This window comes from Peribacillus glennii (assembly GCF_003429105.1).
GTDB lineage: Bacteria > Bacillota > Bacilli > Bacillales > DSM-1321 > Peribacillus > Peribacillus glennii.
On sequence record NZ_QVTD01000003.1, the window covers coordinates 461,371 to 519,041 of the forward strand.

At 40.2% G+C, this 57,671-nt stretch carries 52 protein-coding genes, 2 pseudogenes and 1 riboswitch (1 of these 55 running past the window's edge); of the genes and pseudogenes, 12 read left to right on the forward strand and 42 right to left on the reverse strand.

Annotation, left to right across the window (positions count from 1 at the left end):
• The 9 genes from D0466_RS03785 to D0466_RS03825 all read right to left on the reverse strand — a co-directional run.
• Positions 1-536, reverse strand: partial view of a zinc-binding dehydrogenase gene (locus D0466_RS03785; RefSeq protein ID WP_117321220.1) — the 5' end (the start) only. Its footprint begins 574 nt before the window's first position; 536 of the gene's 1,110 nt are visible here — the first part of the coding sequence; the start codon lies at positions 534-536; its stop codon lies beyond the left edge, outside the window.
• 33 nt (positions 537-569) lie between these two features.
• Positions 570-1,922 (reverse strand): amidase, encoded by a 1,353-nt coding sequence (locus tag D0466_RS03790; protein ID WP_233522579.1) that lies wholly within the window; start codon positions 1,920-1,922, stop codon positions 570-572.
• A gap of 85 nt (positions 1,923-2,007) precedes the next feature.
• The gene (locus tag D0466_RS03795) at positions 2,008-3,456 is read right to left on the reverse strand and encodes a sodium:solute symporter family protein (protein ID WP_117321222.1); all 1,449 of its coding nucleotides are present in this window, start codon (positions 3,454-3,456) and stop codon (positions 2,008-2,010) included.
• A 198-nt stretch (positions 3,457-3,654) separates the two neighbouring features.
• Entirely contained in the window at positions 3,655-4,899 is a 1,245-nt protein-coding gene (locus tag D0466_RS03800; protein ID WP_117321223.1) for a M20 family metallopeptidase, read from the reverse strand.
• 258 nt (positions 4,900-5,157) lie between these two features.
• The gene (locus tag D0466_RS03805; protein WP_117321224.1) at positions 5,158-6,585 is read right to left on the reverse strand and encodes a sodium:solute symporter family protein; all 1,428 of its coding nucleotides are present in this window, start codon (positions 6,583-6,585) and stop codon (positions 5,158-5,160) included.
• Between the two features lie 109 nt (positions 6,586-6,694).
• Positions 6,695-7,378, reverse strand: coding sequence for a hypothetical protein (locus D0466_RS03810; protein WP_117321225.1), 684 nt, complete (start codon positions 7,376-7,378; stop codon positions 6,695-6,697).
• A 125-nt stretch (positions 7,379-7,503) separates the two neighbouring features.
• Positions 7,504-8,703 (reverse strand): MFS transporter, encoded by a 1,200-nt coding sequence (locus D0466_RS03815; RefSeq protein WP_117321226.1) that lies wholly within the window; start codon positions 8,701-8,703, stop codon positions 7,504-7,506.
• Between the two features lie 3 nt (positions 8,704-8,706).
• Entirely contained in the window at positions 8,707-9,792 is a 1,086-nt protein-coding gene (locus D0466_RS03820; RefSeq protein WP_117321227.1) for a mandelate racemase/muconate lactonizing enzyme family protein, read from the reverse strand.
• Between the two features lie 108 nt (positions 9,793-9,900).
• Complete coding sequence (locus D0466_RS03825) at positions 9,901-10,683, reverse strand: aspartate/glutamate racemase family protein (RefSeq protein ID WP_117321228.1); 783 nt, start codon at positions 10,681-10,683, stop codon at positions 9,901-9,903.
• 129 nt (positions 10,684-10,812) lie between these two features.
• Between D0466_RS03825 and D0466_RS03830 the strand changes: the two genes are divergently transcribed.
• On the forward strand, positions 10,813-12,036 hold the full coding sequence (locus tag D0466_RS03830) for an MFS transporter (protein ID WP_117321229.1): 1,224 nt from the start codon (positions 10,813-10,815) through the stop codon (positions 12,034-12,036).
• Positions 12,037-12,085: 49 nt separating this feature from the next.
• Here D0466_RS03830 and D0466_RS03835 read toward each other — a convergent pair whose 3' ends face one another.
• From D0466_RS03835 to D0466_RS03890, 11 genes are all read right to left on the reverse strand, one after another.
• Positions 12,086-13,441: a M20/M25/M40 family metallo-hydrolase gene (locus D0466_RS03835; RefSeq protein WP_407675600.1), complete on the reverse strand. Its 1,356-nt coding sequence runs from the start codon at positions 13,439-13,441 to the stop codon at positions 12,086-12,088.
• Positions 13,442-13,563: 122 nt separating this feature from the next.
• Positions 13,564-15,312 (reverse strand): M28 family metallopeptidase, encoded by a 1,749-nt coding sequence (locus D0466_RS03840; RefSeq protein WP_117321231.1) that lies wholly within the window; start codon positions 15,310-15,312, stop codon positions 13,564-13,566.
• 19 nt (positions 15,313-15,331) lie between these two features.
• The gene (locus D0466_RS03845) at positions 15,332-16,468 is read right to left on the reverse strand and encodes a M20 family metallopeptidase (RefSeq protein WP_117321232.1); all 1,137 of its coding nucleotides are present in this window, start codon (positions 16,466-16,468) and stop codon (positions 15,332-15,334) included.
• A gap of 365 nt (positions 16,469-16,833) precedes the next feature.
• Entirely contained in the window at positions 16,834-17,682 is an 849-nt protein-coding gene (locus tag D0466_RS03850; RefSeq protein ID WP_325048695.1) for an alpha/beta fold hydrolase, read from the reverse strand.
• A gap of 689 nt (positions 17,683-18,371) precedes the next feature.
• Positions 18,372-18,512, reverse strand: a complete 141-nt coding sequence (locus tag D0466_RS22055; protein WP_158555810.1) for a hypothetical protein — start codon at positions 18,510-18,512, stop codon at positions 18,372-18,374.
• Between the two features lie 22 nt (positions 18,513-18,534).
• Positions 18,535-18,822 carry a hypothetical protein gene (locus tag D0466_RS03860; protein WP_142919882.1) on the reverse strand — a complete coding sequence of 96 codons (288 nt, stop codon included), beginning with the start codon at positions 18,820-18,822 and terminating at the stop codon, positions 18,535-18,537.
• 35 nt (positions 18,823-18,857) lie between these two features.
• A complete protein-coding gene (locus D0466_RS03865; protein ID WP_158555811.1) occupies positions 18,858-19,121 on the reverse strand; it encodes a hypothetical protein in 264 nt (87 codons plus the stop codon).
• Positions 19,122-19,339: 218 nt separating this feature from the next.
• Complete coding sequence (locus tag D0466_RS03870) at positions 19,340-19,975, reverse strand: DsbA family oxidoreductase (RefSeq protein ID WP_325048696.1); 636 nt, start codon at positions 19,973-19,975, stop codon at positions 19,340-19,342.
• Positions 19,976-20,466: 491 nt separating this feature from the next.
• Complete coding sequence (locus D0466_RS03875) at positions 20,467-22,107, reverse strand: sensor domain-containing diguanylate cyclase (protein ID WP_117321238.1); 1,641 nt, start codon at positions 22,105-22,107, stop codon at positions 20,467-20,469.
• Positions 22,108-22,352: 245 nt separating this feature from the next.
• Positions 22,353-22,796, reverse strand: coding sequence for a GNAT family N-acetyltransferase (locus D0466_RS03880; protein WP_117321239.1), 444 nt, complete (start codon positions 22,794-22,796; stop codon positions 22,353-22,355).
• 586 nt (positions 22,797-23,382) lie between these two features.
• Positions 23,383-23,916 (reverse strand): GNAT family N-acetyltransferase, encoded by a 534-nt coding sequence (locus tag D0466_RS03890; protein ID WP_117321241.1) that lies wholly within the window; start codon positions 23,914-23,916, stop codon positions 23,383-23,385.
• Positions 23,917-24,385: 469 nt separating this feature from the next.
• Between D0466_RS03890 and D0466_RS03895 the strand changes: the two genes are divergently transcribed.
• Entirely contained in the window at positions 24,386-24,661 is a 276-nt protein-coding gene (locus D0466_RS03895; protein ID WP_117321242.1) for a hypothetical protein, read from the forward strand.
• A gap of 128 nt (positions 24,662-24,789) precedes the next feature.
• On the opposite strand, the gene D0466_RS03900 is transcribed toward D0466_RS03895, so the two are convergent.
• Together D0466_RS03900 and D0466_RS22505 are read right to left on the reverse strand one after the other, a co-directional pair.
• On the reverse strand, positions 24,790-25,467 hold the full coding sequence (locus D0466_RS03900; protein WP_117321243.1) for an HAD family hydrolase: 678 nt from the start codon (positions 25,465-25,467) through the stop codon (positions 24,790-24,792).
• 123 nt (positions 25,468-25,590) lie between these two features.
• Positions 25,591-25,697, reverse strand: a pseudogene (locus tag D0466_RS22505) (helix-turn-helix domain-containing protein); the annotation flags it as partial.
• Positions 25,698-25,849: 152 nt separating this feature from the next.
• On the opposite strand from D0466_RS22505, the gene D0466_RS03910 reads away from it, so the two are divergent.
• From D0466_RS03910 to D0466_RS03920, 3 genes are all read left to right on the forward strand, one after another.
• Entirely contained in the window at positions 25,850-26,674 is an 825-nt protein-coding gene (locus D0466_RS03910) for an STAS domain-containing protein (protein WP_199484521.1), read from the forward strand.
• Between the two features lie 369 nt (positions 26,675-27,043).
• Positions 27,044-27,940, forward strand: a complete 897-nt coding sequence (locus D0466_RS03915) for an STAS domain-containing protein (protein WP_117321245.1) — start codon at positions 27,044-27,046, stop codon at positions 27,938-27,940.
• 778 nt (positions 27,941-28,718) lie between these two features.
• On the forward strand, positions 28,719-28,904 hold the full coding sequence (locus D0466_RS03920; protein ID WP_117321246.1) for a hypothetical protein: 186 nt from the start codon (positions 28,719-28,721) through the stop codon (positions 28,902-28,904).
• Between the two features lie 789 nt (positions 28,905-29,693).
• Here the strand turns inward: D0466_RS03920 and D0466_RS03925 are convergent.
• A complete protein-coding gene (locus D0466_RS03925) occupies positions 29,694-29,906 on the reverse strand; it encodes a hypothetical protein (protein WP_142919884.1) in 213 nt (70 codons plus the stop codon).
• A gap of 671 nt (positions 29,907-30,577) precedes the next feature.
• Here D0466_RS03925 and D0466_RS03930 point away from each other — a divergent pair.
• Positions 30,578-30,994: a DUF1284 domain-containing protein gene (locus D0466_RS03930; RefSeq protein ID WP_117321248.1), complete on the forward strand. Its 417-nt coding sequence runs from the start codon at positions 30,578-30,580 to the stop codon at positions 30,992-30,994.
• A gap of 258 nt (positions 30,995-31,252) precedes the next feature.
• Positions 31,253-31,414, forward strand: coding sequence for a hypothetical protein (locus D0466_RS22060; RefSeq protein WP_158555812.1), 162 nt, complete (start codon positions 31,253-31,255; stop codon positions 31,412-31,414).
• Positions 31,415-31,888: 474 nt separating this feature from the next.
• On the opposite strand, the gene D0466_RS03935 is transcribed toward D0466_RS22060, so the two are convergent.
• Together D0466_RS03935 and D0466_RS03940 are read right to left on the reverse strand one after the other, a co-directional pair.
• Complete coding sequence (locus D0466_RS03935) at positions 31,889-32,137, reverse strand: hypothetical protein (RefSeq protein ID WP_117321249.1); 249 nt, start codon at positions 32,135-32,137, stop codon at positions 31,889-31,891.
• Between the two features lie 326 nt (positions 32,138-32,463).
• Positions 32,464-34,149: a methyl-accepting chemotaxis protein gene (locus D0466_RS03940; protein ID WP_117321250.1), complete on the reverse strand. Its 1,686-nt coding sequence runs from the start codon at positions 34,147-34,149 to the stop codon at positions 32,464-32,466.
• Positions 34,150-34,230: 81 nt separating this feature from the next.
• Positions 34,231-34,324: riboswitch (cyclic di-GMP riboswitch) on the reverse strand.
• A 316-nt stretch (positions 34,325-34,640) separates the two neighbouring features.
• On the opposite strand from D0466_RS03940, the gene D0466_RS03945 reads away from it, so the two are divergent.
• Entirely contained in the window at positions 34,641-35,345 is a 705-nt protein-coding gene (locus D0466_RS03945) for a thermonuclease family protein (protein WP_117321251.1), read from the forward strand.
• A 34-nt stretch (positions 35,346-35,379) separates the two neighbouring features.
• Positions 35,380-35,643 (forward strand): excalibur calcium-binding domain-containing protein, encoded by a 264-nt coding sequence (locus D0466_RS03950; RefSeq protein ID WP_117321252.1) that lies wholly within the window; start codon positions 35,380-35,382, stop codon positions 35,641-35,643.
• Between the two features lie 86 nt (positions 35,644-35,729).
• Here the strand turns inward: D0466_RS03950 and D0466_RS03955 are convergent, their stop codons facing one another.
• The 5 genes from D0466_RS03955 to D0466_RS22070 form a co-directional block, all read right to left on the reverse strand.
• A complete protein-coding gene (locus D0466_RS03955) occupies positions 35,730-36,344 on the reverse strand; it encodes a hypothetical protein (RefSeq protein WP_117321253.1) in 615 nt (204 codons plus the stop codon).
• 124 nt (positions 36,345-36,468) lie between these two features.
• Entirely contained in the window at positions 36,469-36,963 is a 495-nt protein-coding gene (locus D0466_RS03960) for a GrpB family protein (RefSeq protein ID WP_117321254.1), read from the reverse strand.
• 235 nt (positions 36,964-37,198) lie between these two features.
• Positions 37,199-37,366 (reverse strand): hypothetical protein, encoded by a 168-nt coding sequence (locus D0466_RS22065; RefSeq protein WP_158555813.1) that lies wholly within the window; start codon positions 37,364-37,366, stop codon positions 37,199-37,201.
• Between the two features lie 199 nt (positions 37,367-37,565).
• Positions 37,566-39,245 carry a long-chain-fatty-acid--CoA ligase gene (locus D0466_RS03965; protein ID WP_117322201.1) on the reverse strand — a complete coding sequence of 560 codons (1,680 nt, stop codon included), beginning with the start codon at positions 39,243-39,245 and terminating at the stop codon, positions 37,566-37,568.
• 184 nt (positions 39,246-39,429) lie between these two features.
• Positions 39,430-39,588, reverse strand: a complete 159-nt coding sequence (locus D0466_RS22070; protein ID WP_158555814.1) for a hypothetical protein — start codon at positions 39,586-39,588, stop codon at positions 39,430-39,432.
• A gap of 672 nt (positions 39,589-40,260) precedes the next feature.
• On the opposite strand from D0466_RS22070, the gene D0466_RS03970 reads away from it, so the two are divergent.
• Both D0466_RS03970 and D0466_RS03975 read left to right on the forward strand, forming a co-directional pair.
• Positions 40,261-40,950, forward strand: coding sequence for a DUF2294 domain-containing protein (locus tag D0466_RS03970; RefSeq protein ID WP_117321255.1), 690 nt, complete (start codon positions 40,261-40,263; stop codon positions 40,948-40,950).
• Positions 40,951-41,149: 199 nt separating this feature from the next.
• Complete coding sequence (locus tag D0466_RS03975) at positions 41,150-41,566, forward strand: anti-sigma regulatory factor (RefSeq protein WP_117322202.1); 417 nt, start codon at positions 41,150-41,152, stop codon at positions 41,564-41,566.
• 257 nt (positions 41,567-41,823) lie between these two features.
• On the opposite strand, the gene D0466_RS03980 is transcribed toward D0466_RS03975, so the two are convergent.
• From D0466_RS03980 to D0466_RS04020, 9 genes are all read right to left on the reverse strand, one after another.
• Positions 41,824-42,387, reverse strand: coding sequence for a DnaA N-terminal domain-containing protein (locus tag D0466_RS03980; protein WP_117321256.1), 564 nt, complete (start codon positions 42,385-42,387; stop codon positions 41,824-41,826).
• Between the two features lie 52 nt (positions 42,388-42,439).
• Positions 42,440-43,708, reverse strand: a complete 1,269-nt coding sequence (locus D0466_RS03985) for an ATP-binding protein (RefSeq protein WP_117321257.1) — start codon at positions 43,706-43,708, stop codon at positions 42,440-42,442.
• Between the two features lie 562 nt (positions 43,709-44,270).
• Positions 44,271-45,275, reverse strand: coding sequence for an N-acetylmuramoyl-L-alanine amidase (locus D0466_RS03990; RefSeq protein WP_117321258.1), 1,005 nt, complete (start codon positions 45,273-45,275; stop codon positions 44,271-44,273).
• Positions 45,276-45,663: 388 nt separating this feature from the next.
• A complete protein-coding gene (gene allE, locus D0466_RS03995; protein WP_117321259.1) occupies positions 45,664-46,428 on the reverse strand; it encodes a (S)-ureidoglycine aminohydrolase in 765 nt (254 codons plus the stop codon).
• Between the two features lie 24 nt (positions 46,429-46,452).
• The gene (gene allC, locus D0466_RS04000; protein WP_117322203.1) at positions 46,453-47,682 is read right to left on the reverse strand and encodes an allantoate deiminase; all 1,230 of its coding nucleotides are present in this window, start codon (positions 47,680-47,682) and stop codon (positions 46,453-46,455) included.
• Between the two features lie 162 nt (positions 47,683-47,844).
• Positions 47,845-49,197, reverse strand: a complete 1,353-nt coding sequence (locus D0466_RS04005) for an allantoinase (protein WP_117321260.1) — start codon at positions 49,195-49,197, stop codon at positions 47,845-47,847.
• A 158-nt stretch (positions 49,198-49,355) separates the two neighbouring features.
• On the reverse strand, positions 49,356-50,753 hold the full coding sequence (locus D0466_RS04010; protein WP_199484501.1) for an NCS1 family transporter: 1,398 nt from the start codon (positions 50,751-50,753) through the stop codon (positions 49,356-49,358).
• 113 nt (positions 50,754-50,866) lie between these two features.
• Entirely contained in the window at positions 50,867-52,255 is a 1,389-nt protein-coding gene (gene allB / locus D0466_RS04015; protein ID WP_117321262.1) for an allantoinase AllB, read from the reverse strand.
• A gap of 287 nt (positions 52,256-52,542) precedes the next feature.
• Entirely contained in the window at positions 52,543-52,917 is a 375-nt protein-coding gene (locus D0466_RS04020) for a cupin domain-containing protein (RefSeq protein ID WP_199484502.1), read from the reverse strand.
• Between the two features lie 249 nt (positions 52,918-53,166).
• On the opposite strand from D0466_RS04020, the gene D0466_RS04025 reads away from it, so the two are divergent.
• Entirely contained in the window at positions 53,167-54,828 is a 1,662-nt protein-coding gene (locus tag D0466_RS04025) for a PucR family transcriptional regulator (RefSeq protein ID WP_117321263.1), read from the forward strand.
• A 183-nt stretch (positions 54,829-55,011) separates the two neighbouring features.
• On the opposite strand, the pseudogene D0466_RS22765 reads toward D0466_RS04025, so the two are convergent.
• From D0466_RS22765 to D0466_RS22770, 3 genes and pseudogenes are all read right to left on the reverse strand, one after another.
• Positions 55,012-55,203, reverse strand: a pseudogene (locus D0466_RS22765) (DnaB-like helicase C-terminal domain-containing protein); the annotation flags it as partial.
• A gap of 119 nt (positions 55,204-55,322) precedes the next feature.
• A complete protein-coding gene (locus D0466_RS04035) occupies positions 55,323-57,035 on the reverse strand; it encodes a CocE/NonD family hydrolase (protein ID WP_158555815.1) in 1,713 nt (570 codons plus the stop codon).
• A 278-nt stretch (positions 57,036-57,313) separates the two neighbouring features.
• Positions 57,314-57,469: a hypothetical protein gene (locus tag D0466_RS22770; protein ID WP_233522524.1), complete on the reverse strand. Its 156-nt coding sequence runs from the start codon at positions 57,467-57,469 to the stop codon at positions 57,314-57,316.
• Positions 57,470-57,671: the final 202 nt, after the last annotated feature.

The window sequence follows — 57,671 nt, forward strand, 5'->3', positions numbered from 1 at the left end:
GTCGTATAAACTGCCGGAATGGCTGCGGCTGTTTCAGAAGCAATATGATCGGGAACCGGGATAATGTTTCTGGCCGGCGCGACTACATATTCTGCCAGGCCTCCCCAGAAATGCTCACCCAATATTTGATAGTCGGGGCACATGCTTGGTTCTCCGCGCCTGCAGAAACGACATTCATTGCAGCCGATTGCAGGATTGATCAGCACCCTATGCCCTTCTTCTATAGACACCTTTTGTCCTGGCAGCGGAGCTCCATAATAAGCAACCCTTCCTACAATATCTACTCCAGAAATATGCGGCAAAGTGATCTTTGGTACTCCAGGCCCTTTCAACCCTTGTCTTGCAAAGATATCCAGATGATTTAATGCCGTTGCTTCGACCTTAAGCAGCACCTCACCGGGACCGGGGACAGGAATCGCTATTTGTTCAAGCTTTAATGCTTCCAGGCCGCCATGTTCCCGGATGACGACAGCTTTCATAGTTTCCGGCTTCGTTTTCCCTTGGGGCATATTAATGATGGCTTGATTTTCGCTCATGAAATCTCCTCCTTCTGGACCGCCCTTATTGTTTTATAGAGGCGGCAGTTTGTAACCGCCTGTTGCTCGCTGGAATGCATCCGCGGTGCGATAGACCGTCTTTTCATCATGGTACCGGCCTATGATCTGCAGGCCTGCCGGCAGATTTTCTGACGGTGTATTGCCGGATGAAACGGAAAGTGCAGGATGCCCCGTGTAATTAAACGGAATCGTCCGCTGCGAAACATCAATATTGCCATTTTCAAAGGAAGGATCTTGTTCCGTTGCCGGATATGGCATTGTTGGACATACAAGGACATCAACCTGATTAAGCACCTGGTTTACAGCTTCTGTAAACTGTTTCTTAACTTCGAGTGCTTCAACATAGCTGACCGCCGTTACTTTATATCCCTCTTTTAAGTTCGCGTAGGTGGCAGAAGCATAATCGTTTTCCCTGTCGGCATACCATTCTTTATGATTCGCCGCCGCTTCCGCCAATACAATCGGCAGCGCGGATTGCTCTATCGTTTCTATGCCAGGTATATCAACTTCCAAAACTTCAGCCCCTAAATCCTTTAGCTTTTGAATGGCCGCAGCGGTTAAAGCATAAACCTCCGGATTGGAAATTGATTCGGTTAATGAACGGATGACACCCACCTTAATCCCTTGAATATTTCCTGAAAAAAGGGAATCGTAGTCAAAGCTAAGGGAAGAAATTTGCTCTAGTACGATGGCATTGTCCCGGACTGTTCTCGTAAGGGGACCGACATGGTCCAACGATTGGGATAATGGGAACAAACCCTGCCTGGATACTGTGTCATAGGTGGGTTTCATTCCAACAATGCCACAGAATGAAGCAGGAACACGAATAGACCCTCCTGTATCCGTTCCGATCGAGGCAAAACCGATGCCGGCCGCTACTGAAGCACCGGATCCTGTACTCGATCCCCCTGCTGTTCTATTCACATTCCATGGATTATTGCACTGGCCGTAATCGGGATGGATAGAACCGTAAGCAAATTCAAGCATATTGTTCTTGCCGATAATGACAGCGCCCGCTTCCTTTAATGCCTTATAAACAAACGCATCTTCAGCTGGCACATAATCCTTCAATATCCGGGAACCCATTGATGTGCGAATCCCCGTCGTCATAAAAATATCCTTAAGGGAAACCGGGATCCCGTACAGGCTGCCCGTTTGATCCCCTTTTACAAACGTTTCTTCCGCCTCCGCTGCCTGTGCTAAAGCCTGGTCTTCAAGAACCGTGACAAAAGCATTTAACTTTGGCTCCAATTCATGTAAACGTTCTAAAGTGGCTTTTGTAACCTCTACAGGAGATACTTCTTTTTCTCTGTAAAGCCGGCCTATTTCATCAATCGATTTAAACAGCAGCTGCTTCATTTCCATCGTTGTCAAGGTGATTCCTCCCTCAGCTGTTTTTTGTAACAATTTTGAATTCATCTATTATTCTAACATAATTGTTTCTGTTCTATTATCCTGCAATCTTACCTGATTTCGAGGATTTACTATCTTTAAAGAAAGGCTGCAAGGCTTCTTGTGAAACCGGTTTTGTTACTAAACTCACTAAAATCATCCCTAAAAGGCTCACAGGCATGCTGATATAAACTGCATCCAGGCCAAAGGGATTTCCTAATACCAGCCAAAGGATCGCACTTCCAATACCGCCCACCATGGAAACAATGGCACCTGCTGCTGTTGCCCGCTTCCAAAATAATCCGAGCAAAATCGGAATTGCGAAAGAGGAGCCGATCATTGCTGCTGCATTGATCCAGATTTGCTGAATTAACGGCACCGGATTCAAAGCGAACGGGATTGGCAGGATCCCCATGATCAATACGACAATTCTAGTAATTTTTAATTGCTGCTTTTCGCTTAAGTCTCTTTTCATTACTTGTTTCATAATGTCATGGGAAATTCCGCTTCCGAGCATCAGTAAAATCGCACTTACAGTTGACTGAATAGCTGCAAGGATCGCTGCAAGGAGCAGCCCGCCCAAAACCGGCGGCAAGAGATCAGTGGCTATCGTTGCACTGGCCAAGTCAGGGGATGCCAAGTCAGGGTATATTACCCTTGCACTTACTCCCAGCAAAGTGATCGAAACCGCAACAATTGCCTGGAATATAAATGAAACACCGACTGCACGTCTGATCGTTTTATTATCTTTGATGGAATAAAAGCGAATGGCAATGATCGGGTAACCAAGCATCATGATAAAGAATGATATGGTAATTGCCATTAAGGTCCCGGAAGGCATGCCGTTTGCGACAATATTGGGATCAATCGCAGCCAGTTTTTCGTTCATGGCGCTGAATCCACCCGCTTTGGAAATTGCAAAAGGTACTGCAATGGCAAATCCCACTGCGAATATGATCATTTGAAGCACATCCGTATAGGCAATGGCAAATAATCCACCCATGACGGTATAAGCGATAAATAATGCAGCAATAATCAATACAGCTGTGGATGTCGGAATATCAAAGACAACATTCAACAAATAAGAACCGCCGACCAGCTCGGCTACAATCGTCATCCCAAAACAAATAAGTAAAATGATAACAGAGATTACCCGTATCACATTGCTTTCATAGCGTGTCCCCAATAAATCGGGAATCGTTAGCGCCTTATTGGTATTAAAGAATGATTTCATTTTCGGGGCAATGTAGATAGCCATGACCACCCAAGAAGCCCAAATAGACAGCCAAATCCAAGCGTAATTGTACCCGACTTGATAATGGAACCCGACCGAACCTATCGCGGTACCTGCACTCATTTGGGTCGCGGCAAGAGTCATCCCTCCAACCCATACTCCCAATTTCCCGCCTGCAGCTAAAAAGTCCGTTTCGTTTTGTATTCGCGATTTCATATACCAGCCAATCATGATGACGGCAACCATATATAATAAAAGGACAGTAATAAGCATTATTCCTTATCCTCCTTTTTGTTGAGTATTTCTATGACAACAAAGTAGGCAATGATGAAGGCAGCCATTGTGACCCAGATCATCCAGTTGGAAATTGTCAATCCGTATAATTTATCCATTCTCTAGACCCCCGAAATTTATTTATATATTCTGAAAAAAGCTTGCGTGAAAATACCTGTTGTTTCCTTGTCTAATCTATCATTCGGTTACGAATTGATTTGCCCCGCAATAGTTTTTAGCCAGTATTGATAGTATTTTGGTCGTGCTGATTAAGTCCTCGATATCCATGAATTCATCATAGCTATGAATCCTATTGTCATTTGTGCCGGGCCCAAAATTAATGCCCGGAATTCCCGCCTGGATAAACCAGCGTGTGTCGGACTGCCCCAGCATCCCGACTACAGGGAGAGTTGTACCGGTAACTTCTTTAACTGCCGTTTGCAGTTCTTCGATTAACGGCGAATTCTCTTCCGTTACCGTTGGGTTTGTTTGAAAGTCCGGAACCCTTTCAATTTCAATGTTCATTTCCGGATCATCCCGCTGAAGCTGGTGGATCATGGAAGAGACCCTGTTATAAATGCTTTCCAAGGAGTGCTCGGGGATTACCCGGAAGTCTACTTCAACCTCACAACCGTCGGGGACTACATTAACCTTGGTTCCACCACTAATGACCCCAACATTTACTGTCGTAAATTTCATGCCATTAATCTCCGATGGCTCATTTTCCAGCTGCTTTTGAAGCTCCGCCAATCCCTGGACAACCTTGGCCATCTTCTCGATTGCATTATTTCCTTTCCACTTAAATGCTGCATGGGCAGGAGTCCCGTTTGATCTGATTCTTAGCTGCAGAACGCCAGCCATTGCACGGACGATATGGTTGCTGTACCCTTCAACGACAACCATGTCCCCTGATACCAGTTTTTGATTTGTAACATATCCGGCTCCAAGTACGCCCCCTGTTTCTTCATCACATGTAGCCGCAATGATGATGTCCCCTTTAAAAGGAATGCCTGATCTCTTTAAAGCAACGGCAGCCATAACATAGGAAGCCAGGCGTCCTTTGGAATCTGTTGCCCCTCTGCCATAGACCTTCCCGTCTGCAATCGCTCCGGAAAATGGAGGATATGTCCATTTATCAGGATCACCGATAGGCACCGTATCGATATGGGAATTAAAAATGAGATTTTTGCCTCCGCCTGCCCCTTTCATCACTGCTATGACGTTCTTACGCGGCGTTAGTAGATTTGCCTTTTGCCTTTCTTCTTCCGGAACGTCAATGACCTGCACGTCAAATCCAAATCTATCAAGCTCTTTTTCAAGAAATTTACAGATCTCATCGTAATTGCCTGGTGGGTTTTCACTGGGGATTTGGACTAGCTTTTGTAAAAACGATACGATTTCTTCACTCATCGAATCTACTATTTTTTCAATTGACGCTTGCACATTATGCACTCCTTTCTTGTACCCTTTTATATAATGCAAGTTTCATGCCAACTAAGTTAGCATCCATCATTTTTTATGAAATTGTTATTTTTCGACAAAAAACTCAGAATGCCATTATCATGTTATCCTAACCCGTCAATTATTTAGGTTATTTTAGGGATAAATTCAGACCCTAATATTTAAAAAACAAACCTAAATTATTCTTTTCCAAAAAGAAAGAGGAAGCTTAGCTCCCAGCTCCCCCCTTCTCTAAAATATTCACTTCACATCATTGAAGAACGGCTGAAGTGATTCTTTTGGAACAGGCTTTGAAAGCAGGCTGACAATAATGTATGATACAAAGCTAACGATAACTCCCGGAATCACCTCATTCAATCCCAATGGATTTCCGCCAAGGTACCAGAACAGTGCGGTAAAGAAACCGGCAACCATTGAAACAATGGCTCCTGCTGCCGTACCCCTTTTCCAGTTCAAGCCAAGGATGACAGTTGCAAAGAAGAAGCTTGCTGTCAACGACGCCTGGAGCACTACGATAAATTGTACAATATCCAACTGCCTTAATGCCAGGAAAATCGGGATGATCCCAAGGACGAGTACGGCAATCCGGTTTACCCTCATTTTATCGGAATCGCTGGCATTGGGCTTGATCATTGTTGCATAGAAATCATGGGAGAACGCCGAGGCGGAAACCATCATAATCCCTGAAACTGTACTCATGATTGCCGAAAGAATGGCCAGGATAATGAGCGATCCTACAATTGGCGGAAGGATGTTAATGGCCATAATGGTCGATGCAATGTCCGGTGTCGGCATGTATGGATAAAGAGTGCGGATTGCCATGCCGGCAGCTGCAACAGAAATGCCTACTACAGCTTGAAAGATAAAGGAAACCCCGATTGCTAATTTGACAGTTTTCCGGTCTCTCAACGTATACATCCTCGCCAATTCATAAGGAGCGGCAGCTATGGAGAACCCAAATGCAGCCGCAAAGCCAAGCAGTTCCTTCACTCCAAAATGCCAGCTTAGCATATTAGGGCTGAATTCAGCTAAAAAATCACCGACAAACTGAGATCCACCGGCTTGAGTGAACAGCAGCGGCAATGTGGCGAAGAAACACCCTGCCATGATAATCGCTTGAACGAAATCACTATAGGCTGTAGCCCTCATTCCCCCAATCGTCGTGTAAAGCAAGGTAATGCCAACAGTTATGATCGCTCCCCAGATGAATGGGATGCCAAACAGGGTTTGGAAGATGTTTCCTCCAGCCTGGTACTGCGCCGTTAAATAAACTGTATAAGCAACCAAAATCAATAAAGCGGATATTCCACGTGCTGTTTTGCTGTTGTACCTTGTTCCTACATAATCTGGAACAGTCAAGCCTTTAAAAGCCTGGAACTTAGGACCGACAAGCGTGGCTGCGATCAGCCAGCCAAACCATAGGCCTGCCCAAATCCAGAGGAAGCTTCCCCCCGTTAAATAATGGATACCTAATGTCCCGACAAAGGTCCCTGCACTCAATTGTGTTGCTGCAAATGCCGCCCCGCCTACTAAAGGGCCAATGGACCTTCCCGCTACCAAAAAATCCTCCGTCCCCTTGTTTTTTGTTCCCGACCAAATTCCGATACCAAGTATGACGGCAAAATATAAAACCAATACGACATAAAACGTTGTACTCACTTCAAACATAAATACGCCCCCTCCCTTATTCTACTCTTCGCTTTTAATGGCCCAAATGAAATATCCTGCTATCCAGATAACTGTATAAATGACAAATGATGTAAATGGAGTGCCGAGATTAAACATTTACAGCTTCACCTGCCTTGCTTTTTCTTTCACTGATCAGCCATGCCGCGATAATTCCAAGGATTACAGCCAAGCCTAAAAATGTATACAAATTGGATCTTGTAAATAGCCCTGCAGGCGAAGAACCGGTCTCAAGTCCGACATAACTCGGGATGTTCATCATATGTTCCTTCAGTGTCCCGGTATCCCCGGAATCAATGATAGGGAAGGATTCATGCAGATATTTGCCCTCAGGAAGATTTACTGTTAATGAAACGACATTCCCATTTCCAGCTGAATTGACTGCCGGGATAACGAAAGGTATTTTTTCGGCTTCAGCATTCGGGTTTTTGTACGATATCTTATAAGTGAAATTACCTTTTATTCCATCCGGAAGGGACACGGTGACTTTATCAACCGATTTTCCTTCTTTTCTTTCATACTGAAGCTCTTGCCCGTTTGACTCGAACACCAAATTTTCTGCCTGTCCACCGTCAATTTTTGAAACAGTGTGCAGAAGCGCTCCCTTTTGGATTGCCTCCGCGTTGGCAATCGTGATTTCTTCAGATACATTCACTCCATTATCATACGCGACTTTGAGCTTGCCGCTGTCCAAGATCGGTTTTGCTTCTTCCGCAGATGCAGTACCGACGACTAGGAGCATAACGGCAGCCAAAAGCATCAATACTCTTTTCATATCCATTTTCCCCCTTAATATATTTCTGACCTTTTCAAGTTCTATTTTTTGGACATAGAATGCGAGAAAAGTATTGGATAATTACCAGAAGTTAGAATAATCGCACAATTTTATAAAAAAAAAATTTATATTGTGATTTTGTTAGCCGTTTTAGATGAATGGTGATTTTCAAGCTCGCCAAAACAACATAAAGTCCGGATCAGGAATGCGATAAAACATACCAGCCATATCATCTGGAAATTGCCAAACGTATCAAAAAGCAGTCCGTAAACATAGCCCGAAAGGGCTGATGCCACCTGGCCGACTGTGTTCATAATACTAATGACCGAACCGGCGATATTGACATTCACAATTTCTGTAGCAAGTGCCAGCATTGGAGCAATTGACCAGGATAGTCCTGTTCCAATCAGGATGGCGACAAAATAAATCCATGCATTCCCCAGGAGCAACAGCCACAGTGCGCTGACCGCCATAATGAGGGAACCAATGATGATCATTAATTTCCTTTGTCCCAGGAAATCAGAGAGCTTCCCAGAAATCGGGGCTGCGACAATTTGAGCCGCCATGATGACCGCCATGATCAAACCGGTCTCTTGTTTGGTATATCCCAATTCTGATTCCATATAGGTGGGTGTCCATGCCAGAAATCCGTATAGCCCGAATAATCCAAAAAAGGCGATGGCCAACAAACGCAGGATTTTTTTGTTTTTTAACAAAGACATAATGCCGCCTGGCTGGGATTCCTTGACCTCTTTTCCGTTTTGAGCGATTTCTTCCTTTGGAACCTTTGGAAACATCAGCAGCACAGGAAGCAAAAGAATGGAAAGAAACAAAAATAAGACTTGCCACTCGACAAAGGCTGAGAGGATCGGAAAAACTGTTAAGGATAATAACATTCCCATTCCCGCTGCACCCTCTAAAATCCCGATGCTGATCCCGCGTTTTTCTTTAGGCGTAAAGACGGATATCAGCTTTATTGCAGGAGAGAAAATCATGGCGGCAGAAGCACCCATTATAAACCTCAAAACCAGCGCCAGAAAAAACGTATGGATCAAAGCAAATAGAATTGCCGAGACCATCATCGACATTATGCCAATCATCATCAATCGTCTCGGAGAATAACGGTCTGCCATGGTTCCTGCTGGAATCTGGAAAATGGCATACCCAAGCAAAAATGATGATACGAGTCCTCCCGCCTCTGCAAATCCTACGTGGTACACTGCCTTTAAATCCACCAGGAAGGGAACCACTTCCATACGGTGTGAAAATGCGAGAAGGTGAATTGTGCTGATAAATGCGACGATGAACCATTGCTGGCGATTCACAATTTATGCCTCTGTTAGCCCATCAAAAATATCTTCTACCCCGAACCCTATTCCATTCGGGATATCCATCTCTCCTTTAACATCCATTTTGCCGAATGGATCCTCCTTTAGATAATACGGACCGACCATTTCCTGGGAATGGCTTCCCGGCAATATCGTGGAAAGATGAAGGCTTGCGTAGGTTCCAAGCAAGGTGTCAAACGGACTGATTAACACACATTGCAGTCCTGCTGCTTCACAAAACTGGGCAATTTGTACAGCCGGAGAGATTCCCCCGCATTTAATGAGCTTAATTCCAACAAGATCTATAGCTTCGCTTTTGGCCAGCCGATAAACATCATTCAGCGTATGGGCACTTTCATCGGCCATGATCGGGATTGAAGACACCTGCCTCACTTGCCTCAGGCCATCCACATCCCAGCCTGGTACAGGCTGTTCAATATAATCAATATCATTCGGGCTGATTTCCTTGATCACCTGGAGGGCCGTCTTCACATCATAACCCTGATTGGCATCAATTCTCAGGTGTACATCCGGTCCAACAGCCTGGCGAATCCGCTGTATTGCTTCAATATCTTTCCGGTAGTCGCTGCCAATCTTAATTTTGATGGTATCAAAACCGCGTACTGCCATTTCCTTAGCCAAACCCGCCATATCATCCGGAGATTCATCTCCCAATACATAGGCAACCTTGACTGGCCGCTTCCTTTCTCCTCCTAATAATTCGTATACCGGAGCATTTAATCTTTTTCCTTGAATATCCCATAATGCCATATCAATCGCCGACTTTGCTCCGGTTGCATGACCCAGGACGGTTCCCATCGAATGATGGATATCCCTTAATGCATAAACGGGTTTTCCAATAATGGCAGGTGCCAGGTTATTTTCGACCAGCACTTTCATTGTTTCAGCCGTTTCCCCAGTAAAGAATGGCAATTCGGAGGCTTCACCAAGACCTGTAAGGCCTGTGTCAGTTGTAATCCGGACGATTAAATGCGATTGGTATGGAGGCATTTCCCCATATGTCGTATTAACACTTACATTGAAAGCGGTGCGAATTGTTTTAGCTTCGATTTTTGCAATTTTCATGTTGACTCCCCCCTTTTGATCAACTTTGGTTATTTAGGGTTTTATAGGGTTAAGATATCCGCCTATAAAACCCTTTAAAATGGTGGAATGAGGGTAAACCATTGCCCTCTATTTCACACTTTTATCCTTTTTCACCAGTAAACCTTTGGAAGAGCTTACAGACCCTGATAAAATCTTTGGCGGTGTAAGGTAGGCCCGCTTGGAATGTGACACCCCGGCCCCTGCCAATGCTTCCGCCATTTTTAATGCCATTCTGCCCGGGTTGATGACCGGTACACCCAGTTCTTTTGACATTTCTTCGGCTACATTCAGGAAGCCCATGGACATGCAGCCTAAAACAAGCGTATCAGCACGGTCCTCCTCGATTGCTTTCTTCCCTTCTTCGACAAGCTTTTCGATTGTTTTCGCCCGGTCATTAGCTAGTTCTAAAACAGGCGTTTCGATAGCACGGACGGATGCCAGCTTTTTGCCTACACCTGCCTTCTCCACTAAATGGTGAAGAGGGTTGACAATGCTGTTTGTAACCGTAATGATGGAGAACCGGTATCCGCTCATTGCTGCCGCCATGACACCCGCTTCACCAGGGCCTACTACGACCATTTTCTCAGTGACTTCCCTGATTGCATCGAGCCCGGGATCCCCATAACATCCTAAAATTGCGGCATCATATCCCTTTTTTTCCATTTCCAACATAAGATCCACCGTATTTGGTATACTTAGGTATTCTTCATATAAGGATTCGATTGATGCCGGGCCTTCATCCACATCCACGATATCAACATGGGTACCAGGTGCAGCGTAGGAGCGCAGGATTTCCAATCTCCTCTCCATCTCTGCCCGGCCTTCGTCTGTACGGCTGATTGGTCCTGGAAGTACATAAACAATTTTCATAAACATTCCCCCTTTTCTTTATTCATTAGAAACATGCAACTTTCATGCCAAGTTGCAAGCCGCCATACAGTTTGGCATAAAAATTGCATTTTAAATAAAAGTGAAAAATCATAAAAGGTTGTGAACAGCATGAACCAAGGACAAAATGATTATATTAAAGAACGGACCCCCGAGTTTTGGAAGGCAACAATCTCGCTCAGCTTCGGTTCGTTCCTCGTTTTTTCGAATCTTCACTTCACCCAGCCATTGCTGCCCTTAATTTCCAAGGAATTCACGGTATCACCCGCCATGGCAAGTTTAACGGTATCACTTGTTACCTTGTCGTTAAGTATCTTTCTATTAATAGCCGGACCATTGTCTGACCATGTTGGAAGAAAAAACATGATGACCTGGGGGCTTTTATTATCTTCCGTGTTTTCCATCCTGATGTTTTTTGTCACAGATTTCCGGCTCCTTCTCTTTTTAAGAACGATGCAGGGCCTTGCCCTCGCTTGCTTGCCGGCAATCGCTTATGCATATATCGCAGAGGAATTTGATAAAAAAGCCATTGGAGTCGCCATCGGGCTATACATAAGCGGAAATACGATCGGGGGCATGGGCGGCAGGATTCTTGGAGGTTTCACTTCGGATTTATGGGGATGGCGTTCCGCATTTTTAACGATGGGGATCATTGGAATGTTATGCTTGTTATTCTTTGCCTTCTCGCTCCCGAAATCCCGGCATTTTGCCGCCAGTTCACTACAGCTTAAAGAAGTGTACGGGCATTTGAGCGGCCATCTGAAAAACAGGGACCTGAGAGATGCTTATTTTCTTGCTGGCATTATCTTTTTTATTTTTATGGGCTTGTTCAATTATTTGGCCTATCATCTGCACGGGGCACCGTATCATTTATCTTCAAGCGTAATCGGCCTTTTATTTCTTTCCTACTTTGCTGGAACCTTTAGCTCGACGCTATCAGGTAAATTAGATTCGGTAATGGATATCCCCAGCCGGATATTCACAGGTCTTCTTACCATGGCTGCCGGTATTTTGCTGACGCTTTGCAAACCGCTGTTTCTAATCCTGATCGGGCTTGTTATCATTTGTTTTGGATTTTTCTTCGTACATGCAGCCACAACAAACTGGGTAAGCGTTCATGCAAAAGAAGCAAAAGGAAGTGCCTCATCGCTTTATTTATTCTTCTACTATGCCGGGGGAAGCATCGGCAGTTTTCTTTTAGGGTTTGTTTGGGAGCACTTTGGCTGGTACACAATTAACGGTATTTGTGTTTTCTTGCTCCTGGTGGGCCTAAAAATCAATTACAATATGCAAACAGCACGAAAAAAAGAAAAACATAAGGCATTCCACATTTAATAAGAGGAAAGAGGGCCAAGGCTCTCTTTCCTTTTTAATGCCTGTTTCCTTATCTGTCTCTGCCTAATTCGATCAGCACCTGGCAGCTTGCCTTTATTCCATTGATAAAACAATCCACATCCATATTTTCATTAGGAGAGTGATTATTTTCATCCGCATTTGCATAAGGGACCAAAACAGAAGGCAGTCCCAGTAATTTAGTAAACACATAATCAGGTAAGGTGGCTCCTATGGCCGGCATGACAATCGGCTCCTTTTCATAAGACTTTCCGATTGCCCGGATGATCGTTTGGACGATTTTGAGTTGAGCGGGTGTTCTGGATGGTTCCACCTTTCCAAGGCATTTGATTTTCACATTTGGTGAATGGTTCATTACATGATTTTCAATTTTTTCATAGATATGATCAGGGTTTTGGTCGACAACCAGGCGAATATCCAATTTGGCCTTAGCCTTGGCAGGGATGATCGTTTTTGCCCCTTCACCCGCATAACCGCTCGTAAAGCCGCTGATATTGAAGGTGGGTTCCAACGAAAGTTTCCGGTAATATTCTTCGCCATCCATTTCAAGCAATGGCAATCCAATCACTTCAGCAGCTTTTTTTGATTCGAATGGAAGCTTCTTTAAAAGGTCAATCTCAAACTCTGTCGGTTCTCTAATATCATTATAGAAGCCATCAATTAAGACATTGCCGTTATCAGTGCGCATGGACTCCAGCAGATGAATCAAATCCCACGCAGGGTTGGGAGTGATTCCTCCTTTATTCCCGGAATGGTTGTCACGTTTCGCCCCTTCCGCTTCTAACTCGATATATAACATCCCGCGACACCCTAACATCACCATAGGGGTACCATCGTGATGCAACGGTCCGTCCGACGTATAAACCACATCTGCCTCGAGTAAATCCTTATGGCTTTCGACGAATGGGGCAAAGCTTTCGCTAAGGCTTTCTTCTTCCCCATCAAACACCATTTTTACGTTGACAGGCAGTTCCCCGTAAGCTTCTAAAAGTGCCTTGACTGCAGAAACATGCGCCATTAACTGTCCTTTATTGTCACCGGCACCCCTGGCAAAAATTTTCCCGTCCCTGATTTGCGGTTCAAACGGCGGGCTTATCCATTCCTCAATTGGGTCAGCAGGCTGAACGTCATAATGGCCATAAATCAAAACCGTAACATCATTCTTGGGGGAAATGACTTCTCCATATATGATTGGATGGCCTGGTGTTTCAAACACCTTCGTTTCGATACCGGCTGCCTTCATTAATCCCGTCAATACCTCCACACATTCACTGATCCCGATATTTTGCGCACTGATGCTGGGTTGCTTTAATAGCCGGAAAAGGTCTTCAAGAAATATCTCTTTCTTATTCTCTATCACGTCATGAACTACTTTGATATCCAACACGTTCACCTCTTTATTTTTTTTTGATTTACCTTGCAATTTTTGTACCAGTTCTTTAGAAATATATTTAAATAAAGAAGGGAGAAATGGCTGTATGCATTTCTCCCTTTGTCATACTATTGAAATTAGTTTTGCAGCTGTCCGACTGTATGTTTGACGGTACGTACAGCTTCCAAAAAGGAATAATTCACTTTATTCAGGTTCCGTTTTAATTTTGTCAGTACCTGGAATAAATCATCGTTTTCGGCTTCAAGTCCCGCTAATTTTTCAATATCAGTAAGCAATGGAATTGGAGATTGCTTCAATGCCTTATCATGATCAAAGCGGTCACCCTTCACATAGTTCAAAGTCACGAGAATTCTGGAAAGCTCCATGATCGTTTGATTGACAATCGAGATGCGCTCTTCAGAAAGCGGTCTTTTTACAATGTTTCCCAATTCTTTTAAGCCTTGTTTCAATTCTTCTATCCGATTTAGCGTTACATCGAATTCCAAGTATCCTTTCGCTTTCTCCTTGTACGCGTGGATGAAACCTTCCAATTCTTCAACTGCTGCCAGCTGATTGATTGGGAGAATATCTGAAGAACATGCTTCATATATGATGGATAAATAGATTTTGCAATCACGAACCAAATTTTCCGGAGAAATTTTATCTATCGTATCTTCCTTGGTATGCCACCACCATCCGAAGCCACCCGCTTTACCTGCGCCGAACAATTGTGAAAACGCTTCAGATGCAGGGCTATTGGACTGTGGTTGCTCGGATAATCCCATAAACAGGGAAGGAACACCAGGCCCCCAGAAGGACTGGTCTCCGGACCGTCCAAAGCGGGACCCTTCAAAAACATCCCCTGTCAATTCCTTTAATGACTTTTTAGCCAGATCCCTTGTTTCAGCCATGCAATTGGCTTCTGTTAAAATCGTGGCGCCTTTTCCACCGACTGAATCAATATTAATATGTAGAACACAATTTTCATGAAGATCTTCCCAATTGTCATCACAATACAGTGTAGAGCCTGCGTAACGCCCATGCGAATGGCCCGACCAGAAGGCCAGCTTAAGCGTACGGCGAAGCGTGTCTTTGTTAGCAGCAAGAATCCTGGCCACTTCCATCATGGTTGCATTTGCTGTTCCGTTATCCATAACCCCATAATGCCATGAATCAATATGGCCGCTGAACATGATATATTTATCGGGTTCTGTATTCCCGGTAATTGTAGCGGTAAGCGTCGGGATTTTTCTCCACCTGGAATCAACCTCAGCTTTGAGCCACCCTTTGCATCGGGATTGATTTTTTACTAGCTCCTTGATTTCCTGGCCATCCTGGAAATTCACAGAAACGACTGGAATCGCAGGCAATTCCTTATATGTATCCGGAGTAGGATTTCCCCATACAGGAGAGATAATCATTTCATGTGTATATTCGGCATTAATGAAGATTGCTCCCTTTGCGCCCGCCATTTGCGCCTGCAGGACTGCCCCGGGTATTGCAAGCCCGTCCAATAAAACGATCTTTCCGGCTACCGGCTCGCTGGAATAATCAGCCGCTACTGCCTTACCCGCATATACAATCTCCCCGTCAATCCCTGCCGCTTCTGTGGATACCGCCATAGAATGAGTAATGGATGGATAACTCTGGCCATTTACCTTTAAATCTGAAGTTCCAGGCAGGCTAATGTATGCATCCTTCAATGTCAATTCGGTTTCCAGACCAAATTCCTCAAGCTTGGCCTTAACATATTCAAATGCACGAAGCTCTTCTTCCGTACCTGATAAACGAACCTCTGAACCTACGTTTCTTGTGAACTCCATCAATAATTCCTGATCAACCTCTTGAATTAGCTGGCTTTGGACTGATTCTATACTTGTCTTCATCCTGATTCCTCCTTTTTATTTACTTGCTAACTTCCTTCAGCAGCAAGGCCAGCAAGGCACTTCTTCTTGGCATTTCCGAAATGATAAGATGTTCATCCAACGCATGTGCCCCGCTTCCAACGGCACCCAGACCATCAAGGGTCGGAGCGAATGGCGCGGTAAAATTGCCGTCACTTCCACCGCCCGTTTCCTTTTCCAATAAAGAAAATCCGAGATGTTCTTTAGCCAGTTTTTTGGCTGTATTAAATAGGGCCGCAACCGCTTCCGTTCTTTCCAATGGAGGCCTGTTGACTCCGCCTTCCACAGTTACTTCTACATCATTTATATGGGATGGAAGATTCTTGATAATTGGAATGATACGATCGAATTCAGCTTGTGTTTTGACCCGTAAATCAATATCTGCTTCAGCTTCTTCGGCAATTACATTTACCGTTGTCCCTCCCGAAACCTTCCCAACATTCACAGTCGTACCAATTGAATAATCTGTTAATTCATGCAAATAGACAATCTGTTTGCCGAGTTCAAGTATGGCGCTTAAACCTTTTTCCGGTTCAACTCCGGCATGGGCAGCCCGTCCTTTGATTCGAAGCTTAAATATCCCCACACCCTTTCTCGCAGTCTTTAGTGCGCCTTCCAGGGCCGGCTCCAGAACAAAAACACAACTGCTCTTTTTCGCCTCTTCCTCTATTAATCTTTGGGAAGAAGGACTTCCTAGCTCTTCATCTGAGGTGAATAAGAAAACTACCTTTTTGTTTATGGTTTCGTTTAATTCTTTAAGAGTATGCAATGCATATAATCCCTGTACCAAACCACCCTTCATATCAAAAACACCAGGCCCATATGCGATATCATCCACTACTCTAAAGGGAACTTTTTGATGAATGTCTCCCTTTTGCCAGACTGTATCAAAGTGCCCCAGCAGCAGGATTTGATCTTCACCATTTCCATATTCCCCCCTAACATGATTACCATATTCCCCATTTGGGATGATGTCTGCTTTTCCGCCGGTTAATTCTTCAAACAGACCCGAAATGAATTCGGCTAAATGGTCGGTTGCTTCTTTATCCAGTGTAGGAGATTCCCTCTCTACGATTTGCTGTAATGTTTGAAGCATCTCTTGCTGTTTTCCAGTAAGAAATTCTACGATGCCTTGCATATTTTTCCCCCTTCTCCCAAATAAATTGGAAATCAATTCGTTATTTTCAGATAATAATAGATAAAAAATAGGGACTGCCTCGTCATTCCCAGTGAAACATTTAATAAATGATGGCAAGCTGTAATGTTGATTCCACCTAAATGAAGTCACTTTTTGCGACAATGCCATATTTATTAAATATTTTTAATAATTAATAATATAGGATATTACTATCAATCTCAAGTGATAAACGTTGTAATTCATAACAGGCTAACGTTATTCTTCCAATTTCTCGGATCTTGGCTGGGGTTTTCAAGGAACATGCTTAACTGTTCATGGATGGTTAACACACAGGCTTCTTGAAAGTCAGAAATAACTTAAGATTTTTACTGAGCTAAAAATTCCCTTACTACCTTCACAAATTCTGCATTTTCCTCTTGGTGGGGTGAATGGCCGCTGTTTTCAAAAATGGCCAACCTTGAACCATTAATTCCTTTGTTCAATTCCTCTGAGCTAGCTACAGGAGTGATCCAATCATGTCTTCCCACAGTGATAAGAACAGGAACTTTTATTTCATTCAATCGGCCAGTCACGTCATAATTAGGTTGATTTTCATGAAACGCGTAATTATGCGTCTGATAGTGATAAAATATCAATTCCAGGCCCTGTTTCGCCAATTTTTCGTCATATTCCACCGAGTATAACGGAAGAATGGAACCAAATACCTCTTTCATCTCTTCATTTGAGCTAGCCTGCCCTGCGAACAATCGGATAACCTTTTCTCTATCAATTGGAAGGTCACTTTCCAATGCCCTGTCAACCGATTGATTTACAGTCTTGCTGTTTGCTGCTGTATCTACTAGTATCGCACGCTTGACATTTTCCTGATAGCGCAGCAAGTATTCCAGGGTGAGAAACCCGCCGTATGAATGGCCCATGATAGTAATTTGATTAAGGTTTAAATATTGTCTAAGCGCATCTATGTCAGCTGTCCATTGTTCATGAGTAAACGGAGGTTTTTCTTCTGAGCGCCCTGATCCGCGCATATCTATGAAAACTAGTTTATATTCTTCTCCCAAGGATGAGAACGATACAATATCAGCTCGACAATCTCCTATTCCAGGCGCACCGTGGATAAAAAAAATGGGCTCTCCATCTTCCTTTCCATGAACTTCATAATAAAGTTTGCTTCCATTGATTTCGGTTAACAGTTTCTTTTCCCCCTTTGAAAAAATTTTTCGCCTGTTTTTTTAAGTATTTCAGATAAGCATGCTCCTTGAAAACTCACCAAGATATACGAAAGATAAAATTAGTCTCACAAAAGGTCGCTGTGTTTCTGCTATATTTTCCTTTGCGAAATTCAACCGTTTGATATGTCCAAAATCTTGAATAAAATATAAACACAATATCTATATCTTCTAGTTGAACTCTGCCTAATACACCCTGCTTCCTTTTAGTAGGTTTCTTTTGGTTCTGAAACACCTCCATTTACCACCTGCTTTTTCTGCCGCTAGCAAGAGGATGTTGCCTTTACAAGTTTTGCCAACCTCCAAATTGCCACATTGTGCTTGTTAACGGTCCTTTATCATTCTCCGTTACAATACTCTGCCACCCTTAATGTTTTAATTGCAAGATTCGTGCCAAAAACGAGATCTCTTTAAAAAACTTTTTGCTTTTATTTTCCTGTTTACAATTGTCTAGGTTAATGGGCATGGATTGTCCGGACAGCTTGTGTTAGTTTCAATGCATTTTATCGCCTCTGCTTTACCAACGAAAAGCGAGTCAAAGACTTGTGCTCCTGTAGCATCCAATCTTCTGACTTTTTACTAATAATTCTGACCAAGGATCAATTGGTAACAGAAAAGTACGCCACACTGTGAAATCTTAAAACGTCCTTTTTCATGTATCATACTGAAAAATATTTTTATCTTTCCTTATCACATAGGGTACTGGATTGGTAAGCGGCTGTTGGCAGGGCAATAAGTGTTTTCTTGGGTTTTGTTGTCTGAGTGTTATCACATGATACGAGGACCTGCGCCCTTACTTCCGGATAGTCAGTTTTCACGACAAAGTCTTTGAAGGAGACATTAAAGAATATCCTTCATAGCCTTTAACTGCAACATCATCGCAAATCTGGCGGTATGGCTCAACACCCCCGGGATATGCCAGGAGACCACGTGGCTTGCCTTCGATATTCCACCCATATACCAGGAGTCCGTCTTTGTTATGAGCACGGCGTCAGCCAGATCATTACAATGCTGGCTCCAATACTCTTCTGCTTCTACCTTAGCCTCAATCGTTTCCACATGATGCCGGCGAAGATACCCGATGCAATTCGCCACCCATTCAACATGCTGTTCAATAGATACCATCATATTGCTCAGCACGGAAGGACTCTGCGGACCAGTGATCATGAAGAGGTTCGGAAAGCCTGCGGCTGCAATGCCAAGGTATGTCCTAAACTGTACTCCATCGGACCATTTGTCCTTAAGGCCAGCCCATTTTTACCGCGGATATCAATTTTAAACAAGGGTCCAGTCAAGGCGTCGAACCCGGTAGCAAAAACTAGAATGTCCAGTTCATACTCCGCTTCGGCAGTACGCAATCCTTTAGAAGTGATCTCCTGAATGGGTGCTTCTTTCACGTCAAATGAAGCATTTGACTGTCTATGCAAATTTGGGGCAGATAAAACAAAAACAGCCATTCCGTTTCTTATTGGTAGTTTCCTTGGAGGTATCGGTTCTATATATAGCAATCTATTTGCATAGTATTTAAACCTATACAAAAAAGACACACCTACTTACGTAAGCGTGTCCTTTTGTCCATAATCTAGTTCATTACCTCAGGCTGTGCAACAAAAACTTTTCCTTATTGAGATTTTGCTGAGCCATACTACTTTTCAGGGATTTCACACCCATCGTCATCACATGTTGCCCCTTCTTTGTTTAGGAAGGTGATTTCATCCTCTGCGATGATTTTTTTCAATGCCTGGACAAACACCTCAGTTGGCTGGGCACCAGTGAGGGCGTATTTTTTATTTATCAGGAAGAATGGGACGCCAGTAATTCCATACTGTTGTGCGGTTTGCAGATCGGCACGAACCGCGTCAGCCATCTCATCGCTTGCAAGCATTTTTGCTACACCTTCCCGGTCCAACCCTACTTCAGCTGCCAGCTCCGTTAATGTTTCATGATCTCCGATATGCTTGGATTCGGTAAAATAGGCACGTAAAATCCGTTCGGTCATCTCTTTCATCAAACCCTGTGTTTTTGCATACATCGTCAAACGGTGCGCATCAAAGGTGTTCGTTAAAATCAGGGTATCCATTTGATAATCCAATCCAACGTCCTTTGCCATTTGCACCATGTTCCCCGTATTTGCTTTTGCTTGAGCTATGCTCATGCCATATTTCTTGGCTAACAGTTCATACATGTTTTCTTTTATATCACGTTCCATTGTCGGATCCAACTCAAAGCTTCGATAAGTCACTTCAATTGGATGGTCAATCTGTTTAATGGCGTCATCCAGACGCCTTTTGCCAATATAGCAGAATGGTCAAGCGAAGTCTGTCCACATTTCAATATGCACATTTATCCCTCCGATTCTTTAATCACCTTTAGTATAGGGGTTAAGCATACATTTTACACTCAATTTGCTTGTACCGCGACTCAACGAATTTGAAGGCTGTTAGACGGCAGGATCGCTGAATGAACAAGACCATATAAAAGGTTAGCTTGTGGGATTAAAAATAAAAAAACATAACTCCCTTTTAGTTGATTGGCGATTATGTTTTTATTAAATGCGTGATAGATTTTAAACTTACCTTTTTATGTTTGCAGCTCTTCTGCGTCTTGGTTCCAATTAAACCGACTGCTCCTGTGCCGCATCCGATACATTTTCTGTTCCGGATGATGATTGTTCTGCTATGGCGTTAATTGATTCGATGCATTTGACTACTTGTCAACAGACGTTTGTCCTCAGCAGAATAAGATAAATCAAGTAAATTTCAACAGCCAGCTTTATGAAGCAAAATCAACATTTTTTTTATAAATATGAACCCGGTTCTTTCCTGTACGTTTCACATTATATAAAGCCTGGTCGGCCAGTTTAATAACATCACTTACGGAGTTGCTTCTCCGGGCGTTCCAGACTGCCCCGCCAACACTGCATCCGACATGAATGATTTCACCATCAATATTAAACGGCTTATTCATCATGGAAATAATTCGTTCGCCTATTATTTCCCCATTTTTTACAGGATCGGTTATTGAAGTCAGGACGATCACGAATTCATCTCCGCCAATTCTTGAAACTAACTCATCACTGCGCACATTTTCTTTTAAAAGTGCAGCTGCTTTCTTAAGAAGTTTATCGCCCGCATCATGCCCTAATGTATCATTTACAGATTTAAAGCCATCCAAATCTAAATATAATAGCGTTAAAGTTTCATATTTTCGGGTTGCCTTTTCCAGGTAAATATCAAGGGCATTTCGGTTCGGGAGGCCTGTCAACTGATCATGGCGGGCCACATTCTCCATTTTTTCCAAAGCTGTCTCTGTCTTCGTCAAATTCGCAATAAGATCCCTTAATGAATTTGACAGAATTTCTATCTCGCTAATTCCTTTATATGGTGGAATTTCGACTGTATCCCCTTCACTCAGGCGATCAGCTACCCGGGTAATTCTTTTCAAAGGTTGTGTAATTTGTCCGGCAATTAACCATCCACCCAAAGCAAAAAGAACGACCAGGATCAATCCTGTAATAATAAAGAAACGTTGTAATTGTTCTTTGACTGGCGCATAAGCAATATCTACAGGCTGCCGTACTAATACGGTCCAGCCTAGTCCTTGATAATCTTTATAGCCGTCCGTCACTACATATCCTGTCAGGTATTGTTTCCCATCTTCCCATCTTTCAACGGTCCAACCCTTTTTTTCGGCTCTCGCTAACTCGATACTTTTAACATCCAAAGACTTCCCTAACATCTTTTTAGGTCCAAGGATCACATCATTCTTTTTTTCACTTATAATAAAAAATTCAATGCCTTTTCGATTATGTAATGTTTGATCCATGGATTCTTCCACTTCTTTCATCCATTTCCAGCTCAAATGGGTAGCCAGCACCCCAATTAACTGATCATCAAAGCCATACACAGGTGTGCTTATATCAACAAACTTCATTTCTTCACCCGTTGGATTAGGCAATAAATCGGCAAGAAGCACCGCCTCATGCACATCTCCGATAAATGTCCCATCCAACGCTTCTGCATAAACCGGCCGGGCAGAAATATCTGCGCCTCTAAGAATGCCATCTGTTGAAGCAAGTACGGTACCGTCTTTATTTGTAAAACCAACCCATGAAAAGGACGGAAAATTATCTTTTAATTGATTAAAATAATTTTCGATGCTGCTATAATCATGTGATTCCCTTAATTCCTTCAAATTGCTAATGAGAGATACCTCTCCATACCGGGACCACATATATTGATCCAGGTTTTCTCCCATTCCATACGCAGCTTCCCCAAGGGAATTGCCGATTTCAGACTCAACCTCTTTAACAGAGCGCTGCCCTATAATTATGCTTAATGATAAAATTAAAATAACCACAATCAATCCAAAAACTATGGATAGTCGTGTCCGAAGACTGCTCGTAACCCCCATAAACCCCACTCCATACGAAATACATTAAAAAAATATAAAAAATCCCCTTTAAAGAGATTTACCTTTTCTACTATATATATCGGATAGTATCCCGACATTTTTATGACCGCATTTGACTTCCTTCCTCTGCAAGACTAATCGACCACTTTGGATGCAGGAAGTGAAATATCCCGATTTATATATAATGTGCTTGCGAAATGCTGCACCACAAGAAAGCTGCCGAAATGGCAGCTTTCTAGGAATGACTAAAAGTATTTAATATAATTTTCATACTCATTATCCAAGTGCATTCCCATTCCCTCATACAGTGCTTTTGCAGTATGATTATCAGGTGCTGTCTGTAATGTAACATACCTGCCTTTCATTTCTTCACAAAACTGATAAACACGCTCAACAAGTGACCTGCCTACTCCTTTTTTTCTCCCAGCCGGAACAACAAATAAATCATTAAGTATATAGGCCCGCTGCATTCCCACAGATGAAAAAACGGGGTAAACCTGTACAAAACCCACAGGCTGTTTATCACTCTCATAAGCGATAAAAATCACGGACTCTTTATTTGTTATTCTCTCTTGAATAAATTTTCTTGCTCCCAATTCATCGTTTGGTTGACCGTAAAATACACGATATGCATTAAACAATGGAACGATACCTTCTAGTGCTTCAATATCCGCTTGAATAATTTCCATAACCATTCCCCTTTTGAACTGTATTGTCAGTTCAAGTTATTTATCATTCTGAATTTTTCTACTACATTATTACCTATAACTGACAATATTGATAGGGACAGATTTGAACTTTTTGACCAAGCCAGATTTTTAGATTTTTTCAGTAATCTGGTAAATGAATGAAATAAGGTAATACAGAAAGAAAGGGTAATCACTTCAAAAGCAAAATGAACCATTTGTGTAAGAACCAAAGAACTGTGCTGTATTGTATTCTTACAATGACATAAAAGTTTATATTGAAGAGGTTGTGCGTTTTATACAAGACGGTATTCTGGCGGGTGATTACGTTATTCTAATTGAAATTGACCGCGTTTTTCCCAATTATACAAATCGAACTGCGCAAGGGTTAACAAAAGAACAAATGAGTTTTGTTCACCGTGTAAACTACTTCAATTTCTATTATTCAAGTGGCAGCTATCACCATCCTTCAATCACTGATTCCTTTAATAAAACGGTACAGCCATACGTCGAAACTTTTGTTCCAATAACTTCTCCGTACTTGAATAACAAAAAGGCTTTCACTTCCATATTAATTGATGTACCCAATTTACTTATTCTTTTTAAGTAAGGAATAGACATAGGTATCGTGTGCTACACCATTTTGATACATATATTCCTTTAAAATTCCCTCTTTTTGAAAACCAATTTTAGTTAGTAAATTTTTAGATGCTTCATTGTCAATGAATACAACAGCACCTATCCGAGATAAATCCATAACATCAAAACCAAATGAAAGCACTTTGGATATTGCTTCTGCAGCATATCCTTTCCTCCACTGGTCTGGATGAATTTCATAACCTACTTCTGCTCTTTTATGTTTAGCAAACCAAGAATTAAAGCCAATTGTTCCAACTATACCTTTGATCCCTTTTCTTTCAATCCCCCAACGTATGCCTCTTTTTTCATTGTAATTTCTCGAAAAAAATTCAACGAATTTCTCCGCTTGTTCTATATTCTTAATTGTTTCCTGTCCATAATAACGAGTTACATTTTCATTAGAAAAACATGCAAAAATACCTTTTGCATCATCTTTAGTGATTTCTCTTAGTATGAGTCTTTCTGTCTCTAATATTGGAAACATTTAATCTCTCCCACTTTTTTAATATTACCTATTCTTTATGATTCTTTAGTAAACAAGAAGCGACACAAAACTCTTATTGGTACTAAATAGAGGACTGATATATACTAGTCCCTTAAAAAAATTCAAACAACATAAGCGGGCAGGGTATTCTAGAAGGAAACCACCAAATAAACAGCTGCAATGTGCAATCCTTGTACCAATTTTCAATTCAAATTTTGATCATTTTAGATTCCCACGACTATAAGGGCAGCGCAAGGGATCAAACTAGTATTGCTCCTAGTGAAAGTTGGAATCACCCGCAAAAAAGGCATCGACTTCTTTATGAAATATACAATCACCAGATGTAATAAAACCTGTCATGGATTCTTACACCAAAAAATGTTATAATAATAGAGAAAAAATTATTTCTTTGGGTATTTCCCACTTTTCTTAGTCCGATCCCTCCGTAATTGGAAAGGAGACTAAACAAATGTCCGTAGACCAAATGTCCATAGACCAATTAGAAAAGCTCTTAGAGGAACTATTTTACTTCAAAGATGTGGAAATTACACATACATTTTCAGAAAATCAAAAACCTATAATCTCAGTTATTTATAAAACCCAGCATAATGAAATCGAAATAACGCCAACCTTCCAGGTCACCTATATCGAGAGCCAAAAAACTGAAATGTACATTGATGTAAAATCCGCTGCCAATGCCATAGATAAAGCCTTAAATAATAAACTAGAAACATCCACTAATTAATTTAGTGGTTTTTTATTGTCACTAAAGGATTAAACTACGTCTCAATATCTTAATGAAATAAAGGGATATGCCTTCACTTATTACATGATGCTGCCACGTTAATAAAAATAAACGCTTTAATCTTCAGTTCAAGAACCTGTTCTTCGAGTATTATTCATTTCTGGTAATATTGTTTTTAATTCAATTAAGTCATCTATTACTATATCCGCCTGAGCAAGTTCATCTTCTTGTGAGAAATCAAAATTACATCCAATTGAAACTAAACCATTATCTTTAGCGGCTTTAATATCAGAAAGGCGGTCTCCAACTACAGCTGCATGTTTAATATTATATTTTTGAATGATAATTTTAATTAAATCTGATTTATTCATCGATTGTATTTGTTGGATACTAAATGTTTCAGTAACCCAAGCTTCTAAATGATAATGACTTACAATTGCATTTAGATATTCCGACAAACCATTACTTGCTATGTATATTGAACAATTATTTGCTTTTATAAAGTTAAACACTTCCTGTACATTGGGATATAACGCCCCTTTTCCTTTACTGATATTATCAAGCAAGCTTGCCAGAAAAAAGGCATCAGTTTGTTTTCTTACCTCATATGAATCATTTGGCATTAAAATTTCCCATACTCTAGGTAAAGGAACGCCCATTATCTTACGGTATTTCTCAATAGGAGTTGGCCCATTCCATTCATTTAGTGACCTTAAATTATTAAAAGCCTCATCCAGTGACAATTCTAAAATTTTATCTGTTTGAAATAGTGTACCATCCATATCAAAGATCAGTGACTGCAGCATTTTTTTCTCTCCCATATTTACGAATGACTGTTTTTCTTTTTACAGCTTATCATAATGACATATTTATCTAAACTAATCCTTTAGTTCAAAAAGATGAGCCGCCAAATGACAGCTCCGGAGCTATATAGAAAGGTTAGCCATTGTTATTACCTCTTCGAAAGTTCTGTTACGCTCATTTTCCTTTTAGCCAACATCACATCACTATTGATTATAATTGCCATGTTATTCACCTGAGACCGTTAAATCATTTTCTGATTTTATATCTATGGCATCTTTTACATAATTAATCATTTCGCAAACTGAAAATAAAATTTCTTGTAAACGGTTTAGTATTTACAAATCTAGGGTATTAAAATATGTGATTAACTAAAAAGGGGAGTAACTGATGGAATTGGTTCAAGAAACAGACAAAATATTGGAATTCATCAGACAAAATAAAAAAAAGTTTGAAAATGCTTTATTAACCGAAGCATCAAATGTAAGAGATAAAATTGAGGACATTCTTAGATTCGGAAATATTGACCTTGTAAATAATGCGCATAAGTTGGTTGGTTACATTGTCGAAGGCAGAGATCAAGAACTTCAATCCTTTGCGAAACAGGAAGGTATCGCATGGGCTACTCACGAATTAACATTATCATTCAAATTAGAGTGGGTTCAGGCAATTCGCAGAACCTTGTGGGATTTTTTAAAAGAATATAACGAGGTAGCAAAAGAAATTGCACTGGAAGAATTTTTTTTGTTGGAAAAGAAAATAAATAGTTCAATCGACCAATTTTTAAATATTTTCTTTATTAATTATTCTACATACAAGGATTCATTGATAAAAGCTCAAAGAGAATTAGTTGAAAATCTATCGGTACCAATTATACCAATAACACCCTCTATTTGTATTTTGCCATTGATTGGTAGTGTTGATACTTTTCGAACAAATGTGATTGAGGAAAAAGTTTTAATGGAGATTGGAAAGTTACGTATTCAAAAATTAATTATGGACTTATCTGGAATTGCAGAGATGGAAAATCAAGTAATCGAACATTTAATGAAAATTATTGATGGCAGTGCTATGATGGGATGTCAAACGGTGATTACAGGATTAAGAGCCGAGGTAGTTAGAAAAATGATCCACTTAGGCTTCAAATTTGATAAAAACACCAAGACCTTAGGAACCTTACAACAAGCATTGAATCAATACTTAATTAATTAAAGGAATTTTCATTCTTAAACAAGAAATTAAAGAGAGAGAGTTGCTTCGGCGACTCTTTTGCACATAGAAAAAAAGAAATAATGTTTAGAGAAACTAACGAGCACTAACTAGCATTACAACGGAAAATGAAGCACCTGTAACCTTCCCCCGTTCATCAAGAATAATTTCCCTCTTATTAATCGTTAATTCCCGAAAAAATTGTAGTCAAATTTCAATTCCTCATATAAGCTTTTAACTAAAGGTAAAAATCCTTGTTTGGATACCGTTAAAAATCACCTGTCTGAGATATAATAAAAACAGTTGCTTTATCTTTAGGCCGATAAAATGAATAGTGTACGAATACAATATAAGTTCATAAGGGGATGCGAAGTGAAGGAAGAATTACGTTATATAGGTGAAAAAATCGTTGAAAATGAGTCGGTTTTAGCAGAAAAAATTTACCAACTCATTGATTCTGAATATACAAAAGGTTTAAATAAAGCTGGTGCCCCACAGGCTATACTTATAGAATATAGGGGGGAACTGATCAAATATTTTGGAGAAGCACTATATTCCGACCAAGATTTAATTAATAAAAAAGTCACCGACTGGGGCGTAAAGGCTGCAACATTTGCTATAAAATACGATGTTTCATTAAGTAATGCACTAAGAGCAGTATCTTTTTACAGGACAGTCATCTGGGATGTCTTTACTGAGGAATTAAAGAAAAAGCAGTTTGCAGCCATTACTATGCTCGATGTATCCAAGATCATAGACCCATTGCTTGATAAAGTTTTCAGTGTAATCGGGGAAGTTTATGAGAACAGAAGTAACGAATTAATGAAAATTGCGTATACAGCTTTAGAAGAATTATCTGTACCTGTTGTTCCCATCATTGATGACATCGCTGTAATACCGATAGTTGGTTCAATAGACACTAACCGGGCTCAATTGATAATGGAAACCTCATTAAATCAAGGTACTAAACTTAACTTACATACTGTGCTTTTTGATGTCTCCGGCGTCCCAATTATTGATACGATGGTCGCTGATCAAATGTTTAAAATCATAAAAGCATTGAAATTGACTGGAATACAAGCAATGATAACAGGAATCCGTCCAGAAATTGCACAAACAATTGTCAGTTTAGGATTGGATTTTAAAGACGTTGAGACCGCAGCGACTTTGCAACAGGCTCTTAATCACTTAGGTTTAAGTATTGATTCAAAGCCCCAATATGGTAAGAATGGAAAAAAAGCGTTAAACAAAAGAGTAAATTCACAATAGTGCGGCCCATTGGGCTTTTTTTTTGTTTTAGATAAATTACAAATAACTGAGCTGTCCATACTGGTTTTTAATCCATTGCTTCCGATTCATGATTAAATGTACGGGTTCATTAGAAGATCTTTATTGACATATTTTTAAACGAGGACGCAAAAAAGCAAAGCCCTAAAAAGCAAATCCTTTTTCATAGGAATCAACCAAAAAACCTACAATATTCATCATTATTTTAATTGGATTTCTTAATATATCACACCTCATAATGCATCATCATTAATGTTATATCTAACTTCGGTGCTAATACGCTGTAAGAAAGTATCGTGTCCAAAGCAACTTCAATATTCTTATGGTCGTCTTCCCCACCATTTAAGAAATAATCCTTATTTAACCGAAGGAAAAGAGGCAGAGATTACAACTAAAAAATGATGTTAATTCCACCGTTTTTGCAATTCTTTTTAAAACAACAAATTTTACATTATTTTTTACTTTTACTTTGGGAATATAAAAATGCCTACAGCGTTCTGTTAAAACCAGATAGTGGGGCATGTTACTATTTAACCTTTATGCTTGTGACATACATAATTATTTTCCTGCTTGGTAACTAATAAGGTAATTCAATTCACAAAGGAGACCAGCATATGTTTCCGGATTACAGACAAAAACTTAATACAATTATTTGGATGGGTATTGGAAGTGTATTACTCTCCAGTATTTTTAGTGCCATTCTCCTTAGATTTGTAATAAAAATAAACAAAAAATCAAGCTAGGAGAAATAAGGAAATAAATGAAATTAATCATTATTCTGTTCCAACATCTAACAGGAAAAATTGCGATAGAAGCCCTTCTACAAAAAGATCTTGTATATATTCTCTTTAAATCACTATCAAAAAAATATCAGGACGAAGGAAATGAAAAGCTAAGAATTATAGCAACCATTCTAGGTTGCCAAGGGTTTACGCAGCCTCATTAGAATTTCAGTACGTCCCCAATCGTCACCAATTCTGCACATGTCTTCTCAGAGTTTCTGCTTGATGGATGGATTTAATAGCAGTTGTCATCCAAGTATTCACCCATTTAGACTAGGTTTTGCTTATTCCTATATCCATCCATCGAAATAAACATCTTCATTGTTCATATTCTTAAAAGATGGAACTTATCTTCTTCAATAAAAATGTCCTTAGCCCAAATAAAAATGCCTTTGTTTGTTGGGAAAAAATTTATTCAGTCTTTATCATTGTTAATAATTATCTAATTACACTTTATTTTTGCTGTTTGGGCAGTAGTTGAAGAACAATCTAGATACAATTGAACAATACACTGTATAGGGGATAAAACAAGCATCTTTTGACTATGTGGTGGGTTTGATATTGAACCTGAATTCTGGGTAGGGCTCACTATGCTGGAGACTTTATCTGAAAAATATGTTTCTTCCTACTGACCATGTTTTTTATTCCCGTTAATAAATCCAAACAAGAAACCTCTTTCTTTTTGAGTGAAAAAGTATCTAATACAGAATGTTAATACAAAATTATTTAAATTGAATAAAGTTGGGGCAATCTCATTGTCGTACTCTTATTCGCCCAATCCCTATATTTTCTTGAATGGTGGTTCCACGTTCCCGTAGGTGACATGAACTTGAAAAATATAGTCATTTTTAGTTCAAAATAGGATTTAAATGGAGATTAACTACTTGAAATAAAAGGAAGTGTGATAATTCTTAATGCAAGCGGTGCTTCGCCGACTTTAAAAAAGCACCCGGTTATTCGGATGCATACTTGATTATTCCATGTAAATAAATTGAGTATTCTCTCTGAACACACTCTCTTAATTTAATGTTTCCATCTCGTACTAATTCCTCGGCCAATTCCTCAATTTGCTTTCCATTTTCAATTGTATGGTTTGGAATCTCTAAGGAAAAGATGTTACCTTGACGGGCATTTTTTAGACTTTTTAATAACGCAATTTTATCCATTGTGTCATTCCTTTTATCCGCGTATTTTAACATAAAGAATATTTTTCCTTTGTTACGAACCCGGTTATGGCTAGTAAATTAGTAATGTGAGTTCTTTAATAAATAGTAGTATGTGTCATTTCACTACCATAGATTATGTTCTCCTATACATAGGGTATGTCTACAAAGACTATCACTTTCTCGATATAAATACAATCGAGTTAGTAAAATATACTATCTAAACATTAAAAATACAATTAGCAATTTTGACATAAAAAGTACATTACAACCTCTTTCTATATAATATTTATATAGAAAATATATACAGCTTTTACCACTGTCGATTTTTTCCATAAAGAACAAAAACCTGCTTCAGTTGATTCCAAAAAAGCTGGTAATCTATTAACTATACTTTACCTTTTTGAAACGCCCGTGGTGATTGAACAAGTTCACCTCATTCTTTTATTAATAGAAGTCCCATTTTTCTTTAAATAAAAAAATATAATTCCACATAAGAAACTAGAAGCAATAAATAAAAATTAGTCGATAACGAGATATTACCTAAAGTACATTTTTAAAAGTTTCCAATTGAATCGGTATGTTATGTTATGATAATTAAAAATTAGTTAACTTGTTAATTGTTTTGGTTAACATTCGTAGTGAATCGCAGCATGACTAAATGGGGGGAAATTATGTTTAAGCTAAGAGGTCATCACCTATTTTGCCTGTTGGGCTTTCGGGGAATGGGCTATTCCCAAGAATACGTTGAAAATATGACACGTCTGCATCAAACCTTGAGAGAAAACCCCAAAATGAATATTCAACTTATAAAGGGGCCCGATCAGTTGTGTGAAAAATACCCAAACTCAGGTGAATACCACTGCCAAGACGAGCATATTTATAAAAGAGATGCCGCAATATTAGGAAAACTAGGCCTTCAAGTCGGACAAATTCTGAGTTGGGAGGACATTGAGTCGCTCATCGAAAAGCATGTCGTCCCCTCCGATATTCAAGTTGTGTGTGAATCTTGTTCCTGGCGATCGTATGGGGTTTGTGAACAAGGCATTAGAGATATTCTTGAAGGGAAGGGCTTAAGGGTAGTTAAATAAACCCAACAGTTCCGTTTTAAGGAAAAAATATTTAAACTAAAGCACCGGATCAAAATACTATTTATTCATTTATATTACACTGCTTTTGTCAATTTCTATAAAATACAATCAATAATTAATCATAAGCATTACCGGATGCGGCAAATATTTTGCCATTCATATTAATTAAACCTGGAATCTCTGTCCTTTTCCACCTCTCTCCTGTGTATATGAACAACTGATGCTACACAGAATAGCAAGAAACAGGAGGTGAGTAGATTGCCGAATAACAGGGAAAAAATGATACAGGCAGCCGCCGAAAACACCAAGGGAGAATCCATGCAAGGACCAGATTTTGAAAGACCGGGTTTGTCATGGACATTAGCCGAGCATGAAGGAAAACATTCAAAACAAGCACCGGTGAAATCAGATGAAGATTAAATTAGTGCGCGTTCTTTAGCACTTCAACGAATGTGATATAGCAAAAGATACAAGGTAACCGTATATAGGGTCCGGGAAGGCTGTGGTTCACTTGCTGAATCGGGCCTTTTTTATATTTTGTTAAGAAATAGCATCGACTTTTGAGTCTTTTTAGTGAAAACCATTAAACAAAACGGCTGAATCCACAGGGAATTTGGCTCTATTCGTAGATGACAGTTAAATCGTCGGGCAATCTGCTGGAATTCCCAAGTATTGCGGCTGAATCAGTAACCAAATCGGCTGATTATGCCGGGAATTTGGCTCACTTCGCGGATGACAGTTAAATCGTGAAGCAATCTGGTACCACTAAATAATTGTTACTGAAAGATTATTTATTCCAAGGAACTGCAGGGAATGTTTACTATTCTTAAACTATACAAAGTAATAATTGTTGAAACATTTCCTTAGAAAGTTACATTTCCAGCCCTTTTGTTTTTAATGATTTTGCCTTTTATCCTGCATTCTTTGGTAAACATCCAGCAATGCGCTTATTGCTTGTTCAAAGTCTGCAAAGGCATAATGATATTCTGATGATTGCAATAATGCACCATCATAAGAATATGCCCTATAATATCCCTCTGCTGTGGGATGTTCCTCTACCATGCCGATTTCATAATCAATGCCTTCAACATTCATGATCACATCCGTTAAGCCATTATCGGCCATAGACAGCTTTATATCCATAGCAGTGTCCTCCTCTGTTTTTAAACTATTTAGACCGTCCTTAGTTTGTTCAGAACCATTCAATATATGACTGTTATTTCTTACATGACTCATGAATTTTTCACTTCATATCCCTGATGAGGGACATTTTCTTTTCTTGTTCCCGGATTTTGTCCTTCGAACCAGTATCATATCTGGATTAAAAAAGATGACCCCTGTTCAAAACTGCGAAAACAGAGATCATCTTAGAGAAGACTATTTTCATAAATCCTCTTTTAAAAGGTTACGAACAATTATGTATTTCAAACGAGCGGTGTTAATTCATACCAATATCGTCTACCTTTTTCTTACACCTTGAACCTTCCAATAGATGTTTTTAAATCCTGGGACATCCGGCTTAATGCTTCTGCAGATGCGGCTACTTCTTCCATGGATGCGGTCTGTTCTTCCGCCGACGCCGCCACGCCCTGTGTATTTGAAGCGGATTGTTCAGTGATTTGCGAAATGCCTGCCATCTTGTCCGCCATGCTGCTCGAACTTTCCTGGATCATTTCTACAATGGCTAGTACTTGCTTCGATTCCGCGTCAACTTGCCCGACCGCCTGCAGGATATCCTTAAAGGCATCCCCGGTCCTGAGAACCAAGTCCCTACCACGTTCCACTTCGGCAGTCCCATTATTCATGGATTCCACTGCCCTTGAAGCTTCGGATTGGATCTCCTTTACCAAATGACCAATTTGCTTTGCCGCTTGTCCTGATTGTTCTGCAAGTTTTCTCACTTCATCCGCTACGACGGCAAACCCCTTCCCATGTTCCCCTGCCCTTGCGGCTTCAATGGCGGCATTTAACGCTAAAAGATTGGTCTGGTCGGCTATTTGTGTGATTAGGTCAACAATTTGACCAATTTCTACAGATTTTTGCCCCACAGTATCGACTACACGGGAGGTTCCCTGCACCGTTTCTTGCACGCGGCTCATTTGTTCCACAGTTTTATGTACCACTTGGTTCCCAGCTTTCGCCTTTCCGTTCGCATCCGCTGTCAATTCTGACACGGCCTGAACGGAAGACGAAGCCTGTCCCATGCTGCTCGTGATTTCAAGGGTTGCCTGTTCAACCTCTTTCGCATAGGAAGCCTGTGCTTCGGAACCCGCCGCAATACCCTGGATGGACCGGGAGATCAGCTCCGTGGCCTGGCTCGTCTGTTCCGAACTGGCTGACAATTCCTCTGAAGTGGAGGAGACCTGGTCAGCACTGTGGCTGACCTGTTGCACCAACTCACGAAGATTAAGTTTCATCTGGTTGAATGCATCCGCCAGGTTTCCGAGCTCATCTTTGTTTTTTACCTGGATATCCTCTTGGGTCAAATCACCATCTGCTACTCGGTGGGCCGCCGCCTCCACCATTAAGATAGGGAATTTAATCTTGCGAGTGATATAAATGCCGACCACTATAGATATGATAAAAGAAGCGATGCTTAGGAAGAGAATCAGGGCTTGCACACCGTTAACCATCTCGGATGTCGACTTGCTCGCCGTGTCCATGTTCTTTTGCAGGTCATTATCGATGGTATCCGCTATGTCCCGCACCTCTCTAGCAATCGGGATGGCCGTTTCATTCGCCAAACGCCGGGCCTCGACTTTATTGTCCTGCATTAAAGCAATTACCTGCCTGGACTCTCGTTCGAACTCTTCATTTAACCGGTCTAATTCCTTTAATTGTTCCTTTACTTCCGGTCGTTGCACCATAGGAAGGATCGACTCGAGTTCATCGTTTATTTCAGTATACGCTTCGTTAAGGATTTCTTCAGAACCTTCCTCGCCCAACAATACTCCCCGCAGACCGGAGATTTCCCGGGAGGCGCCCGTTTGGATATCTTTCGCATTTGCAAGGATCACCGAGCGGCGGTCTACTAAATCCGAATAGGAATTCTCTACTTTTTGCATCCCGAAGATGGAGATAAGGCTAATAGCTCCCAGCAGCAATGAAACCCCTAGGAACCCGCCCATCATTTTCTTGCCGATTGTCATTTTCATCGCTCTCAATTCCCTTTCCTTAATATTTCCCAGTCCGAACCCAATAAAAAAAACTATCCCTGAAGAATAGCTTTTATGCTATCCGGCAGCTTGGCGATCATAGCTGGCTTGTAGCACCAACGACAGACCCATGGCTTTGCGTCTCCGCCTTTCAACGGATTTGCCTTTTTCAGATGTAGGAAAATTTAACTATATTTAGAATAATTCTAGATTAATACTTATTTTTGTTAAAATCAATAAAAAAGCTTAATTTCCCTTCCTAAATATTTTTAGTGGATTTCAGTTGTGAAAGCTAAAGAATATTGCAAAGACACTCTTAAATCCCACTTATTAACCGGTAACCATCATGTTGCGAACTAGCACAATGGATCTTCAATTGTAATCCATGTTATCCCGCATGATAATTAACTTTATTTACCAACCCTTAATTATCCATTTTCGTGGTAATATTAGCTTGTTTCTTATTTACCAATGTAATAAAGGTGGTTATCATGGGGAAGGTAAAAAAATTATTGATTGTCGTTGCAACCTTTGTATTTGTATCTATTTTTCCAAATCAGCCAGACGCCCATCCAGGGGGATTGGACAAATTGGGAGGACACTTTCGCAGCTCTGATTGTGCGTATTTATTACATAAGCCTACCAGTCTGGCCAAAACAGCAAAAAGCAAAGCTCAGTTACTTACACTAATTAAAAAGCACAGCAGCAACTCTTGTAAAAATCAGCTTACAGTGAACAAGATCTATGTTGAAGGCGGTTATAACCTGCCAAACGGCACTGCACCTAAACCCGCACCAACACTAAAGACGAAATATCCCGCCACTCTCTCAAGCTGTACAGACGGAGATACGGCTAATTTCAAAATCAATGGCAAGGTAACAAAAACCCGCTTTCTTTTCATTGATACACCAGAGTATACAACCTCAAAAGAAAAGTACGGAAAAGAAGCAAGCATTTACACATGCTCACGGCTTAAAAAGGCAAAGAAAATCACCCTGGAGTTAGATGGAAAAGACAAGTATGACAAATACAACCGTCTTTTAGCATGGGTTTGGGTCGATGGAAAGCTGCTTCAAGAAGATATTACGAAAGCCGGATGGGTTGAAGACTTTTACGACTATGGAACCTATAGATATGAAAGCAGGATCCGTTCAGCCATGAGTTACGCCAAGAAATACGATAAGGGAATGTATTGAAACTTACATTATTAATTTGGAGGTATATCAGATTATGAAAAAATTAATTGGAACCACCCTTTCTTTTGGACTGGTTCTTAGTTTTTCGTTTGGATCAATGGATACAGCAGAAGCGAAGACTAAAACCTTTAAAAACTGCACGGAATTGAATAAGGTATACAAAGGCGGCGTAGCCCGTTCATCCAAGGTGAAAAATAAGGGTGGAAAAACAAAATACAAACCTGTTGTATCGAGTTCCCTTTATAAAGCGAATTCTTCAAAAGACCGGGACAAAGACGGAATTGCGTGTGAACGTTAATAAGCATAAATTAAATCCCTTCTCAACAGAGAAGGGATTTCTTGTACTTATTGTTTGATACAGGTTGAAGAGCTCTTACTTAAATTTTATTTAAATGTTCCTTTGCTTGGATCTAAAATAAACGTTTTACTTTGGTCTTTTCCTTGTAAATAATTATAATAACTAACCCTGAATTTATTTTTCCCAATATTTTTAGGTTTAATCCCCTGATTATAGTAAACATCATTTTTAACTCTGGTTAATTTTCCTTTTTTCACGATAAATAAATCCGCACCATCGTGATTTGACCCGCTGGCAAAAGCCACTCCAAAAAGGTCAGGTTGTCCTTTATACTTGGAATTAATTTCATAAATCATCTTCTGTGTGAAATTATATACATAATCTTTCAGCTGGTAGCCAGTATATGAGATTGTTTTTGCACCAACTTTTTGAAGATAAATCTTGTAATCAGCATTATAAATGCTATCACCTTTGTCTATACCAGCATATGGCCATGCCCATTCATACTTTGAATTAATGTCACCTCTAGCCTTTTTCTCACCGGTACCGATTACATATACTTTATAACTAACCCCTTTAGCATCTTTCAAAGTGTAAGTCACACGACTTTTTTTGGTATTGACTGTTGCAGCTTTAGTTTCCGGTGAAAGTAAAGCAAACAATATAGTCAGTACCGTAAACAGACTAAAAACCTTTTTCATAAACTTTATATTCCTCCTTGTTTAACCCTACATTTATTATCGGAGGGATAAGTTCATTTTTTATTAAAAGCCAACTTAACAATCAAATAATTTCTGGTGTTGTTTTTAAAGTTCTTGATATTATTCACCTAGCATTTCGGTACCAATCCCATGCCTTTTGTTCGATCTCCAACACTATCTGTTCCTTTCCTTTGATGTATGATTCAATGTCATAGGGAAAACGTATGGACAATTCCTCTTTCAAGTTTCCATACCTTTTTGCAATATCCGGATTTACTCGCAAGTAATCTCGAAATGCAAGATGGCGTTCAATCTCAGGATTTCCCAGCTGATAAATATGGACATGGTGAGTTCGATTATCTCCGCCTTTCTGGAAATAGCGGCGTCCAGCTAACCCGTTTTCTCCCTTGGGTTCATAACCACTTGCGGCCATTGCCTCGTTAAATACGTCAATCCGCTTAATGTCTCTAACTACAGGCATTATGTCAATAACAGGCTTTGCCTTTAGTCCATTTACAGATGTACTGCCGATATGGTGGATGTGGATGAGTTCGGGACCGAAAATTTCATACAAACGTTCGGATTCTTCCTTAAATAAATCTCGAAAACCATTGCTCATTATATGGTACTACCTCAACTTTTCTCATAACGCTCCCCTTTTTATGTTCCCTTAAGATTTTAAATCCACTAGTATAGGGATTTATTGCAACATCCTATATATTTGCACTTAACCACTACAGTATTATTTTTCGCCAAAGAAGCTCATATAAAAACAATACATTCCCCCCAGGATAAAGCCAAAATAAAAAGCCCATAAGGCTTCTTAAGGTTAAACACAAGGCGGTATATTAGCTTTAATTAGCTCGTCCTGCATCTTCTCCCGTGTTATTGGAATTCCTATCTTCATCTGCTTCTACAGGTTCTTTTTTAACTCCAGGTTTATCTGTATCATCTGAACACCCAGCTAGGTTCCCTAATAAGATCATGAATATCATAAAAAGCAAACATTTCTTTCTCGCCATATTTTTTTACCTCCACTTAGAGTAATTTAGCTTCCCGGTATTTAATTCCCGTACTACCAATTTATGAAACGTAAGCAAACTAAAAAGCCTCCTGGATAAAGGTTTAGAGGCTTGATTATCATGTAGTACCCCAAGAAAATTAAACGTCATTCTTGGGGTTAGTTTTTGTCCGGTATGTCATTTGGGGGACAGTCCCACTTTATAATTCTGAAGGAATTTTTCCTCCTTCTTGCAGGTATAGATTTTCATACAGTTTGACGATTTCCTTTTTATTGAACTTGCCTACACTCGTTTTCGGAATTTCTTCAACAAACAGTATATCATCCGGGAATTGCCATTTTGCAAAATGGTCATAAAGCAATTCTTCAAGTTCCTCACGTGGAACCGGATTTCGGTCCTTCGTGACGACCAGCGCCAGCGGACGTTCCTGCCATTTGGCGTGCGGGATTCCGACAACCACTGCCTCGGCAACATTTTCATGACCCATCAATGTATTCTCCAGATCAATGGAGGAAATCCATTCGCCTCCACTTTTAATCACATCTTTGATTCGGTCTACGATTTTCAAATATCCATTCTCATCTATTGTACCTGCATCACCGCTCCTCCAATAGCCATCGCGGAACTGGCTTTCAGATACAGGGATATTATGATAGGCACCCGTTATCCACGGACCTCTTAAACAAATTTCTCCAATCGACTTGCCGTCACGAGGAAGTTCTTCGCCTGTATCCGGGTCACACAATTTGATATCAATTCCTGTTACAGGTAATCCTTGTTTGCGTCTTAAATCCCACTTTTCTTCCTCCGTCAGCTTATTTTGCAAGGATGGGTTCAATCGATAATTGATTGATACAAGCGGAGTTGTCTCTGTAGCACCATATGCATGAATGATTTCAGCGCCCGTAAGCTCTTTAAACCCTCTCATCATCGAGACTGGTGGTTCTGAAGCACCAGATAAAAAACGAGCCTTACTAAAATCAGGTTTTTCCTCAAGCGTCCTGATATAATGCAGCATGGGAAGGAAAATGGCTGGTGATCCTGCAGCCAGGGTTACTTTTTCCTGAAGCATGAGGTCAACCAGAACCGATGTATCTTCCGCCGTAAAGCGGCCGGGCAAGATGATTTTAGAACCCATCATTGCTGCAACGTGAACAAGTCCCCATGATTGAGCGTGGAACATTGGAACAATGACCAATAAAGTGTCATCGCAGTTCACCCCAATATATGCGCCCATTTCCACCGTGTGAAGGTATATATTTCGGTGAGAATAGAACACACCCTTTGGTTTTCCGGTTGTTCCAGAAGTATAGCAGGCATTATAGGCGGTGTTTTCATCAATCATTGGCCAATCATACTCAGCGCTTTCTTGCTTGATTTTCTCTTCAAAATGATAGATGGGCGATAACGCTGTTTTGATTTCTGAACTTGGTTTATCTGACATTATGATAAAGCCCTTCACTGTCTCTAAATGCGGGGCAATGGCTTCTGCCAGAGGCAATAAAGTTTCGTCGACAAAGATATATTTTGCCTCACTATGGTTTGTCACGTATGATAAATCCTCCGGTGAAATCCGCAAATTCATTTGCAGCATGGTTGCACCTGTCCCCGGAATCGCAAAATACAATTCGAAATGCCGGGCGGAATTCCAGTCCAATATCCCTATCTTGTCCCCCGGCTTTACGCCAAGCTGGTTTTCAAGGAAATTGGCAATCTGGCCCATGCGTGCAAAGGCCTCCCGGTAGGTATACCGATGAATCTGATTGCCGCTCCGGTACAAAATTTCCCGATTCGGAAAGTTCCGGACAGCATGCCGGATCAATGTTGTCGTATTCAATTGATAGTCGTTCATTGAGGTCGATTGAAACCCTTTCACCATTCTCACAAAAAAACCTCCTCTTGTTTATGTATTATTCTGTATTTTCCTAATTATCTGTCTTTTTATCATAACAGCGCTTACATTAAAAACATAGTTATGTTTTATAAATTTGGAAGTTCATTTTTAAAAATTTATCCTTAAATCAAGATCCCTTAAACACTCACATTAAATTATAGTTCGGTATTTATCCTCTTGTTCCAAACCCCTTTTCTTCATTTTCAAACAAAAAAACCAGAACCCGAATGGAAACTGGCATTTCATATCTGATTCGGCACCGCTGATAATCGTCCAGTAATCGTCCGAGTTCCCGTTTCATCAAGTAAATACCTTGGTCATCCACCATAAATTAAAACCATTTCTCTGCATGCTTGACATTCCTTTTCCACACAAATGATTCGGCTAGTCACTTTTCGACAAACAAAAAAGCCGAAAGAATAGAAGTCATCTTTTTCTCCCGGCTTATGTCCGGCACAAAATACGTCCGAAATCAACCTTTATTTGATTCTCCAATTCAATGCCTTCAGGGCTTGACCCAAACAAAAACTCCTTTCTGATGCTGTAAATTCCAATCATAATAAAGATGTTGGATTTCCCTATCATTAATTGCCTTAATATGTCCCCGCATTTCCAAATCGAGAGTCTTTATCATGACTTCCCTCGTGGGTTTCAATCGTAAGTTCCTGATCCTGTCCATTTAATTACGAAATAATTTCAATAGACCAACAATTTATTCTTAATTTTATTTTCCCCTGTCCTTTAATAAAAAACACTTAACTTCTTCTACCAAAAAGTGAAAATTTCAAACAGTAATTTTTTTGAGGTTCAAAGGATTTTTTCTCACTAATGGAGAATTTATTAAGATATAAAGTTACACTAACTTTTGATGTGTAACTGGAACTCCGCTTTTTCAAGCTTATTTTATGAATAAAATCGTGGCGCTCTACTATCACGGTTTATAACCAAATAGAATCAATGGAACTTAGATAGAATGCTACGTTCTTAAAGGATGGCGTCCATGCGATTAAATCAGAAGGAAAAAGAAATAGGGAGTTATATTGGAAGATTGCTTAGGGAGTATTTCGGTAAAGGGCCGGGAGCGGTTTTTGCCATGGTGGCCGATCCATATATTACGATTTATATCAAAGATTTCCTGACGCCAATGGAGCATAAATTTTTGAAACAGGACCAGAATTTCACTTATGTCCAAAAAAACAGGGATATGCTGATGGAAACACTTATACCTGAGATTACGGCCTACATAAGGATGAACATCGGCGTTGATGTAAAAGAGTTTTATTATGATTGGAACTTACACACATTATCTGGCATGTTTGTTGCCGTTTGTTCAAGTGATTATTCCAATTTACAAAACTCTTACCTAAATCAGGAGCTGGTCCATGAAGAGATCGTTAAAGTAAGTGAAGAAGCAGAAAAGGTTCCCGGAGAGGTTATTTCCTACCTGCTGAACCCACGAACATTACTGATAATACGCAAGAAAATACTTGTCAGCATTGAAAAAGAACTGATATCTTTAGGCAATCAAGAAATCCTGACGATCGCCAAGAGGAAACTGGAGAAAAGGCTTCTGGAACATCATAAAGAAAACTTCGAAATGTACTTACATGCCCGGATAGAGAATGCTTTTGTCGCATGGGATTTTGATCTGGATAAAAGCGGGATTGTGTTTATTTTACAGCCAAAATAAAAGATGGCAGCAATGAGCTAGGCAATAGAACTAGACATAAGCCAAAAAGAAGAGAGCCTATCTTCTTTTTGGCTTTTTTTATATCAAAAAGGTATGGTTGGTTTCCATTAAATTGGACTTCTCAGGGGTGAGGAGATGAAATATTACTCTAGGCAGGAAGCCGATACACTATCAAAAAAAGATGAAAAGTTGGGGTTATATGGAAAATGATTACGTCATCAAAATTCGCAAGGAATGGGATATCGTCACGGCCCGTAATGCAGGAAGAGACATATCCAGTAGGCTCGACTTTGATCCGATCAATAAGGCAAAGCTTATTACCGCCATCTCTGAATTGGCAAGAAATATACACCAGCATGCGAGACAAGGTGAAATCAGAATAGAAATCATTCGGGAAAGGATGAAAAATGGAGTTAAAGTAATAGCCATCGATGAGGGGCCGGGAATAGAGAATATTAATAAAGCCTTAGAAGTTGGCTACTCCACTAGAGGAGGGCTGGGATTCGGAATACCCGGGGTAAAAAAGCTAATGGACGAGTTTTCGATCGATTCGAAAGTTGGAATCGGAACTATAGTGACTTTCATTAAATGGCAAATAACCAGGAATATATATTGACACAAAAATTAGGAAGTGTAATAAAGGCTTGGAGTGGCGGGCATGATAGATTCCGATCCGGGACATGACCTGCTTTTAGAATGATCGGGCATGGTAGCCAGAAATCATGTCCGGGAGTCTTCACATCATGCTATTAATAAACTTAAGGGAGGGAAGCTATTTCCCTTTCAGCGGCAATAGCTCCGGGTGTTTTTATACCTCCCCTTTTTGGGGACAGGATCAATGCATCTTTTATAATTAAAACTACTAATACGGATTTAATGACGGACCCCCGCAGTCTCACTTACGATAAATTTTATTTCATATTCCTGGCCTGTAAGCTCTTGTATAACGTCACCTATTAATTTTCCATATCTTTCTTTCAGCCATTCGAGTTGAAAGCTATTCCCACAGTGAACGATTATGATCTCGTCTCTTACTTCCCCATCAGTATCCTTAAACCATGTTTCAAAAGATGGAGTGGATATCCTTCTGGAAATATTGGATAAGACCTGTCCCCAAAGATCGAAAAGCATTTCTTCATTATCTTCGTTACCAACAGAATGATTTTTGTTGGAGAGCTCTTCCTTAAAACTTGTAGTTTCAATAAGTTGCGGTTCCAAGGATTCTTCTTCTCTGTATCCTTTTCTATCTTTTTGCAGAACCTTCACAAGCAAATCTCGAGGAAGGTATTTCATTTGAAGTTCAATGAAATCCGCTGGAGAAAGGACCGAATACTTAAATAAAATCGCCGCGTCTGCCAAATTTCCTGATACCAATGCCACTTTAATGCGTTCTTTATCGATACTACTGTATATTACTTTATCAAAAGATTTGTTCATTCCTCACACTTCCATCTCTTGTAGTTATAAAAATCAACGTAATCGAACGATATTAAATCCAATGCCATTTACTGTTACACAATGGAAATGTCAATTGAAATACTGTTCCCGTGGTTTTGTCACTAACTACCTTCCACTTCCCTCCCATTTCCCTGATGATCTGAAGAGTCACCATCAAGCCCAAACCCGTTCCCTTTTCCTTAGTGGAGTAAAAAGGCAGACCCAGTTTTTCAATTTGTTCCAGGACCATTCCTTCCCCATCATTTGAGATAAAGATATTTACCTTGTCCCGGTTAGGATAGATAGAAATGTTCACTTTTTCATCTGCTGCTTCTATAGCATTTTTAATAAGATTCACAAACATTTGCTGAACCCTGCCTGTATTTCCCGAAATTACGGCTTGGCCACGTATATCTATAGAAACATCCACATTATGGTATGTAGCATAGGAAGAAAGCGAATTGACTGATTTACTTGCCTCCTGCCCCATATCCAGAATACCATCTTTTTCAATAATCTGATTTTTACCCAATGACAGGTAATCAGAGATAATCTTATTGGCCCGGTCCAATTCTTCCAGACTTATAGTTAGATAATCCTTTTCGGCTGAAGATAAATTATGGGAACCTGTCAGCAGTTGAATAAATCCTCTTACACTCGTCATGGGATTCCTGATTTCATGGGCTACACTTGCCGCCAACTGTCCAACGACATGCATTTTTTCATTTCTTTGGACTTCCTTCATTAGTAACATCTTTTCCCGGTGTGACTCCATCAAATAGATGGCGAACCAGGCCATAAGTCCATTTTCAATGACAAAAATCATGTAATTCCCAGCGGTTACCAAGGTTAGTGGTTCAGCAACAAGAAAGATAGCAATTACCGGTAGCATAGCAGAAGAAAAAACAAGAAAGAGCACCGAAAAATAGATTTTCTTTTTTAGAGTCCAAGAATGGAATTTCTTATGAAAACAATAAATACATACGATGGAAATAATCATTGAAATGAAGGCTGGTATCATGCCTACCCCTCCTACAAGGAAACGGATGACGTAGAAAACTATAGAGACAATAACTCCTACACTAGTTCCCCCATAGATAAAAGATAAATACCAGGGAACCATTCGCAGATCAAGCAGTATTCCCCGATCACTTATTATTGGAACTGAGATTGATAAAGCCAATGTAAAGGCACATACGGCACACCATATCAGGCTTTCCCGTTTTTTATCCCTTCGATCATTTGATGTTGCAAGGTACAGGATAATAGGGATTAGTACTATTAACATCTGGAGAAGCAGCCGTTCATACTGAAAGTCCATTTCGTTTACTCCTGGTTTTACTAATCGTAGTTTGTCCTTGTATGTAAGCTAATTATAAATGTTTTTTTCAAACGGAAGAAGGAAAAATTATATAAAACTGATAGATATTTGATTGACGTATTAATGATGCAGTACGATTCTATCATGCTAACACTATTTCTTTCGAGACTCAAAAAATCCTGAATGATCCGATTTCTGTTACCTGAAATTATACATTTACTCCCTTTTTCTTTTATAGGTTTCTTGCTTATCCCTTAACCATAGATTAATATTCATCATTCACTCTTCTGGTGATGCCTGTTATTTTTGTATTCTCTCGAGGTTTTTCATAAAATAATTGAATGTTTGCTTGGTACCGGAATCAAGGGGTAAATTATAGATTGATCATTACACGCTTGGTAAGTGGCAAATATTTGAACTTTGAATGCTGACTTTTAAAGGATATTTCCCTTCTTTATTTAACAAAAAGATTTCATTTTACGCCAGATGGAAATGAGACCCTATAGACTGTACTCATGCCATTCCTATAACAAAAGCCCCTTCGGAAAAGGAGCTTTTTGGCTTATTTATAGACAGAAAAATATTTATTCACACCATTAAATATTCCCCTGGATACGTTTCTTTGATAAGTAATGGCAGCAATCTTTTTTTCCTCAGTCGGGTTAGATATAAATCCAAGTTCAAGCAAGACAGAAGGACGGCTATTTTCACGAAGCACATAGAAATTTCCGTACCTGACACCCATATCCTTCATTCCGGTTTCTTTGACCATTCCTTCTTGAATATACTTGGCCAACGCATAATCCTTAGAAGAGTCATAATAAAAAGACATAACCCCACTAGCAGTAGAGCCTGCTGCATTATAGTGGATGCTTAAGAACGCATCCGCATTGTACTGTTCGCTTACAGCTACACGCTGCTGCAGAGTTAAATAGCGATCATCTTCCCGTGTCATAATGACTTTTGCTCCAGCCTGCCGGAAAAGAATCGCCAGTTCCTTTACGGTCCTGAGGTTCAGCTCTTTTTCCAAAGTGGTGGAACCACTGGCACCCCCATCTACGCCGCCATGCCCGGCATCAAGGACAATGACCTTTCCTTTAACCCGCACTTTTGTTATATAAGTAGAGGATACCCACCCTCTTATATTTTTGGTTGGCACATATACCTTCAACCAGCTAGTCCCTTGCTGTTCAACATTAACAAATGTACCTTTGGACAGTTTTGCAAGGACCGTACTTGCGGTGCTCGGAGATTTTCTTAGATTAAGAGATGATGCGTTAACATAACCCTTCCATGTAATATGAGATAAATATTTTGACGCTACCCAGCCGGTGCGGGTTCCATAGGTTACTTTAGACCAGCCATCCTGCTGTTGTGTGACGTTTACAGTTTGGCCCTTCTTTAATTGATAGATCACCTTATAACTCGTTCCCTGACCAGATCGCATATTTAATACGTCAACATTTACCTTCTTTTGAATAGTAGCCGCTTCAGAAGAACTTGGCATAATTGAAAGTGCAAGCATTAGAATCACAGTAACCAGCACAAGTTGATGCGTTTTTTTCACTTTCCAGACTCCCCCTTTTTCTATATGGCTAATGTTGTCGAAAGCAACACATGTTTCTTATCATAAATCACCAATTAAGGAAAAGGTAGGGGACTAAGCACCAATAAAAAAAAGCAAATAATTGGATAAAACTAATACCTTTGGTTGAAAAATTTGTTGCTGACACAACCCATTAACGCTCCTTTTGAATTCTTATATCCATAGTAATACCACTATCGGCCTGCAGTGTTTAGATATCTTAAAAATAGAAATAGAGACTGCCTATAAATGGCATTTATTTATTTTTATGGAATTCGTTGTTGGAGTTTTTACACCCACCTGAAAGTAAAGCGGCTTCCATACGCACAAAAAAAGAACCAGAGCTCTCACGCTCTGATCCCTTTTTGCATTACAGTTCCGGATCTCGATTGCAATCTTTAGAGTAAACATAGGCTAGAGGCTCTCTCCCTACGGCATAAGCAGCTTGATGCACGTATGGTCCCATAAAAATATAGTCTCCTTTTTTCACTGGAATCCATTCATTATCAAGATTGTACATTCCTTCTCCCGATAACAGATACGCACCATGCTCCTGGACGTGCGTTTCGATAAATGGATGGCTTGCCGCAGGATCGAATGATAAAATATGGAAATTCATATCGAAGTCTAAATCCGTTGGCAAGAGATCCTTAATATGCACATTATGCATATCATCATAGTCCCTAAATTCTATGTTGTTCGCGTGACCGGAAATTGCCCATGGCTTTCGTCCTTCCAGGGGCCTGTATTTCTGCTTATATAGAAATAGTCTTGAATCCTCTTCAACAAAATTTTCTAAATACATTTTTGTCCCCGGCGGGCAATATAGATAGCCGCTCTCTTCTAGAATGTATTCTTTCCCTGCTGCTGTGGCTTTCACTTTTCCGCCAAGAACATACACAAAGCTCTCGACATTCTCTTGACCGCAAAAGCCTTCGCTATTTTTCCCGCCTTTGTGCATTGTTACGACATAATCCACAAAGCTCGCTCCAAGTTTTGGAGAACCTAAAACGGAAATAGTGCAATTTTCAAATCCCGGGATGACATTGTTCACTAAACCTTCGGGCGCAATAAGAGCATATAACCCGTGTTTTATGATCGACCTGCTTGAAAGTAAATCCTTTGGGTAACCCATGTTAACCATCTCCAATTCTATTATTTATTCTTTATAGGCTAGTTCATAAAGGGTGCTAATCAGCGCCTTCACACCTTCTGCTAAATCGTCCGGCTCTGTATACTCTGCCGGATTATGGCTTATTCCCTTATGGCTTGGAACAAAAAGCATAGCTGTCGGGACAACGGGGGCGAAAATCTGTGCATCATGTCCAGCACCACTATGCATCGTTTTATAATTTAAATCATTCTCTCTACATACTTGTTCAATGACCTTCACGATATTCGGGTCCATTGGTACCGGATCTACATCCATCCACATCTCGATCTCCGCTTCCACATCATGCTCTCTTGCAAGCGTTGAAATGGCATCCTTCATTTGATTCGTGAAATGCAAAAGTTCATTTTTATTGATATGCCGGACATCGATAGTAAAGCTTGTTTTCCCAGGTACGACGTTCACTATGTTAGGTTCTGCCACTATATGTCCTACCGTTGCCACCAATGGATCACCGATCTGTTTTGCCATTGTCATGATTTCACAGATCATTCTGCTTGCCGCATGGACTGTATCCCTTCTTAGGGCCATCGGTGTTGTGCCAGCGTGGTTTGACTCCCCTTTCAAGCTTACGGTAAAGCGTCTTTGACCCACAATACTTTGCACAACACCAACAGATTTCTTTTCCTTTTCCAGGACAATGCCTTGTTCAACATGAATTTCGACAAAGGCTTTTATATCCGTCCGTATGCCTTTTGATTTGTTCCTGAAAGAAAAGCCTGATTCTTTCATAGCCTCCAAAAAGGGAACACCGTCAAAATCTATAATTCCCTCTACATCTTTTTGGCTTGCCATTCCCAGGATGTTTTTAGAACCCCAAAATGTATAAGGAAATCGGCTTCCCTCTTCTTCGGCTATGGAAACTACTTCAAGATTGCGAAGCGGCTGGCCATACTTCTCCTTTAAATACTTGATGGCCACAATCCCAGCAACAATTCCATATTGGCCATCGTATAAACCTCCGTTTTTTACGGTATCAATATGGGATCCGGTTAAAATCGTTTCATCCGGTTTCATTCCTGCCAATGTTCCAAATAAATTTCCCGCTTCATCGAAACGCGCTTCCAGCCCCTCTTTTTCTAACCAATCTTTAACAGCGGTTTGGGCTTGTAGCCAGGATTTTGAATATAGTAAACGTGTGATTCCTCCACCTGGGTCTTTTCCATACTCGCCTAAACTATGTATCTTACTGACTACTGCTTCTTTCAAACCTTCCATTTCTACAATTCCCTTCATCATTGTTAGAAGATTTTTCATATTTTAGTTAATTTACTATAATGTATCCCTTTTCGGTACATGATTCATTATCACCAATAAACAAAATTACCCACTCTTTTTATGCAAAATCAATAAATTCCAGGCATAATTGTTTCGCAGACCCTACACAGTTTTTTCTATTTCTTTTATTATTTCTCCATTCTGAAACACGACTTGCCCGTTAACAAGCGTTGTGATTACCTTTCCATTAAAGGTTTTTCCCACATAAGGGGACTGCTGGTGACGATAATAGAGGTCCTCTTTTTTTAATTCAAAGCTTTTGTTAAGATCAACTATAGCAAGGTCAGCGTCGCTTCCTGCTTTAATGGTCCCCTTATTAGGAAACAGCCCAAAAAGCTTGGCTGGCTTCGCTCCCGTTAATTCAGCAATCTTTTGCAATGGCAAGCCGCGTTTAAAATGCCCTTCTGTCAATAAGATATTTAAGGTTGATTGGGCACCGGAAATACCTCCCCAGGCTTTAAAATAATCGCCGTTCTTGATTTCCTTCATAGAAGGCGGAGCCGGGGAATGGTCTGAAGCAATGACATCGATTTCGCCGTTCGCAACCGCTTTCCAAAGATCATCCACTTCACTTTCATCCCGGAGTGGAGGGCAGCATTTTGCCAATCCGCCTTTCTCTTCAAGGTCTTTAACCGTCAAAGAAAGATAGTGGGGACATGTTTCAACGGTAACATCTACTCCTCTATGTTTTGCCTCATTTATAACTTCAACCACTTTTCTGCTGCTGGCATGAACGATATGCAGTTTACAGCCTGTTGCTTCTGCATAGGAAATAATTCTTCTCACCGCTTCTATTTCCGAAATAATTGGACGTGATGCTGTAAAATCCCTTGCCGATGTATGGCCTTCAGCTATTTTTTCCTGGGCAAGCTGTTCGCATATAACCGTACTTTCTGCATGGACCGCTAATAAGGAACCTAATCTTGCAATCTCCTTCATTCCTTTATAAATGGTGACATCATCCACATGATTGAAATCTGTGATACCGCTTGGGGACATAAATGCCTTAAACCCAAGTACCCCATCCTCGAATAGATCCTTTAGATCATTTATGTTTTCTGGAACAAGCCCTCCCCAGAATCGGGCATTCACCATTGACTTTCTTTCTGAGGCGGCCTTTTTCAGAACTAAATTCTCCCGATTTATGGTGGGCGGAGTACTGTTTAACGGCATATCAATAAAGGTAGTTATTCCTCCAGCAGCTAAGCTCTTGCTTCCAGTCTCGAGCCCTTCCCATTCGGTTCTTCCCGGTTCATTAAAATGAACATGAGAATCGATTAAACCAGGAAATACATGGAGGCCCTTGGCATTGATCTCCCCTTCAGCTTCAGTCTCAATCGACTGACCCACAACTATTACTGCAATTTTTCCAGCCTTAATGCCAATATCGCCTTGGACAATGGTTTCTTCCGTTACAATATGACCATTTCTAATAATTACATCATATGTTGACATTGCTCTCTCCCCCCAACGTTGGTAATCGTTAAAAAGGCTGTTCCACAATAAGTGCGAGAGGGCTGGATAACTTTACACGGAATAAGGCATGTATTTTCCAAACCCTGTTACTTAATGGGACAGCCTGATTTTTTTTCTTGCATTTATTCACATAATAATCATAATTTTTCGAAAATTGTACCCACTTTGAATTTCGAATTTTTGAATGCATACTTCATAAGAAGGTAATATGAAAGTCCTCCTAACAACAAACCGATAATCCATGCCAGCTCCACGACTACAAAGGCTGCCCCTGCGCCGATCAGCATTGCCAGTACAGCGGCTGGATTAACACCCGAAAATGGACCATCTTTCTCATACAGATATGGAACATTTACTTTTTGCTTTCTTAAAATGTAGTATTCGACTAACAAGATTGCAACAATCGGTCCTAAAAAGGCGGAATAGATTAGAATGAAAATTCCCAGACCCTCCGCGGAGGAATCCTGAACGAGTACCCAAGGGAAAGTACATAGAGCGAGCAAGCCGGTGATCATAACAGCAGGCTTATATTTTAGTTTAGTCAGCAACGTGATGACATAGGCTGGTGCAATGATATTAGCCACCATGTTTACCCCGATGACACCAAGAACAATGAATGCAGATACAAAAATAGTAACATATGAGTTATCTACGACTATGGCAAATGCTTTTACAGGATTGGAATTGCCTGTTACAGAAGCCAGCATGGCGCCAATGGTTAATGTCAGGCCATAGGCAATCAAAATAGGGAAGAAGTATAACAACCCTCGTTTTTTATCATTGATTCCGGACTTTAATTCCCTTGAATAGTCCGCGGCGCTTAGAAAAATTGCTGCATAATTCCCCATAAACATCATGATGAATGCAAAGAATGGTAATCCCCACGTCCCTTTTGCTTGAACCCAGTTTTCTGTAATGGCTTCACTATGATTGGCCAGAAGAATATACAATACATAAATGAGGGCTAAACCAATCACAACGGACACAAGGGTTTCTACCCATTTTATGGCATGGAACCCGTACATCGACAGCCACGTTTGAAATAATTGCAGGACGATAAAGCAGATAAATATATTATCAAAGCTTCCCCCTGAAACAATCTTGGCGATTTCGTTAAGGGCAGTTCCGCCGATCCAACTCTGGAAACCGTACCAAACGAGGGCCGGAATACCGCGCAAAAGCGATGATATGACAGCACCCTTCTCCCCAAATGACATTCTGAGCTGTACAACATAAGGAATACCGGTCCTGTAACCGGCCCTGTCATTTAAAGCAAAAACAATGGATATGATGCCAATGGCAATGATGGCAGCTGCAAATGTTTGAAAAAGGTTCAATGTGGCAGCTCCAGCTACAATCAAGCTTGCTCCGAGCGTCATATTCCCTAAGTTTACCCCGTCGCCAATCCACATAAAAACATAGTCTAGCTTTCCCACCGTTCTACCCTTTTCGGTAATCGGTTTTAGAGAATGATCTACACCTGCATCTGGCTGGACCGGACTCTCCACTGCAACTGGTTCCAAATTTGCCGACATGCCCTTCATCTCCTTTTCTTGTTTTGAAATGTATAACAAAAGAGCCTAAAGGTTGTCTGTATATATGAAATGGGTGCATTAGCTGCTTTCAAAGGCTCTTTTTTTAACAAAAATCAAGGTGCTACCGCTGCCTCATTTTTATGATAGGTAACGAGCTGACCTATAGGCTCTCCAATAATTCCTTCCTTTACATCGAATACAAGATTGCCACGGACAAAAGTTTTAGTTACCCGGCAGTTTATTTTCCTGCCAATATAAGGGCTGTGTTGATGGCGATAATAAAGGCCTTCTTTTTCAACAACATAGGATTGGTTCGGATCCACAAAGATCATGTCGGCATCCTTGCCAATGGCGATTTCTCCTTTATGTTCGAAATTAAAGCGCCGCGCAGGATTTTTGGCGATCATTCTGACAAAATCGGTGACAGGAATATTCCGTTTCAAAACCGCTTCGTCAAACATAAGGTCAACATTGTTTTGACAACCCGTGATGCCGCCCCACACTTCAAAAATATTATTTGTTTCGCTAAATTTCATGTCAGGCGGACACGGAGAATGGTCGGAAGTGATCATATCAATTTTTCCTTCCTTAACGGTTTGCCAGAGCTTCAGCTGTTCAGCATCATCCCGTAATGGAGGTGCGCATTTGGCCACTGGCCCCAATTCCTCAAACTGGGTGAGTGATATCGTCAAAAAATGGGGACAGGTTTCAACCGTGACATCCTGGCCTTCGTTTCTTGCCCGTGTGATTTCCTCCACCGCTTCCGCAGTGCTGATATGGACAAAATGAAGTCTGCAGTCTGTTTCCTTTGCTAAAAATAAGGCTCTCTTTACTGAATCCACTTCCGTAAATGGCGGCCGTGAAACTGTATAATCTGTTGGGCTTGTTTTTCCTTGTCTTTCAAACTCCTGTCCCATCCGGTCTGTTATCTCTGCATTTTCTGCATGGATGGATAATATATGACCAAGCTCTGCTAATTTCTTCATCCCCATATATAATGTATAATCATCCACATTGACGAAATCACCCGGAATATCGGACCCGCACGTAGACATGAAACACTTGAAAGCAACCACACCTTCATCTGAAAGTTCTTCCAATTTCTCAAGATTCTCGGGAACCAAACCACCGTATAGCGCATAATCCACATAGTTCTTTCGCTTTGCGGCAGCCTTTTTCAAATCCAGTGAATTTTTATCAATGGTAGCTGGAAGTGCATTTAAAGGCATATCGACATAACTTGTTGTCCCCCCTGCAGCCAGTGCCTTTGTACCAGTGATAAAGCCTTCCCATTCCGTCCTGCCCGGCTCACATATGTGAACGTGAGTGTCAATCATGCCCGGCATGACATATTGTCCTTCTGCATTTACAAACTGAAGAGCTTCTGCTTCAAGCTTTTCCGCAATGGCGGAAATCCTTCCATCCTTAACCGCTACATCGACTTTTCTTACCCCATCATCAAAAACAACATTACCGTTTCTAATAATTAAATCGTATTTCATAATTCACCCCCATAGGTTTTATATTTGTATTCAGTTATCGATGGACAAACAATCTGTGTTAAATCACTTACTTTCTGTACTATAACAATATTGTGCAACGTTTTAATATAAAAGTCAGTAGCCAAAGTAAACAATATTCACTGCATTCATTTGTGGAAAATAACCTATATCCATTTACCGTTCGTCCCACACCTGGCTTATGGCCAATTCTTAATGATATTTGAAATAAAAAAAAGCAATCATAATTCACATAATTTGAATCAGATTGCTTTTTACAAGCTCCATATTTATTTATCTTCCTCAGGAAAAAATAAATCCATTGGCTGCGGACCGGCTACCCCAACAAAAATAAAGCGCTCATTGCCAGTATTTTTCATCCCATGTTGTTGTCCAGGGTAAGAAATAATCAAATGACCTTTCGTTATTTCCACTTCTTCGCCATTTCCAGGATAGAACGTTCCTGTTCCTTGAATGCAGATCCAAAGGTCATCAGAAGTCGTATGCCAATGCTTATAGACTTCCTGGCCTGGTTCTAAACACCATACAGCACCAGCTGTTTTGTCCGTTTCATAAAAAATCGTTTTTTTTCCTTGATTGGGGTCAAACTGTGCAACTTCATCCAGCTTAAAGAATCTCTTTTTCACATTTGTTTCATTTACCATATACAATTCCCCTTTGTACATTCGCATTCCACGCTGTTTAAAAACTATCCAAATTAATAATTCGATTTAACGGTGTGTTAGTACCCTGTCATTCTATAAATATATAGGAAATATTATACAAAATCATTGGACAAAACAAACAAAAGTAAATAGGATATTTATTTAAAGTAAACATATGTACTTCATTTTCCTATATAATATTTATAAAAAATTAAAAAAATTTGTTATTTTCCCCGGGAGGATACATGTATGAAAAAAGTCGAGGATCTGTTTATCCTGGATGTCTTTCATGATGCGAAAATCATTGCTGGACATTCCGGTTTAAATAGATATGTAGAATCCATTGAAATTTCCGAGACTCCTGATGTACGTGATTACATGTCCGCCAATTCTTTATTGCTGACTACTGGTTATGCCTTTAAAGACAACCCTAAGGAATTATGCCAGCTCATATCTAATATCCATGATCTGCCATGTGCGGGAATTGGAATTAAACTAAGAAGGTTCATTGATGAAGTACCACAAGAGGTAGTGGATCTGGCGAACAGCTTAAACTTCCCCATCATCCAAATTCCGGTCTCGCTAACATTAGGAAAAGTCGGGCACCAATTATTGGGGTTTTTATGGGATAACAAAACGGAAGAGCTTTATTATGCCCTTCATGTCCATAAAAGGTTTACTAATATGATGATGAAAGGTTATACAATAAAAGCTTTAATTGTAAACATTGGACTATTATTAAAATCTCCTGTTCTTTTAATAAATCCCTTGGGGGAGGTTACTGCCTCTTCTGACCATTTCAAAAGGGAAAATATGAAACTGCTGCAAGAACATGTATTGGCCGCATTCAAACAAAACATGGATTATTATCGAAGTCACAACAGGATTTCGATTATTCACCCTGTCGAAGGCCAGCCTCCTATTAAACTGCGTGTGTTTCCAGTAAAAACCATGCGGCTATTTCCCTATTTATTAATCGTTTTTAACCCGGATGAGCTGCGCTATCCATCTTCCCAGCTGGCAATCGAGCAAGCTTCTACGGTGATTTCTGCCACCTTATTAAAACATGAAGCCATCCAGCAAAATAACAGAATGTTAAAGAATAATTTTTTTGGTTCACTGGTGGATGGAAAAATTACTTCCAAACAGGAAATCATTCATCGCGGTAACCAATTCAATCTTTTAGATAACAACAGATACCTATCGATATTGTGTAAAATCGATGATCATACACAAAATTTCCTTCAGCAAAGTGATGAAGTACTTAACCAGATCTATGACCTTATATCTGATTATCTAAAAAAGACTGTAACGAAATTAGGAATCCAAAATATTTTTTTTATGAAAGATACCCATTTTGTCATATTGCTTCAATTCAGCTCATCATTTGATGATACGTTAAAGGATTCCATTCGGACAAGCCTGGAAGAATTCCAGCAAGAAGCCTTCGACCGATTAAAAATTTCGCTTTCTTTCGGGATTGGCAACTATGTGAATGAAGTAACCTCCATACCTGTCAGTTATACAGAAGCATTGGAAGCATGGGAAAATGGATTCAATCTTTATCAAAGAAAATTTGTTAACCTTTACGAAACAAAAAAAATACAAGAGTTGATTCGCCTGATTCCAACAGTTCAGTTACAAAAATTTTATGAGAACACACTGCGGTCCTTAGCCTATCCAAAAACTAAGGATGAAGAAGACCTGATCAAAACGATGGTTGTTTTTTTAGATAACCACTGTGAGATCGCCATCACCTCGAAAAAATTATATGTCCATCGAAACACCGTAAAATATCGGATTGCAAAATGTGAAGAAATTCTAAATTATTCTGTAAATGATCCAAAAAATTCTCTCCACTTAAGAATGGCACTATTAATGAGGAGTATGTTTCAAACTATAGGGGGGTAAGATACAACTCGGCGGATCATATGATTCTATAAATCAATAGAATGTCTAGATGTTCAGGAGTCTTTCCGAAACTTGTTTTTCTGAGAGACTTCTTTTGAAATCATATATTTCATCATAGCGGGAGTTACTTGCCGGAAAATGACGAAACCGTAAATGTAAACCTTGACTACTCTTCAAACTCCCATACTCCTTATGAAAAGCAAGCTTCACCGTCCCTATCGGCCCATTCCGCTGTTTTGCCAGGATCACCTCCACAAGATTATCTTCTTCACAATCCCTGTTGTAATAATCATCGCGAAAAAGAAACGCGATCAGGTCGGCATACTGTTCGATTTGGCCGCTTTCACGCAAATCATACAGCATGGGCCTTTTATTCGTATATTTAAAAAGAGGACAAAAAAACAACTGCCCTCCAGACGGTTAGACAGTTGCCTTTTATTCCTATTTACGAAAAGGGCATTTTACTCGCCTGATTCCCGTTCTTTCTAAAACACTTACCTTGGAATGATCGGCAGGATCAAATGGGTTGGATGCTGTTCATCATGATAGATTTTTTGAGTGGCCAGCTTGCTGTCCGCGTATGTTCCGTGTTTATCAATCCTGAATGAATTGAGGTTTACATCAAATGCAGGGAAGTTGCTGCTTGATACTTCGATGCGGATTTTATGGCCTTTTTTGAATAGGTTGCTAGTGTTGCCGACATGGAAGCGATATTCATAAATTTCTCCCGGGGTAATCGGTGTAGGGTTTTCATTTGAATCCCTATAGCTTGCCCTTTGAATTCCTTCCAACAGATTAATAGCCATTCCATCTGGATGGACATCAACCAGTTTGACGGTAAAATCGGTATCGTTTGCAGAGGAAGAGGCATAAATGACTGCTTCGACTGGTCCGGTCACCTCTAAATCTTCGGTAAGTACATCAGATGTATATACCATTACATCGTTACGACCCTCTATTATGCGCTGATCCTTAGGACCCATCGGGGTTAAAGCAGCATTACAGCAACTATGTCCACCCACACTTGGTACAGGGTCAAGAGGGTTATAGACATAGATGTCCGGAATCTCCTCGGTTGGTGTTTTGCGATCCAGGGATCCATCTCCATTTAGAGAGTTCGCTCTTCCTTTACTGTGGATATAATATGGAGTGTATTGTGTTCTCGCTAACGGCCATTCCTGCTCCTGCCTCCACTTGTTTTCACCCATGACAAAGATGGATACCGGCGGTTCATCCATAATCCCGTTATCTTCGCCCTTTAACCAGTGATCATACCAGCGAACCTGAATTTCATCCACAACATTATTGGCTTCTTCCCCAAAATAGATATCGCCGACAAAGTTGGTCCATGGCATATGATACCAAGGTCCAATGACCAGTTTTTGATTTTTGTTCAATTTTGAAATTCCGGTGTAATTCCGTATCGTTCCTTCTATAAAGATATCGTACCATCCCCCAATATGAAGGGAAGGAATATTCAACTGTTTGTATTTACCGCCCAGGTGCCATTTCTTCCAATAGTCGTCGAATGTCGGGTGGGAGAGCCATTCATAATAAAAAGAAGTAATATCACGGTCGATTAAAGGGTGGTCGGTAAGCGGCAGATGATCGTATTCTTCATTGATGGTCGTATTAATTTTCATCAATTTTCTCGCTGCTTCCGGCTTTCCTTTTCTCATCGCTTGGTCCAATGACAAGAAGGCTGACCAGGATTGCAGGAATGCTAAATGGGTGGCGCCGTTTTTATAGGACCAATCCTCATAATAACCATCATTGGTAAAAGCCGGCGCAATGGCCGTCAAGCCCTCAGGATTTTCGACAGCAGGGTGCAATTGGGTCGCCCCTACATAGGAAAATCCATACATGCCCACTTTCCCGTTTGACCTTGGCAGTTTCCTGACAAATTCAATCGTATCGATGCCATCTTGCCGCTCATAATGGAAAGGATTAAATTCCCCGTCCGAGGCAAATTTCCCGCGTGAATCCTGGGTCACTACTATGTATCCCTGTCTTGCATACCATTCTGGATGCAGATAACTCATAAACTCGGAATGTTGTTTATCATAAGGAGAACGCATCAATAAAACAGGGAATGTCCCTTCACCTTTTGGATAATAAATATCAGCAAGTAAAGTAACTCCATCCCGCATCACGATTGGTATATTGGCCTCAAGCTCCACCTCATAAATTTCGTTTACTTTGATCATATACATTCCTCCCCTATGTAATTTTAAATCAATCTTACCGTTTCTAACTATGACTGGCTTTCTTTTGTAGAGTTATAGAAAAAGTGAGGATTATACAAAATATTTTTGGATATTATAAGTATTTTTTAGGAAATTCAACCCCAACCACGTAAAATGAAGGACCAACAAACTGATATGTGTGGGTCCATGATTTCTGGATTTAAGTCCTTCTCCGTTTTGATGTCACCAAAAAAATTATCCTGGGCTTCGACCTTAAAGGTTTCTCCGGGTTTTACTATTTAAATGGGGTCAATATGCGCACCAAAGTCTTTTATAGTAGCAGTAGAACGATCGATTTTGAGACTAATATTCTTCATGAAAGCAACTTTTTTAAAAGTATTTGGTTTGTCCTTCTCTACGCTCTTTTTCACATCAGTTCTGCCCTTGCTACGCATTTTTAAAATCTAAAATTGGCTAATCGATATCCCCTCCCACGTAAACGCTACCATTTAGATTTAACATAATTTTTCATGGTTGAAGAGAATCTAAGACCCTCTATGTATAATTCAGGATTTGAAGGGCGAATTCCTGTTTTAACAGTGTCAATTATTTATTAAATTTTTCTTACGCTTAAATAAATAGATATCCCAGCCATAA

Coding starts and splice junctions, on each gene's coding strand:
- D0466_RS03790 (WP_233522579.1), bottom strand. CDS start 1,922: ATGGAAATGAAGCAGCTGCTGTTTAAATCGATTGATGAAATAGGCCGG.
- D0466_RS03795 (WP_117321222.1), bottom strand. CDS start 3,456: ATGCTTATTACTGTCCTTTTATTATATATGGTTGCCGTCATCATGATT.
- D0466_RS03805 (WP_117321224.1), bottom strand. CDS start 6,585: ATGTTTGAAGTGAGTACAACGTTTTATGTCGTATTGGTTTTATATTTT.
- D0466_RS03810 (WP_117321225.1), bottom strand. CDS start 7,378: ATGAAAAGAGTATTGATGCTTTTGGCTGCCGTTATGCTCCTAGTCGTC.
- D0466_RS03820 (WP_117321227.1), bottom strand. CDS start 9,792: ATGAAAATTGCAAAAATCGAAGCTAAAACAATTCGCACCGCTTTCAAT.
- D0466_RS03825 (WP_117321228.1), bottom strand. CDS start 10,683: ATGAAAATTGTTTATGTACTTCCAGGACCAATCAGCCGTACAGACGAA.
- D0466_RS03830 (WP_117321229.1), top strand. CDS start 10,813: ATGAACCAAGGACAAAATGATTATATTAAAGAACGGACCCCCGAGTTT.
- D0466_RS03840 (WP_117321231.1), bottom strand. CDS start 15,312: ATGAAGACAAGTATAGAATCAGTCCAAAGCCAGCTAATTCAAGAGGTT.
- D0466_RS03845 (WP_117321232.1), bottom strand. CDS start 16,468: ATGCAAGGCATCGTAGAATTTCTTACTGGAAAACAGCAAGAGATGCTT.
- D0466_RS03860 (WP_142919882.1), bottom strand. CDS start 18,822: ATGATGGTATCTATTGAACAGCATGTTGAATGGGTGGCGAATTGCATC.
- D0466_RS03875 (WP_117321238.1), bottom strand. CDS start 22,107: ATGGGGGTTACGAGCAGTCTTCGGACACGACTATCCATAGTTTTTGGA.
- D0466_RS03880 (WP_117321239.1), bottom strand. CDS start 22,796: ATGGAAATTATTCAAGCGGATATTGAAGCACTAGAAGGTATCGTTCCA.
- D0466_RS03890 (WP_117321241.1), bottom strand. CDS start 23,916: ATGTTTCCAATATTAGAGACAGAAAGACTCATACTAAGAGAAATCACT.
- D0466_RS03895 (WP_117321242.1), top strand. CDS start 24,386: ATGTCCGTAGACCAAATGTCCATAGACCAATTAGAAAAGCTCTTAGAG.
- D0466_RS03900 (WP_117321243.1), bottom strand. CDS start 25,467: ATGCTGCAGTCACTGATCTTTGATATGGATGGTACACTATTTCAAACA.
- D0466_RS03920 (WP_117321246.1), top strand. CDS start 28,719: ATGAAATTAATCATTATTCTGTTCCAACATCTAACAGGAAAAATTGCG.
- D0466_RS03925 (WP_142919884.1), bottom strand. CDS start 29,906: ATGGATAAAATTGCGTTATTAAAAAGTCTAAAAAATGCCCGTCAAGGT.
- D0466_RS03930 (WP_117321248.1), top strand. CDS start 30,578: ATGTTTAAGCTAAGAGGTCATCACCTATTTTGCCTGTTGGGCTTTCGG.
- D0466_RS03935 (WP_117321249.1), bottom strand. CDS start 32,137: ATGGATATAAAGCTGTCTATGGCCGATAATGGCTTAACGGATGTGATC.
- D0466_RS03940 (WP_117321250.1), bottom strand. CDS start 34,149: ATGAAAATGACAATCGGCAAGAAAATGATGGGCGGGTTCCTAGGGGTT.
- D0466_RS03945 (WP_117321251.1), top strand. CDS start 34,641: ATGGGGAAGGTAAAAAAATTATTGATTGTCGTTGCAACCTTTGTATTT.
- D0466_RS03950 (WP_117321252.1), top strand. CDS start 35,380: ATGAAAAAATTAATTGGAACCACCCTTTCTTTTGGACTGGTTCTTAGT.
- D0466_RS03955 (WP_117321253.1), bottom strand. CDS start 36,344: ATGAAAAAGGTTTTTAGTCTGTTTACGGTACTGACTATATTGTTTGCT.
- D0466_RS03960 (WP_117321254.1), bottom strand. CDS start 36,963: ATGAGCAATGGTTTTCGAGATTTATTTAAGGAAGAATCCGAACGTTTG.
- D0466_RS22065 (WP_158555813.1), bottom strand. CDS start 37,366: ATGGCGAGAAAGAAATGTTTGCTTTTTATGATATTCATGATCTTATTA.
- D0466_RS03965 (WP_117322201.1), bottom strand. CDS start 39,245: ATGGTGAAAGGGTTTCAATCGACCTCAATGAACGACTATCAATTGAAT.
- D0466_RS22070 (WP_158555814.1), bottom strand. CDS start 39,588: ATGGTGGATGACCAAGGTATTTACTTGATGAAACGGGAACTCGGACGA.
- D0466_RS03970 (WP_117321255.1), top strand. CDS start 40,261: ATGCGATTAAATCAGAAGGAAAAAGAAATAGGGAGTTATATTGGAAGA.
- D0466_RS03975 (WP_117322202.1), top strand. CDS start 41,150: ATGGAAAATGATTACGTCATCAAAATTCGCAAGGAATGGGATATCGTC.
- D0466_RS03980 (WP_117321256.1), bottom strand. CDS start 42,387: ATGAACAAATCTTTTGATAAAGTAATATACAGTAGTATCGATAAAGAA.
- D0466_RS03985 (WP_117321257.1), bottom strand. CDS start 43,708: ATGGACTTTCAGTATGAACGGCTGCTTCTCCAGATGTTAATAGTACTA.
- allE (WP_117321259.1), bottom strand. CDS start 46,428: ATGGGTTACCCAAAGGATTTACTTTCAAGCAGGTCGATCATAAAACAC.
- allC (WP_117322203.1), bottom strand. CDS start 47,682: ATGGAAGGTTTGAAAGAAGCAGTAGTCAGTAAGATACATAGTTTAGGC.
- D0466_RS04005 (WP_117321260.1), bottom strand. CDS start 49,197: ATGTCAACATATGATGTAATTATTAGAAATGGTCATATTGTAACGGAA.
- D0466_RS04010 (WP_199484501.1), bottom strand. CDS start 50,753: ATGTCGGCAAATTTGGAACCAGTTGCAGTGGAGAGTCCGGTCCAGCCA.
- allB (WP_117321262.1), bottom strand. CDS start 52,255: ATGAAATACGATTTAATTATTAGAAACGGTAATGTTGTTTTTGATGAT.
- D0466_RS04020 (WP_199484502.1), bottom strand. CDS start 52,917: ATGGTAAATGAAACAAATGTGAAAAAGAGATTCTTTAAGCTGGATGAA.
- D0466_RS04025 (WP_117321263.1), top strand. CDS start 53,167: ATGAAAAAAGTCGAGGATCTGTTTATCCTGGATGTCTTTCATGATGCG.
- D0466_RS04035 (WP_158555815.1), bottom strand. CDS start 57,035: ATGATCAAAGTAAACGAAATTTATGAGGTGGAGCTTGAGGCCAATATA.
- D0466_RS22770 (WP_233522524.1), bottom strand. CDS start 57,469: ATGCGTAGCAAGGGCAGAACTGATGTGAAAAAGAGCGTAGAGAAGGAC.